Consider the following 55,640-nt stretch of genomic DNA (forward strand, 5'->3'; position numbering starts at 1 on the left):
AGACAAACTCATAAAATTTGAGATGAACTCAAGATTTGTTCATGATCGATGCTCCCTGTAGGAGCGGCTTCAGCCGCGATCACCCGCGAAGCGGGTACCAGACACCGCGTCGTCTGTATCGCGGCTAAAGCCGCTCCTACAAGAGCCTTATGAATGTCTCAAACAACACACTCCCCTGCGCAATCAGACATGCCCCGCCGGCCAACCTGCTGCACACTGCCACCCTGCCCCAACCCGGTAGCCCGCACCCCATGAGCCTGCTGAAAACGACCCTGGACGCCAACGCCTTCGCCTGCATCCTGGAATTCGTCCCCAAGCCCGGCGCCGAGCGTTTCGCCACCCTCGAAACCCTCATGGCCCGCACCCGGCTGTGCGGCTGGCCATTGACCGTGGCCATCGGCGACCGCGTCGCCAGTGCCCTGGATCTGTCGCCGCTGGACGCCTTCACCAGCCTGGCGAACCCCGTCCCCGCCCTGCTGCACTTCTCCGGCAAGGACCGCGAACGCCGCGACCTGCTCACCCAGCTGCAACGCATGGACGCCGCCGGCCTCGACCAGCTCCTGCTGCTCACCGGCGACCGCCTGCCCGGCCACATCCCGGGCGAACGCCCCGTGCGCTACCTCGAATCCGTGGCCGCCTTGCAGATCGTTCGCCAGGCCCGCCCCCACTGGCTACTGGCCGCCGCGCTCAACCCGTTCAAGTACCAAGAAGCCGAAGGCGGCGCGCAGTACTGCAAAGCGGAAAAGAAACTCGCCGCCGGCGCCGACCTGTTCATCCTGCAACTCGGTTTCGACATCGACAAACACCAGGAAGCCTTCGACTGGATGCAGCGCCAGGCCCGGCCAAAACCGCTGATGGCCTGCATCATGGCGCTCACCGAGGGCCGCGCCGGGATGCTCGACCATGTCGCCGGGGTGACCGTCACCCCCTCGATGCGCGCACTGCTGGCCGCCGAAACGGCCGTGTCCAAGGCCTACGCCAGGGAACGCGCCAACCATCGCCTGGCCTTGCAGGTGATCGGCCTGAAATTGATGGGCTATGCCGGCGTGCACCTGTCCGGCATCCATGAGGTGGCGCAGTTCGAAGCGCTGGAACAGGCCATCGACGCGCTGCAACCGCAGTTCACCTCACTGCAGGGCTGGACCCAGGCCTGGGAAGCGGCCTGGCAGGCACCTGGCCTGATGCCGGTCACCTTCCACCCACCTGGGCATGCCTGGCGCCTTGGGCAGCGACAGATCAACGCCTCAAACAAGGAAAAGGCCCGCTATCACCTGCTTTCGGCGATGCACCATCAGCTGTTCAGCCGCACCACCACCTTGAGCAAGGCCTTCGGTTGGGCCGTGACCCGGCCGCTGTGGGCCAACCCCACGGCGGCGCACTGGCTGCATCAACTGGAGCGGCGCATCAAACGCCCGATGGTGGGCTGCGATACCTGCGGCAGTTGTCGGCTGGAAGATACGCTCTACATCTGCCCCGAGACCTGCCCCAAAGGGCTGGCGAACGGCCCCTGCGGCGGCACCAGCCTGGACCGTTGCGAGTTTGGTGACCGGGAGTGCGTGCACAGTGCCAAGTATCGGCTGGCGGTGAGTGTGGGCCGGACCGATGTACTGACCGAGCGCCTGATCCCCTGTGTACAAGTGCAGCACCGGCAGCGCAGTTCGTGGCCCGTATGGTTCGACACGACGATCACCCCCGCCCCCCAGGTGAACGCCACGCCCGAACTCACCGAATAAGCCGGCACGCTAGATCTTCAGGGACAGCCACATGGCCGCTTCGAAGACACTCTTGTCAGGGTGCTTGGTGCAATAGTCCACGGTGAACGCCTTGATCTCGGGAGGCTCCGGCAGGGCCTGCAACGGTATTTTCAGGTCGAGGTTGCGCTGCATGTTGACGCCGCTCAGGAAGCCCTGGAGCCACAGGATCGTGGCCAGGCTGGTGGTCTTGTCCTGGGTCTGTGCGTTCAGGAAGCGCTCGCAAGAGATCGCGCCTGCCCCGGCGATGGCGTGTTCTTCAGCCTGAACGGCACTGCCAGCACAGACCATGGCCAGGGTGAAGCCCAGGCAGATGTTCCTTTTCATATTCGCTTCCAAAGATTCGCGCCCATGGCTTCAGTGCCTGGATGCACCGGCCATGCAGGGGCATGCGCGGGGCGCGCATCCTGCCATGCCGTAAAAATAATGTCTTATTGCCATCATGCTTGCCGAGCACTGGCCGATACAACCAGTCTCCAACTCACCAAGGATTATCCGATGCGTTACGTGCAGGGATATGCAGTGCTCTTGTTGTGCCTGATCTTCACCGGCTGCGCCAATGTCCAGCCCCCGGTGGAGCTTGACCAGCAGTTCTGGAACGAAAAAGACCAGGTGATCGGCGTGGCCATGACCCCCGTCACCCCGCCCAAGCTGATGCTGACCGGCAACCAGGGGATCCTCGACCTGGCGATCAACACCGGGGTCAACAGCAAGCTCAGCGAGCATGTGAGCACCTGGGACCTGGCCGACGTCAACACCCTGCCCGACGCCATCATCGCCAAGCTCGAAGCCAAGGGTTACAAGACCAAGCGCATCGAAGAACGCATCGACCTGAGCAAGTACAAGGAAACCAAGTTCAAGGAAGGCTACATGGAGCGTGACATCAGCGCCCTGAAGGCCACCTATGGCATCGACCGCCTGCTGCTGGTGGCCATCGACAGCACCGGCGCCACCCGCAGCTACTACAGCGTGGTGCCCACCAGCGCGCCGATCCCGCTGGTCGCCGGCCGCGGCATCCTGGTGGACGTGCAGGACAGCCGCCTGCGCTGGTTCAAACCCTTCGTGGTCACCCAGCCGGCCCAGGGCGAGTGGGACCAACCCACCTACAGCAACCTGTCCAACGCCTTCTACCAGGCGGTCGACAGCAGCCGCCAGGTAATCGTCACGCCGTTCTCGCAATGAAACGCGGGCTGCTGCTGACCCTGCTGCTGGCGGGCTGCGCCCAGCAGGCACCGCGCCCGGCCGACATCCATGACCCGACGGCGCTGCGCTACCTGAACGAGCACGGTGCTCGGTTGGAGCTGCAGGTGCCGTCGGCGGGTTGGATCGACGCCAGCCTGATGATCGACGCCCAGGCCGCCGCGAAAGCGCGCGAGACCAACCAGTCCCTGGCCCACAGCGCCACCACCGGCGGCGGCGCCATCGGCTTGCTGCTGGCCAGCGCAATCAACACCCAGGTCGGCGAAGCCGCCTTGCAGCGCGAAGCCGAACGCGATGCCAAGCAGGCGGCGCAGACCATGGCGGTGGTGCTGGCCGAGCATCCCTACAACGGCAAGCTCCAGCAGCGCTACGGCGAGGCGGCCGGCAATGCCGGGCTGCGGCCCTCCACGGGCGGAGTCAGCGCCAGCCTGCGCATTGCCCCGCAAGTGGTGGTAAGCCCCGATCGCGGCAGCTTCGTGCTGGTCAGCCAGGTGGAATTGCAGGACATCGCCGGCAGCCTGCTGTACCGCACGCGGATCGAAGTGCAGAGCCTGTCGGTGCGCCGTTGCGGCGAGCAGTGCATCGACGACGGTGGAATGGATGCACAGAAGGTCGATACGCTGCTGGGCATCTGCATCGATGAGTCGATGCGGATGCTCGCGCAAGACCTGAACCGGGACCCGTCGGCCCAGCGGGGCAAGGCAGAGACAGTGCGCTACCTGCTCGACGGGCGGCGGATGGTGGAGCGTGGGCAGTTGTTGCCGGCGTCGGGGGAATACACCCGCTACCGCAACCTGGACGGTGCGCTCAAGGCTGTGCCGGTGGTGTTGGTCAAGGCGGCGGAGTGAGGCCATTGGGCCGTGCAGTGCCTGGCCGAGTGTGGGCGACTGCCTGCCTTCGACGGCACCACGGCCAGCCGCAAACCCACTTGTTGGAATACCGCTGCACAACGCGTACAACGCATGCCAACCTGGCCACGCGCCGTTTTTGTGAAGATAAGGAAGTCCGATGAAGAAGTTGCTCGCCACTTCGATGCTGATGCTGCTGTCTGCCTGTGTCACCGTGCCTAAAGGTGACCCCATGGTGGATGCCCAGATGAAGCGCTTCGAGACCGTTCCAGGCATGACACGGGTCTACATCTATCGAAATGAAACAATGGGCGCGGGCGCGAAGTACGACGTGCTGATCGACGGACGCATGATCGGTGCGACGGCGGCCCACACCTACCTGGTGGCGGAAGTGCCGCCTGGGCCGCACTCCATTGCTTCCGACGCCGGCACCTTGAGGGTGATCAAGGTCGAGGCCGAGCCGGGCAAGAACCTGTTCATCTGGCAGGAGATGAAAATGGGCTTTGGCGCCGCCGATGCCAAGTTGCACGTGGTTCCCGAGGCGGTAGGCCGCAAAGGTGTGCTGGGGACGAAGTTGGTGGGCGGGCTGTGAGCATTTTGCGCGGCAGGAACGGCTAAGGAAGCGGTCCGGCGCGTGCGGGGATCGCCTGGCTTGCGGAGCTAAGCTGCCACATGGAGGTGGTATGCGAGCATGGGTTGACACGCCCGTCGGCAATCGCGTCGGCCCTCTTGCTCAATTGCCGGCCCTGCCTCATTGTACAGACCACTGTCATTACAAAGAGGTTGCAAGCATGGCGTCCATCAATGTGCGTATCGACGACGACCTCAAGGTGCGCGCCTACCGTGAGCTGGAAAAGCTGGGCGTAACCCCTTCCGAACTGATGCGCCAGGCACTGCAATATGTTGCTGAGCGAGGACAGTTGCCATTCAAACCCGTGTTGCTGACCGAAGAGGACGAAGCATTGCTCGCCACGGTACGCGAGCGCTTGGCCGCGCCGCAGAGGGTGAAGGTAACGCTGGATGACCTATAGCCTCGAATTCGATGCACGCGCACTCAAGGAATAGCAGAAGCTCGGCGATACCCTCCGCCAACAGCTCAAGAAGAAGCTGGCAACGGTGTTGATCAATCCGAGGGTCGAGGCGAATCGGCTGCACGGTTTCCCCGACTGCTACAAGATCAAGCTGCGTAGCAGTGGATATCGATTGGTCTATCAAGTCATCGATCATGAAGTCGTGGTGTTCGTGGTTGCCGTGGATAAACGAGAGCGGGATCAGGTTTACCGTAAGGCGGCCGAACGCCTGACCGAGTAGCTTCAGGCTGACTCAGCGACATCCAGAGGCACGAACACCTCATGCCCTCGCCATTCGCCCATCTGTCCGGAAACAACCAACAGCCGATTCCCGGTCCCTGAGGCAGCCGCGACACACCGCCCCTGCTCGTCCCAGAACGCGCTGCGCCCAGCGGCCGCCCAGCCGCCCGTGGTACCGCCATGGTTAGCCATGAACACCGCCATCCCATGCCGCTGTGCATAACCCTGCAACAACGCGCTATCAGCCGGATAACCCGTCTCCCCGATCAGCACGCCGGTCGCATACACCTGCGCGCCACGCTGCGCCGCCTGGGCGGCATGCTCGGGATGGCTGAAATCAGCACACACCGACAAGGCCACGGACAGCCCGGCGACGGATAACAACTCGCCGCCGCTCCCGGCACTGAAGAACACGTCCTCACCGGTATGCAGATGCTGCTTGGTATAGACCGCAATCGAGCCATCCGGGAGGAGGATGCAGGCCGCAATTCGAGGCTTGTCCTGACCCGGCACCTTGAGCGGCATCCCAACCACCGTGGTCATGCCCGCTGCCTGGGCGAACTGGCGCAGGGGCGCCAGCAGCGGCGTATCCAGGTTCTGCGCCAGGCCACTGGACACGGCGGGGGCGTAGCCCGTGAGGGACAGTTCGGGGAAGAGCAACAGGTCCACGCCTTGCTCATGGGCCTGGCGCATGAACGCCAGGTGCAAGGCCAGGTTGGCGGGGATATCGCCATCACGAATGGCGCATTGGGCGGCGGCGAAAACGGCTGGTGGCATGGGCGTCTCCTGACAAGGTAGGCAGACTCTGCTTGACCGTTATCCAGAAGACAACATCGCCATCAACGATACGAGGGCCATGGAGGCCTTTGCATGGGAGCGGGCTTGCCCCGCGATTGGGCCACAGGGCGCCCCAGCATCCAGCCGGACGTGAGTCCACTCTTCACATAACGTATACCCAGGCAACGCTATGATGCTCTCCTGCACGCAATGAGCCTGACAAGGCGGCCCCATCATGAATCTGAGTGTTCTCTACGCGCTGGTTGCAGCGGCGCTATTCGGCGCAAGCACACCGCTCGCCAAACTGTTGGGTGTCGATACCCCGCCCATCCTGCTGGCCGGGCTGCTCTACCTGGGCAGTGGCATCGGCCTGACCCTCGTCCGTCTGGTACGCGATCGCGGCTGGCAGCGGCCTGGGCTGCCTGCCGGAGAATGGCCCTGGTTGCTGGGTGCCATCTTCTTCGGCGGCGTGCTTGCCCCTGTGGCGCTGATGTTCGGGCTCACTCGCACAGCGGGGGCCACTGCGTCGCTGATGCTCAACCTTGAGTCGGTCCTGACGGCAGTGCTGGCATGGGTGGTGTTCAAGGAAAACGCCGACCGCTGGATCGTGATCGGCATGGTCGCCATCGTCCTGGGCGGTATCGTGCTGTCATGGCCGCAGGAGACCGCGACCGCCCATGACTGGACCGGGCCGCTGGCGGTGGCGTTCGCCTGCCTTTGCTGGGCGATCGACAACAACCTGACCCGCAAGGTCTCCGCCTCGGATGCGCTGTTCATCGCTGGCAGCAAAGGCCTGGCGGCGGGCGTGGTCAATGGCGGCCTGGCCTTGGCCATCGGCTCGCAATTGCCGGCCCTGGGCACGTTGGGGTCGATCCTGCTGGTTGGGTTTCTTGGGTATGGCGTCAGCCTGGTGCTGTTCGTCCTGGCGCTTCGCGGGTTGGGGAGCGCGCGAACCGGGGCGTACTTTTCCACGGCACCGTTCCTGGGGGCTGCGGTCGCGATCCTGATGCTGGGTGAGTCGGTGTCCGTGATGTTCCTGCTCGCTGCGGCGTTGATGGCCTTGGGTGTGTGGATTCACCTGATGGAGAATCATGTTCACGAACATCAGCATGAGGCCCTTGATCACAGCCACCGGCATACGCACGATGAGCACCATCAGCATGAGCACGACTTCGAGTGGGACGGTACCGAGCCGCACAGCCACCCGCATATGCATGCGCCGCTTCGCCATAGCCATGCGCATTTTCCGGATGTTCATCATCGGCATAGGCACTGAGCCAGTCAGGGTAAGGGGACTGGTTTTTCTCATCCGTCAGCGGTAGAGAAATTCGTCCCCTTTTTCGTTCGACGAATCGCCACCTGTTAACCATTTTTTTGACTTGTTAACTGCTCAGGTTTACAGCACAAAAAATCACTTAACACCACACATCCTCGACATGGCCAAATCACACAAGGAAACCAAGCGTTACCTTGGGTCAGTCCTTGGTATGTCCACTCAGAGCAGCTACATCCAGTAACTCCAGTTTGCGCGCCTGGTGGAACTGATAGACCGTCATGCCCAGCAGCTCCGCCGCCTTGGACTCGCCGACAATCCCCTCCCCCAGCGCGCGGTAGACCAGTTGCTGGAACAGCCGCGTGGTTTCCGGGCGGTACGCAGCCCCCGGCTCCTGCTTGCGCCAGCCCTGTTTGACGAACACCATGAACAGCCGCTCACGCACGGCGTGCGGGATGATCTCCAGGTCGCCAGCGCGATACAGGCAACCCTGCATGCTGAGGCCAAATTCCGCCTTGAGCAGATACAACTCGCGCACCTCCAGCATGTGGCGTTTCACGCCCAGATGCTGCCGCATGGCACTGGCCGGCACCAGCAATGCCGAGGCAAAACGGATACAGGCCTTTTCCTCGTCCAGCCCTTCGGCCAACCGACCGTGCATCAGCAAGTGACCAAGTTCGTGGGCCAAGGTGAAGCGTTGTCGGTCACCCGGCCAGTCCGCCGACACCACGATGACCGGCTGCCCCGCCACACTGGCTTGCAAGCCATCGAACTTCGCCTGCGCATCGACCTGGGTGATGATCACCAGAATCCCGTGCGTCTCCAGCACGTCGATCAAATCGGGAATCGGGCTCGACCCCAGGCCCCACAGCTGCCGCACCTGATCCGCCAGGTTGTCGACCGCCTGCAGCGAGTCCAACTGTGCGGGCAGCCCTGCCGGCGCGCTGAATGCCTGTACTGGATAGTTCGGCCATAGATTGATCAGTTCCTGCCAACGCTCCGCCTGATCCAGCACATCGGCCTCGATGCGCTTGAGGATCGCCTTGGGCGTGCTGCAACGCTTGCGATACTCGACACCCGCCAGCTCAACCTTGGCAGGGCGGAAAAAGTACTCGGCGCGCACCGACAGTGCCTTGCACAGACGCACGAGCACGCCGGAACTGGGCATGCTCTGGTCATGCTCATACTTCTTGATCATGTTGGCGCTCACGCCCACCTGATCACCTAGCGCCTGCATCGACAGGCCAGCAGCAGCGCGGGCACGTTTGAGCCGCTCGCCGATCATCGGCTGTCTCCCTCGGTTTACGATTCCATAAAATTCCAAAGAAATATAAACCCGATACGCTTACCCGTCGAGACATGGGCGACGACCGTCCCACCGTGTCCAGCTCGCATCGCGCAACCGGCCGCTGATTCATATGCATCACCAAAGCCTGTATAAAGCGCCAGCAACCTGCGCCCCCGACGTCTGCCAAAGGAAACCCGCCATGCTTCGGCCCTTGCTGCCAGCCCTGCTCCTGCTGCTTGCCGGCTGCGCCACCAAGCCCCCGGCCAACCCCGACAACCTCTGCGAGATCTTCCGCGAGAAGCCGAAATGGCACGAGGCGGCGTTGAAGGTGCAGGCGCGCTGGGGTGCGCCGGTGCAGGTGCCGATGGCGATGATGTACCAGGAGTCCTCGTTCAAGCACGACGCCCTGCCGCCGCGCTACTACTTCCTCGGCTTCATCCCCTGGGGCCGGGTGAGCAGCGCCTACGGCTACGCCCAGGCCAAGGACGAAACCTGGGCCGACTACAAGCGCGATGCCGGCGGCTGGGGCGCCGCCCGCGACGACTTCGCCGACGCGCTCGACTTCATGGGCTGGTACATGCAGAAGAGCCAGCAGGTGAATGGCGTGTCCAAGTGGGACGCCTATGGCCAGTACCTGAATTACCACGAAGGCTGGGGCGGCTACCGCAACCGCAGCTACGACGCCAAGCCGTGGCTGAAGAACGTGTCGCAGAAGGTTCAGGCGCGGGCTTCGGTGTTTGGGGCGCAGTACCGGAGTTGCGAGCAGGAACTGTCGCGGGGCGGGTGGTTCTGGTAGGGCCGTCTAGCGGCGCGTTGCCGGCCAGGCACGTTCTCGAAAGCCGCGACGGATCACGTGGTGCCTGATCAGGGCACGCCACACAATAGGGCCGCAAAGCGGCCCCGATGATGCGCGGCATCAGTCGCTAGAAACACCCTCTTCTTTCATCGCCTCCAGCTTGCCGAACTGCTCGCTGGCCAAGCGGCTGATGATCCGGATCGCCTGGTGAATGCCCGCCGTGTTGCGAAAGCTCAGCTGCGGGTTGTGCTCGCACTCCAGCACCTCGTCATGCTGGACCAGCGCCTCGCCGAGCAGTTCGAGGGTCCAGACGTAGCTTTGGAGGGTAGACAGGCGTTCGTGGTCAGGCATGGGACACCTCCCGATTGGCGCAGGTGGCAAGGGACTGGCTATCGATCGGGTAGAAGGTTGGGGATGGGGTAACCGCAAGGGTTGGGCGGCGGAGAGCGGATGCGAGGATCCTGCTCAGAATGCGAATAAGCATGCATGAGACTCCAAGTTTGAGATTGGAGCTACCACGATCCTTCCTACGGGATTGGGTGGCAGCTGTGCGTGGGGTAGGAATACCGGGAAACTTGGAACCCGGCCAGGCCGAAGCCTGCCCACGCACAGCCGCCATGACATCGCAGCAGACGCAAAAAAGGCGCCAGCCGTTGTGATGGGGCGCCTAGTGCGTGCGCCAAGTTTACCAGCAGGTTCCTACACCTGGCCGCAGGTTTTACTGCGACTTGGAGAATCTATCTCTACGGCGGATCGGTTCGCAACGGTTACGACTGAAGGAAACTTCCGAAAACGTCGAGAGATAGTTCTTCTAGGAGGATCGCCTCCCATAGGAAAGGCATGTCTATGCCCAAAGCCAACGGCCAAGAGCCCTATGCGTGGCTGCGCCACGCACTGGAACGCCTGCCGCAGGTGTCCTCAGTTGAGGCTTACGACGCCCTTCTGCCGTTGAACTGCGTGCCCCACGTGCATCGCTGACGCACCACCCCGACTTTTAAAAGGTGGGGTTTATGGAGCGCTTGCGATCCATCTCGATCAGGAACAACTCCTTGCGGGTTTGCTTGCGCTTACCGGCGTACTCGACGTCGGTGAAGTTCATCTGCTTCATCCGAAAACTCGGGCAACGGGGTCGGCGTATTTCACCAGATTTGGGAAGTCTTTTTCAGGATTTCCTTATGTCTAGGGAACTATGGGCGATTCATTCTAAGGTCATGATGATGAGCTGCTGGTGCTCCAGCAGTTGCCTCAAAGCCTCGCCGCTCCTGGCTGCGAAAGCTTGGGTGGAGTCGGATCTGCAGGCATACCTGAGCGCACCCAATAAACGGGAGGTGGGACAATTTCCCTATTTTTGAGTTTTCCAAGGACTTCAACTATGAAAAAACTGACAAACTTTGTATTTCCGTTAGTACTCACCTTGGGGGCAGTAGTCTCTAGTCCGGCCTCTGCTGATTGCGCACATAAACGTGCTGCCATTGAATATCAGATCCTGCAAGCGGAGAAGTACGGAAATACCCACCGCGTGGCAGGACTGGAAAGGGCACTGAGTAGAACAAACGCCTATTGTGTTGACCACAGCTATGTCAGTCAGATCACGAGCGTGGAGAAGAGAGTAGTGAAACTCGAAAGCAAACTGCACGATCAACAGGACGACGTACGAGAAGCCCAGACCAAACTGCGCGAAGCTCAAGCCACGGGCAACCCCAGAAAGATTGCCAAGGCTCGAAGGAAATTGCAGGAAAAACAGGATGACTTGAATGAAATAGCGACCGTACTGCGAGAGGCACAAGCGATTCCGGGTGATAGTTGAGGGGTTGGTATCTGAAGTCACACACTGAGTTTGTAAAACACTATCATCAGGAAGTCGTAACCGACGGGCTAGTGCACCTTAAGAACGATACATCGGAAGAAGTCAAAGGGGACAGATTTATTCTCTCGCGCTTTCACCTCTTGGCTTACCAGAGAAATAAATCCATTCCCTTTTCCTTCCATGATGCGTGGCATCATTCGCTAGAAACACCCTCTTCTTTCATCGCCTCCAGCTTGCCGAACTGCTCGCTGGCCAACCGGCTGATGATCCGGATCGCCTGATGAATGCCCGCCGTGTTGCGGAAGCTCAGCTGCGGGTTGTGCTCGCACTCCAGCACTTCGTCATGCTGGACCAGCGCCTCGCCGAGCAGTTCGAGGGTCCAGACGTAGCTTTGGAGGGTAGACAGGCGTTCGTGGTCAAGCACGGGGCACCTCCCGGTTGGCGTGGGTGGCGAGGGATTGGCTGTCAATTGGGTAGAAGGTTTGGGACGGGGTGGCCGCGGGGGTTGGGCGGCGGAGAGCGGATGCGAGGATCCTCAGGATCTTGGTGGTCATGCATGAGTTCCTTTCGTTGTGGAACTGCCACCGCTCGCGGCCAAGCAAGTTTAGGTGGCAGCAGTACGCGGGTTGGCCGACCGGGACGAAAGGGGCCCGGCACACCCGAAGGTGTCCCGCGCACCACCGCCATGACGCAACATCGCGGGCACAAAAAAGCGCCTGCGATGGAGACTGGGCGCTGTTGCGCCTTTCGATTCCGACCGGCCAAGGTCGCGTCGCCGATGCTTCGGCGACGGGGGGAATTTATTCCTTAGGGCCTGCTTATGCAAGCTTAGGATGGTTAGGAAAAGGCGATGGATGATGCGGGAAACTGCCTACAACACAAGGGCGCTTAGATTAGCCTCCTCAGCAGGCCGGTCCGGCGCAGATGAACGAGGCTTGATCAAGGTCTACGAAGAACGGTGCGGAGACAGGAATCGAATATAGCACCAGAAGGCCACGGATTATAAGGAAATGGCGATTCGAAATCACTTAACGTATCCCTAAATAGAAATCTGCCTAGGCCGCCCCGAGGAAGACTGGGATGCACTAAAAAATCCGGGGCTGAGGCCTGTTTTGGGTGCTAGGGACACTCGGTAACGGTTGTTGGCTCCAGTTGCGGACTCTCTGCCAGGCGATTGCACGACTTGCTGGCGCTCGGTCGTAGCCGTTCTTTAGTGATGGGTTGCTCTGACTCTACTTTTGATTGCGGAGTTTAAGTGGGCTCTATACCAGATCATAGGGATGGAGCTTGCCCATTACCCTGCTGACTCCAACATGCCAGCTACCTTGTTGACTTGAATAGTTTGGTGGTCTTTGTCAAATGAGTCAGGATCCATGATCCAACTATCAATTTTTTCGCAATCAAAAATTGGTCTACCCCCAAGAAATACTTGACCACTTTCTTTATTGGGCCAATAAATTGCGGTCTGCCTAGAGTTCATATGCTGCGCCACTGCAACTAGTTGCGGCGCCCCGCCAATACTATCAGCCAAGCCGGCCCCTCTAAGGCAATCCCTTAATACTTCAAATGGCTCCATGTGGAAGGCTTGCTTGAAAGTACTTTCTTTCGATACAGCTTCATGGCCATATCTTTGTTTAAGCAACTCTAAAAGTTTTTTGTAGGCTGTTCGATCCCAATCCCCGGAAAAAAGAACTTTCCCAAAATTGCCGATACCCTTGAAGCATGGACGATACAAAAATTTGTTTTCTCCCTTACTGAAGGATATTTTGTCAATATAAAACTCTTTGTGAAACCAAGAGTATCCTCCCAGCAAAAAGCCTGTATCAGGTTTTTCAAAGCCTTTCACGTAAGCACTAAATTGTGAATACATTCCATTCATTATATTTAGGATATGACTTCTTAGATGCACGTAATCTACAACACCGTCTGCTAGCGGGCGAAAAGAGCTAATTGACTCACTTATCTGATGAAGTATGGGATAGGCAAAGTATGTATCTCCAGAGAAGGCCAGAATGCTATCACCCCTAGGAAGTTGAACTATTTTCGGGCAGCAATCTAATGACCCTCCACCACTCAGCCTACTGTCAGAAGCAAAAACAAGTTCCTGAGCACCTTGTGCTGTTGTCCTTACCCACCCAACTACTAAAGTCACATTCCTTCCTTTTCTATAGACCCACTACAAATAAATTTCTTCTACGTACCACTTCCCGCCAAGGGCTTCCGAACTACCCTCCTGAGCAGCACAAAAACAATACTCCGCAGCGTAGCGTTGGCCAACACATTAGGTGTGATAGCAAATTTCTACACCAGGATGGCATGGTGCCTTTCCGATTGTACGTGAAGCGAATCGGACTGCAGTGGGGGCTCCTCAGTAAATTTGACTCAAATGACGGCTACAGCTTCATGCCTAGAACCTTGAGAATGCTGGGGCCCCTGAGGAATACCTATGACACGGGGTCGGAAACCCGCGCCGCCTTGCTAGCGGCTGGCCGGTTGACGAAGGTTGACGAAGGTTGACGAAGGTTGACGAAGGTTGACGAAGGTTGACAGTAGACGAGGTTGACGGCCGCCCGAAGACAAGGGTCAGACGCCTGGGGCATGGTTGATTGTGTTCACCACCCAGATGGGTGTGTTCACCCGATTCACCTGTTCACTAAGCTGGGCACCCTGCTGCTAAAAAAGTCCCGCGGGTTCCCAGCCCCGTATATAGCCGAATCTCTCAGGGTCCCCGGTGGCTCCCAGGATCAGGAAATGGGGCATCGCTTCAGCCGCTGAAGGCACGATCAACTAGGGGCACGGGGTCACTAGATAGCTACAAATTTAAAACGGTGTAACAGGTGTACGGGTGTAACAACAGAGCGCAACCCATTGTTTTTAAAGACTAAAACAGTGGTACACGCTCATCCACCCGCTTAGGTCTAACAGTGTAACAACAGTTCCCGTGTAACCATGGTTGGCCGCTATCGACCCTAAACCCACAAATTGTTACCTTCAGCCGCATCCCCAGATTCACAGCGCGAGCCGATTCTGTGTTGGCAGTTTATGAAGGTGAGCCACCTATGTCTGAAGATATCAAGAACACCGCGATTACCGCCGCAGGTTACATCTATCAGAACCGTCAAGGCCTCAGGGTCCTTTGCGATTGGCTTGACGCACCGGCGCGCTACACCCGTGTGAAGTTTGAGTGCGACGACGAGGCCGTCGCGCCGACGGGTCTGGATGACATCGTTGTCGAGCGTACAGATGGTCTGGTAGATCTTCAGCAGGTCAAGTTCACCCCGAACGCAAACGTGCATTTGCTTTGTTGGGATTGGATGCTCGAAAAGACCGGCAAGACTGCGCGCTCAAGGTCAATGCTGCGAAAGTGGTTCGATGCCTTCAAGGCGCTGGACCCGGTGCGTACTGGCATTCTCTCGTTGTCGACCAACCGCCGGCCTGATGCCGATATTGAAGCTTGCCTGGACGGCGGCAAAATCTCCTTTGCCAAGATCCCCGAGCCCAGGCGTTCTGAGATCATCGCTGAGCTTGGTGGCGAGCACGACTGCGAGGCGTTCTTCAGCCAATTGCACATTTTTCACAGCGACAAGGGGTTCGACACGCTGGAACAAGAAGTCGATGCACGACTTCGCAAGCACGGCACTCTTGAGGGCATTGCCACCCTCAAGAACATCGCGTTGAACTGGGCGACGCAGATGAACTCCCCGCCTCCGAACGGTTGGATCACGCTGGAGCAGGTTCGCACCATCCTGCGCTCGACACCGCCGGCCCCTTTACCTGAGGACTTCGTTGTCCCTCTGGGTTACGAGGTGCCCGATGAGACATTCCACCGGGAGTTCGTCCGTGACGCCGTCGGAGCTACCGGGTGTGCGATCGTGCTCACGGGGCCGCCAGGCCGTGGAAAGAGCACTTACCTAAGCGCGCTGTGCGACACGCTCGCCGAGCGGGACATCCCCACGGTCCGACACCACTACTTCCTCTCGACGACGGAGCGGGGGCGAGACCGGGTGAACAGTTACGTGGTCGAGCAATCTATTGAAGCCCAGATCAAACGGTTTCATCCCGATGTCCACGCCCCAGGGAGTGACCTGCGCTCGCTCCTTGAAGCGTGTGCTTCTCACTACAGCAAACTGGCCAAGCCATTCGTGCTTGTATTAGACGGCCTGGATCACGTCTGGCGCGTTAATTCTGAGGACAAGCGGCCGCTGGACGATGTGTTCTCCCAGGTGATTCCATGCCCGAAAAACATGGTGTTGCTCGTGGGTACCCAACCTGTGGACGACGCCCAGTTGCCAACGGACCTGCTTGCATTCGCGCCCAAGGCCGAGTGGCGCACGCTGCCCTCGATGTCTGAGAGCGCTGTATTGTCCTATTTGCGCAAGGCGTCTCAGGAGGGCAGGCTTACGACTGGCCTTGAGGGGGGGGATGGCGCGGAAAGACAACTGCAGGAAGCTGCAACCGCGCTTTGTACAAAGACCAATGGCCATCCTCTACACGTCATCTATGCTGCCGCGGAGCTTGAACATACCGGTCGCAACTTGACGAAATGGGATGTCGAGCAGTTGAGGGGGGATTTGAGCAAGAATGCAAAGTTCTACTACGCATCGCTTTGGGAAGGTCTTTCTCCAAGCCTCAAGGACACGCTGAGGCTCGTCTGTGCCTTCCCGTTCTTCTGGCCTAGGGCAGCATTCGGAGAGATCGCCGCGAGAGTCGGTGCGGCAGCGCCGAACGTCACGAACGTGGAGCATCTACTTCACTCTTCGGCGGCTGGCCTGAAGGTTTTCCACGAGAGTCTGGCGGTCTTCGTGCGCGCAACCGCAAGCTACGCCGAACGCATCAACGAGCTGATGCCCGCAGTCGCAAGCTGGTTGGAGAGCGCTGCCCCTACCTCACTGCGCGTTAACTGGCTCTGGACGGTCCAGGCAAGGCTGGGTAACCCCAAGAACCTCATAACAGGCCTCACCCGCGATTGGATCATGCTCCGCTTGGAGGAGGGATATCCAGAGTCGCTCTTTGACACGCTGCTGTCCGATGCTCTAGTCGCAGCGCTGGAAACCAACGAGTTTGCTGAAGCCTATAGACTGGAGCACCTCAAGGCACGGATGGTCGGTGGCAGTCAGTACCAGATACAGAACGACGACATGGCCAGGCTGATCTCATTCACATTGGTCCTTACCGCAGAGGAGGGCGTCGTGCGTGAGGCTGTGGCCTCCAGGCATGAGACGGACATCCTTCGTCTTGCCGCACTCGGGTTGGCCCTGCATGCTCGGGGCGACGAGGTTCTGGCCGAAACGTGCGGTGAAGAAGCTCTTCGTCGGTTCAGAGGCTTGAGCCGTTTTTCTAGCAGGTACTCGTCGAGCGCTGGCTCTGATGAGTTCCAGTTCCTGGTAGATGCATTTGCGCGGCTTGGGGCCATCGGCGCGACCCCGACAGCGCTGGTCCGGCTGGTTTCCGAAAACGAGCCTGTCGTTTGGCTGCCCAGAGTCCAGATGCTGGTTGATGAGGGCAATTTGGATGACTTGATGGCGGCCGTTGAGTTGCTCGCCCCAGGTAAGAGCAAGAACATGATCAGCGATGCATGCATTCGCGCTGCCGCGACCGCCGGAGTGAGCATCGCCGAGCGCGATGACTTCGGTGAGCTTGCCAGGACACCCTTAGTCGCTGCTGTAGAGGCGGCCTGCACCCAGGTGTCCAGGCCGTTGAACGAGCCTATCCCCATTGAATGGCTCAAGGGCAATTACTACGAGCGCAAGGAAGATTTGGCAACGCTCGCGCACCACTGGTTTTTCAGCGCTGTTCATCTGAGCCTGTGCATGGCAGCGGAATGTCAGACCTCGTTTGAGTTCGTGCGGGCCCCCGTCTTCGAAGAAAGGAGAAACATCACCGAATTCCTCAACGCACTCTCTATGGTCGCAGCGCAGGTTTCGCAGCATTGGTGGCGAGGAGAGTTCGTGGACTTCCATGAGCTGTTCGAGTTGCTCAAACCGGTGGAGTTCAGGAGGTTCAGGCAAAGCTATGACGAGAGCTCTGCCGCTGAGGACTTTCAAAGTGCGCTGCATCGCATTGCCTGCGACATCCATCTGGGAAGTATTTTGCTGGGCCACTTCGACGACGTGGTTTTGTCCGAAGAAACCATGGAAGCGGCCGCGCAGTGCGCTTGGTTTGACAGTGCGTCCTTCCGCACCCATTACGCGATTGGATTGCTGACGAGGATGAGCGACGATGCGGCGGGGGCCTTCGTCCAGTACCAGCGTAAACTTCTTGATGCAGAGATCCGCCGGGAAACCAGCGTGCATCTTCAGACACCACTTCAGCTCTGTGCCATTGCGCTAGCACACGGGTTGAGCAGTAGCGCTCGAGAGTTGTGCAAGCAGACGTGGGAACTTACAACCGGCTATGCGCATCGCAAGGACCCTACGCTTAACAACACGGTCGATGCTCTCGGCTATCTGGCCGATGTCGCACCAGACGACGCTCGCCGGTTGCTCAGCCTTATCGCTTCGCAGATCCACCACGTCTTAGACTACACCGACGGGAAGGGCACGAGACATGTTCTAACGGCCACCGATCGGCTTCTTGCGAAGTTAAAGCCGTCAGTTTTGGTCGTCAAGTACGGGGAGCATACGCACGTAGGCGACTGGTCGCTGGCAGAAGACAGTCTGCGTGCATATGTGGAGCAAGGTGTCAAAGAAGGTTGGCCCTTGGACGCGTTAATGCGAACCGGACTGCATTCTGAGGTTCATGACGCGCTAACGCAACTTACAAAGGAAGGCAGCTCAAGCGCTGCGGAGCGACTTCGCATCTTACAAGAGCACGTCGGTTGGGACATTGGCCTGCTGCAGCGTTCGGAGCACACCGGCAGCGATAGAGAGAGCAAGCCTTTTACCGGCGATGTCGCAAACTTTGCGCCGGAACAATTCGGTGAATTGCTCGATAGCCTATCGACCAGCTACAACGAGAAAGCGAGGCTTCTTCGTACTTGGTACCAGCATTGGGACAAGGCTGGTCAAGGAAAGCGACTGCTCGTCGCACTGGGCGACTTGCTTCTATCAGAAGAGGGGCGGCGTAAAGACGTCTTGGTGTTGTCCGACCTGGCCTTTCAGACAAGACGTAAGCTGAGTGGCGTAAAGGCGGCATGGAAGTATCTTGTCCAGGCGCACATCCATAACGGTGGCTGGATCGGGTTTACTGAGAACGTGGAGAAAACCTGCAGCAGGCTCGATTTGGTCGTCAAGCACTATCCGCAGCGCTGCGACGAGTTTGTGGCTGCGACAACCTACGGTATGTTTAGTGACCCAGAACCGCCACGTGTAGCGCCCACAGAACTAATGGTCTACTTCTATGCGCGACAAGAGCGGATCGCTGATGCTGTGAGGTTCGCCGAGACGATGGTTAACTGCGTCATTGAAGACACTCGTACCCTGCCTTTGGAGCGGCCTCGCTGGGCGGCTGAGTTGGTATCTTCTACGGAGGCGGAGGCTTGATGAACGAGCTTCGCATCCTCGTTGCTCGGCTTGGCTGGCCGTCGACGTCTACAAGGTGGTGGGCCATGCAGGAGCTGGCAGCTAGGCTGGGGGAGCCAGCCTCGAAGGCTGAGACCGAATCCATACTTCTCCAAATGCTGAGCTCACGCAAGCTTGAGGCCGAAGTGGTCGAAATCCTGTGTATCTTCTGGATGGCGTTACAAGCATACGGCTCCTCACCCACCTCCAAGCTGGCTGAGAGCATCTCAAGGTCATCCATCCTTTCAGACCTCCTACTGGAAAGCTTTGGTCTGCTGGCAGAAGGCGACGATGAAGCGCCGGAGGAGGTCCCCGAGGAGTTTGAGATACCCCAGGACTTTGACGGCGTGCAGGGCTCAGATCTGCCCCGGATCTTCAGGACTTCCATGGGAAAGCTTGAGATTCATACGAGGCTGCCGTTCGTTCGGCAGATGGCCTTTGAGTGGGCGGCGAACCGCGCCGCCTACCCAGACGCTCCGTTCCAAGGGGACCCCTGGTACTTCTTGCGGCCTATGGGCGAAGGTTTTGTTGGGCAGCTATCCTCGCGGACTGCTCTTCGCGCGATTTCCGCCTACCTTCGCACCCTGACGATCGCCGAAGATTTGTGGGGTATGCCAACGGATCTGGCAGTAGAAAGGGCCCTATTAGCTTTACCTGTTCATCCAACCTTTGCCTTGCTCAGACCTCAGCGCCCAGTTTGGTTCCCTGCAACAACCGACTTCGACGGTGATGCCGAGGCGATCGAGGCGTCCTTGCGAGTTCTGATTAGTCGCGTGGAAGAAGCGCGGCCAGGTGACGAACTGATCGCATTTAACTCACCAATCGTGATGTCGATGGAGAGGTGCGTGGAGGTTTCGGTTGTCCGATGGTCGCAAGCCCAAGGCAGTATCATCACCGAGATAGACTTGGCCGCGCATTTGGCGAGCTTCTGGTCCGACGGCCACATGCTTCGCAGTGCGGCTCCAGAGCCACTGAGCACGACGACTCTCCTAGCGCCGCTCCATCTTGACGAACTAATAGATGAGAAATGCAAGGCCTGGCCACTTGCCAAGCCGCTCGACTTTGACCGCATAGGCTATCTTCAGCACGACCTATATCCAGGGAGGCTCTTTTTGCCAACGCTGCCAGGTTCCGACCAAGTCGAGCTCACACCTTATGGCAGACAGCTGGAGGTTAAGGTGGACAAACAGGTCATTGCAGACCTCTGTTATTGGAATGCGGGATGGGGAGCTGCGCGCCCGATGCATTTCGGAGGCAACTGCGGTACCGCGCTCACTTCACGAGGCACTGGCTATCGGGATATGGTTACCTCAACGGAAGGAACGGTGCGCTCGTTCTATCTCTGGCAGGTGAGAACACTGCATAGAGACAAAACCTTTGACAGGTTTAGCCAAGTGCTGACAGCAGGCGCTATTTTCGTTTAGGGAGCCCCCCACTGTTGATAACTGCTATGGCCTATCGCAACTGGCTGATTTGGATCCGACGCATACAATCGCAAGGTATGCGTCCGGCGAACTCACCTTGCGTAAGTCATGCCGGCACCCACTGATGCGGCAGCAACTGTCCGATCTCACTGGCCCGTTGGGTCGGCAGCCGCGTCAGCACATCTTTGAGATAGGCATACGGATCATGCCCATTCATGCGCGCCGACTGGATCAAACTCATGATTGCTGCGGCCCGCTTACCGCTGCGCGGGGATCCCGCAAATAACCAGTTCGAGCGCCCGAGTGCCCATGGCCGTATCTGGTTTTCGACCTGGTTGTTGTCGATGGGCACAGCCCCATCATCCAGGTAGCGCGTCAGCGCTACCCAGCGTTTCAGGCTGTAATCGAGGGCTTTGGCCGTGGCTGATCCATTGGGCACCAGGTCTCGCTGAGCCAACATCCAGTCATGAAGTTTTTTGAGGATCGGCACCGCCAATTCTTGTCGTATTCGCCAGCGCTCTTCATCACTCATGTCCCGCGCCTGACGTTCGACCTCGTACAAGCCGCTGATCGAGTGCAGGGCCTGTTCAGCCAGCTGACTTTTGTTCGCCACGTGCAAATCAAAGAACTTGCGTCGGGCGTGGGCCATGCAGCCGATTTCAGTGATGCCTTGTTCGAAACCGGCTTTGTAGCCAGCGAAGTCGTCGCAGACCAGCTTGCCGTTCCAGTCACCCAGGAAGTTGCGCGCATGTTCGCCAGCACGGCTTGGGCTGAAGTCGTAAACCACCGCTTTGAGCCCTGAAAACGGCGTCGTGCTGTACGCCCAGACATAGGCCCGGTGGGTTTTCTTCTCGCCTGGCGCAAGCATTTGCACCGGTGTCTCATCAGCGTGGATCACGCCCTGGTTCAGCACGGCTTCACGCAGTGCATCGACCAGTGGCTGAAGCCGCACGCCGGTTTGTCCGACCCACTGCGCCAGGGTCGAGCGAGCAATTGCCAGCCCGGCGCGGCCAAAGATTTTCTCCTGCCGGTACAGCGGCAAGTGATCGGCAAACTTGGCCACCATCACGTGGGCCAACAAACCTGCGGTCGGGATACCTTTGTCGATAACCTGGGCTGGCACCGGGGCCTGGATCAGGGGTTCGCACTGGCGACAGGCCCATTTGCCCCGCACATGTTGCTCGACGGTAAACACGCCCGGCGTGTAATCCAGCTTCTCGCTGACGTCTTCGCCGATGCGTTGAAGTTGGCAACCACAGACGCACTGGGTGTTTTCGGGTTCGTGACGAATCACCGTGCGTGGAAACTGCGGCGGCAAAGGCGCACGTTTCGGGGATTGCCGTGGTTCGGCCTGTGGCGCATCTGGGAGAAGCTGGTTTAGCTCGGCCTCGATAGCTTCAAGGTCTGTGTCGAGCAGGTCATCCAGCAAGCTGCTTTGCGCCGGGCTGATTTGCTCGCTGCGCTTGGCAAACTTGTGCCGTTTGAGCAGGGCGATTTCGAACTTGAACTGTTCGATGAGGATTTCATCGTTCTGAATCTTCCTGCTCATCGCCTCGACCTGGGATTGCAATTGCAACGCCTGTGCCGCCAAGGCACGAAGCTGTTCCGGGGTCATCTGGTCGAGGTTGGGCGAGAAAGTCATGCCGCCGATTGTGCCAGAGCAGGCGCGGGGCGACGACAAGTAGACCGGCCAAATGGCCGGCGTTTACAGCATGCTAATCACACCGCCTGCACCGACGCGCTGCCACGGCAGGCCCAGCACCAACGCCTGGAGTTGTTCGCTGTCGAGTTCGACCTCGCAGCCGTGGCGAATGCCGGGCCAGTGGAACTTGCCTTGGTTCAGTCGACGCGCTGCCAGCCAGACACCGACGCCATCGTGCACCAGCACTTTCATCCGGTTAGCCCGGCGATTGGCGAACAGATAAGCGCAGTGCGGCTTCGCCGCACCGAACACCGCAATCACCCGGGCTAATGCCGTCTCGGTGCCAGCGCGCATGTCCATCGGCTCGGTGGCCAGCCAGATGGCATCGATGCGGATCATTGAGCGAAAGCCCGAATAAATTGCGCACAACCCTCGGGATCCGAGGCTGGCCATTTCACCGTGATCACTTGCCCGGCCACGGGCAACTCGATGATCACTGACGCTTCGACTGGCCGTTTAGGTGCGGCTTTTAGCGGGACGAAAGCTGGTAGTGAAGCCGCTGCGGGCTGATCTCGATAGAGCGGCAGCCATTTGCGGATGACGTTGGCATTGATGCCGTGGTTGATGGCGACACTGGACACGGTTGCGCCAGGTTGCAGGCATTCCTGAACGACCTGAGCTTTGAATGGTTTCGGATAAGAGCTTCGTTGGCGCATGGAAATCCTGGCGATAAGGGTGATCGCGTCCGCTTAAAAATACGCGGACACCATCGCCCTTAATGCTGGAGTTCGGAAGGTGAGTTCGCCGGACGCTTACGCCCAATGCAACCTCAGTTTGCAAAAACTGGCGGCCACGATGTGTAACCCACTACTCATCGCTTCGCGATTGTGGGCCTCGCTTCGCAAGGGAAATCAAGAACAAGCCTCCGCGTGATCGCGAAGAGATGGCTGCAGCCACATCGAACACAGCTACCTGGTGTTCGCCTCGAGGCCGAGCGGCTATGTGGAAATGCTCAGACGGTGTCGAACCGGGCTTTCCCGGGTAGGGAATGCTCTAAACCCGCACCAGGATTGAGTCGACATTCCAACGCTTACGAGCCCCTTCTACGTTCATCCCATCTAGTACCGCACGGCCTGCACCGTCCGCTGTAGGATAAATCTGCGCACCACTGAAACCACCTCGCCGGCAGAGGCCGAGCAGACGAGCCGACTCGAATACCGGTAGCGTCAACTTAAGCATGCAAGGCGGAACATCGGCGAAATCCTCTTCAAGCCCAGACACCTCAAATTTGCCTGAGCGATACCCGGAATGAGGATGGACAGTAAACAGCCCGCCTTGAGCCGCAAGGTGCTTACTGATCGCACCAGGTGAGCTGTGCAGCACGATTCTGTCGTGTAGCCCCAGCTGGTTGCGATTGATCGCCCAGATTGCCAATCGCTTGTTGAGCGTGGATTCCCAGCTCGCGAAATCCGCCAAGGCAGAACTTGCTGCGAAGTAAAGCGCCGCATAGGGCTTAATCGTCCAATCCAGCAGACGGGTGGGCACGCCGTGATGTTGAGCCATAGCCATAAGATCGAGCAACGCAGGATTGGGCCACAGCGATGGGTCTTTGTAGTACCGGTCTGCGGTCTGAGTGCTGAGCTCGTTTTTCCTGAACTCCTGCGAGTCATTAGGGATCGCGATCCCGATAGCATCACAGTGCTCAACGAATGCACCAAGCATTAGCAGCTCATAAAACACCATCTCTGAAGCGTCCACCATCTTGTCGTAAGACTCAATTGGTGGTTGTCCGCGTGGACGTAGAACTGAAGGCACAAGAGGCCACTGGGCATCCGCTTGACCGCGAAAAATGAACAGCTCAGGCCCATCCGTAAGCTGAGAGGTTGGGGAAACCGCGAGCCAAAGCTCTTCTGCAGTTTCAAAGTGACGCTCGATGAACGGTGGGTGCCTTCGAGCCATTGCCAGTCCTTTGTCGAGCTGAAGAAAAAGCCCCGCTGACGGAGGTCTAAGCGAGGCTTTTGCTGTCACACTGCTGTCACAGCGTTTTTTTGCCACTGACGGAAAACGCTGGAAAGCTTGATTTTACTGGTGCCGGGGATAGGAATCGAACCTACGACCTTCGCGTTACGAGTGCGCTGCTCTACCGACTGAGCTACACCGGCGTGTTGCGCAACGTACCACTGCCGTGTCGGTTACGCAAACCCCTGTTTCACCTCACTTTCATTGCACCGTGCAGCCGTTGGGCGCGAGGTCTTCCTCTACCGTGGTCACGCAGGTCCAGCCTGCCTGGGTACGCGCCAGGGTCACGGTCTTGCCCAGCACATTGGCCGGTGCGTCGGCCAGGGTGCAGGCGATGCTGGCGGTGCCGTCGGCGGCCTTGCCGCTGGCGGTGGTCGCGCAATGGGCGGTGGTGGGCTGGCCGCCGAGGCTGGCGACGTCGGGCACGTCCTTGCCTTCGTTCAGGCGGATATCCATCGGCGTTTTCAGCGCGGAGATCTCCAGCAGCGCCGCCGCGGCTTTGGCGCGGGCCTGGTGGTTGGTGTACAGGGGGATGGCGATGGTCGCCAGGATGCCAATGATCGCGACGACGATCATCAGTTCGATCAGGGTGATACCTCGTTGCCCTTTCATGAACGGTCTTCCTTCGTAATACATGGAGGCGCGGTGGGCGCTGTTTCAGCTTTGCGGGCGCCCCGCCCGGCAGGCGCGCAGTAGGCCTGAACCGACACCTTTTGTCACCCCTGCACGGCAGGGCGTCATCTTCGCTGAACTACTCTAGTGAGCGTCATGGAAACGCGCCCGGCCTCAGGCCCGGCAAGCTGTTACGGGGCTTGTCGCCGCACTGCAAAGGACCTCACATGCAACCGTCTACCCGCCTCTACGCCTGGGAGGGCATCGATGCCTCCGGCGCTCGTCAACACGGCCAGCAACCGGGGCGCAGCCCGGCATTCGTGCAGGCTTGGCTGCAACGCCAGGGCATCCGGGCCACGCGGGTGAGCTTGGCGGGTGGGTTGCGCTGGCGCTGGCCACAACGGGCGGCCAAGGCGGATGCAGCGGGGTTCAGCCGGCAGCTGGCAACGTTGCTGACGGCGGGGGTGCCGTTGTTGCAGGCGTTCGAGGTGATGGCGCGCAGCACGGTGGACAGCGGCATGGCGGCGTTGCTGGCGCGGTTGAAACAGGATGTGGCGGCGGGGTTGGGGCTGGCGGATGCGCTGCAACGCCACCCGGCGTGGTTCGATGCGCTGTACTGCAACCTGGTGCGGGTGGGCGAGCAGTCGGGCACGCTGGACCGGCAACTGGAGCAGATGGCGGGCATGCTGGAGAAGCGCCAGGCACTGCGGCAGAAGGTGCGCAAGGCGATGCTGTACCCGGCGCTGTTGCTGCTGACCGGGCTCGGGGTGGCGGCGTTGTTGCTGCTGGAGGTGGTGCCGCGCTTTCAGGGGCTGTTCGCCAGTTTCGACAAGGCGCTGCCGGCGTTCACCCAGTGGGTGATCGATTTATCCACAGGGCTGGGCAATCACGTGGGGTGGCTGGTGCTGTTGATAACCGTGTTGGGGGTTGGCGGGCGGGCGGTTTATCGGCGGCATCTGCCGGCGCGGCTGTGGATGGTGCGCTGGGGGCTGCGGGTGCCGGTGCTCGGCACCTTGCTCGGGCAGGCGGCGTTGGCGCGGTTTGCGCGCAGCCTGGCTACTTCTTATACAGCGGGTGTGGCGTTGCTGGATGCGCTGGCAACGGTGGCGCCGGTCAGTGGCAACTGCCTGCATGAGCGGGCGATCCTGGCGTTGCGCCAGGGCGTGGCCAATGGCGCGAGCCTGCAACAGGCGATGGAGGCGGACGGGCTGTTCCCGCCGCTGCTGCGCCAGCTGGTGGCGGTCGGCGAGGCCAGCGGCACCCTCGACACGATGCTGGACAAGGCCGCGCTACATTACGAAGAGCAGGTGAGCCAGGCGCTGGAGCAGTTGACCACACTGCTGGAGCCGGCCATCGTGCTGATCCTCGGGCTGCTGGTGGGGGGCCTTGTCGTGGCGATGTACTTGCCGATCTTCCAGTTGGGTAGCCTGCTCTGAACATGAATGCCTGGGCCGTAATCGTCGATCATCCCCTGTTCTTTTATGCCCTGGCCGCGGTGCTGGGGTTGCTGGTGGGCAGTTTTCTCAATGTGCTGGCGTACCGGCTGCCGGTGATGCTCGAGCGCCAGTGGCAGCGGGAGGCACAGGAGGTGCTGGGGCTGCCGCAGGCCGAGCACGAGCGCTTCGACCTGTGTTTGCCGGCCTCGCGTTGCCCTCACTGCCAGCGCCCGATCCGGGCGTGGGAGAACATTCCGGTGTTGAGTTACCTGGCCTTGCGCGGGCGTTGCTCGGGGTGCAAGGCGCGGATCAGTGCGCGTTATCCACTGGTGGAGCTGGCCACCGCCCTGCTGTCGCTGCTGGTGGCCTGGCATTTCGGGCCGGGCGTGGAAGCGCTGGCGGTGATGCTGCTGACTTGGGGCCTGATTGCGTTGAGCCTGATCGATGCCGAACACCAGTTGCTGCCGGATGTGCTGGTGCTGCCGCTGTTGTGGCTGGGATTGATCGTTAATGCCTTCGGGCTGCTGGTGCCGCTGGCCGATGCAATGTGGGGCGCGGTGGCGGGTTATCTGAGCCTGTGGTTGGTGTACTGGGTCTTCAAGCTGATCACTGGCAAGGAGGGCATCGGTTTTGGCGACTTCAAGCTGCTGGCCATGCTGGGTGCCTGGGGCGGCTGGCAGATTCTGCCGCTGACCTTGATGCTGGCCTCCCTGGTGGGGGCGCTGATCGGGCTGGCGCTGGTGCGGCTTAAACGCACGCAGATGGGCGCTGCGCTGCCTTTTGGGCCTTATCTGGCCATTGCGGGGTGGATCGCATTGCTCTGGGGTGATGAAATAGTCGCTTCTTACCTGCAACTGCTTGGAACCTGATGAGCACAGCGCCCTTCACCCCTTGGATTCTCGGCCTGACCGGCGGCATCGGCAGCGGCAAGAGCGCCGCCGCCGAGCGTTTTGTCGAGCTGGGCGTGCACCTGGTCGATGCCGACCAGGCGGCGCGCTGGGTTGTCGAGCCGGGGCGCCCTGCCCTGGCCCGTATCGTCGAGCGCTTCGGCCCCGGCGTGTTGCTGGAGGATGGCCAGCTCGACCGTGGCGCCCTGCGCCAGCAGATCTTCGCCGACCCGGCGCAGCGGCAATGGCTGGAACAGCTGCTGCACCCGCTGATCGGCCAGGAGATCTTCAGCTACCTGGCCAAGGCCGAGACGCCCTATGCGGTGTATGTCTCGCCGCTGTTGATCGAGTCGGGGCAGTTCGACAAGACCCAGCGCATCCTGGTGATCGATGCCCCTGCCGAGCTGCAGGTGCAGCGCACTTTGGCCCGTGACAACACCAGCCCGGAACAGGTGCAGGCGATTCTCAAGGCCCAGCTGGCCCGGGAAGAGCGCCTGCGCCATGCCGATGACGTGGTGGTCAACGATCGTGACCTGCAATCGCTGCACGATGAGATCGACCGCCTGCACCACTTTTACCTGACTTTGCGAGGAGGCCAGCCATGAGCCAGCCGATGACCGTTGATTGCCCCACCTGTGGGGCGCCCGTGGAATGGGGGGAGAAGAGCCCGTTCCGGCCGTTCTGCTCGGACCGCTGCAAGTTGATCGACCTGGGGGCCTGGGCGGCCGAGGAGCATAAGATCGCGGGGGCGGAAGAGTCGGAGGATGAGTTGTATTCGGGGGATCTGGAGCCGCGGCACTAAGCTGGGTTCGCTGGTAAGTCATTTGGTAGGAGCGGCTTCAGCCGCGATGCGGGCACCTCGGGGCCGGGCACCCGCTTTGCGGGTGATCGCGGCTGAAGCCGCTCCTACACAGAGGTTGTGCCTGATCAATGGGGTATGTATTCACTGCTCTTCGTCCTTCCAGGGCGCCTGCAAATAGCGGCTGCGGTTGAAGGTCTCCAGCCACTCCGGGCAAAACACCACCAACGCACTGATCACCGTGCCGTTGATGAACGCCTCGGGAAACATCATCAGCCATAGATAGCCAACGAAGTCGCTGAGCCATTCCGGCATGGCGAAACGCTCGTCCATCCATAACACCCCCAGCCCGGCCGCCAGGCACACCAGCACGGTCAGCGCGGCGGGGAAGAACCCGGAACAGAAGATATACACAAACAGGTTACGCGGCTGGGCGCGCTCGACCAGGATCGCGCACACCTCGGTGACCAACACCGGCAAGCCAACGATCAGCAGGCCGTTGACGCCGATGGCGGCGAGGTCCTGGCGGCCCAGCAGCAACAGCCCGAGCTGGGCCAGGAAGCCGCCCAGCACCGCCAGCGGCCAGTCCAGCAGCAGGGTCACGGCGGTCATGCCGATGAAGTGATACGACACCCCGGTGTCGAAATCGCGCCGCACCAGCCACAACACGAACAGGCAGAACACCGTACCGAACAGCAGGTGCTGGCGGCGGGTGTCGGTGAACAGCTCCACCCAGCGGGTGCGGCTGGCGGCCCAGATCAGCAGGGGCACGTAACCGAGCCAGCCAAGGGTGAGGCTGGTGCTGGACAAGACCTGTGCGCTGATCATTCGACGTCCTTCTAAAATGGGTGCCGACCAGCCCTATGTCCTGCAGCTAATCCTCACGCACCTGACCAAAAAGGTTTCCCAAGCTACGCTCAGATCAAAGGGAAGCCGTATGACTGTAAATCCTTGGAGCCCTACTCTAGCGGTAAAGTGTGCTGACTATCAAAGAGTGGGGTTAAGCATCTACTTTTCATTGGGACAAGAGTGATGGTGGATCTGCCCCTCATACTAAAGGATGTACTGGAAAGCTCTACGGTGCTTACGGGCTGGGCGGTTGCTATCGGCGGAGGGACTGTCGCCATAATTATCGGAACTTCACATAATCGACCCGAAAACCTGCACTTAAGGCTAATATATCTTCTGTTTTTACCCGGATGGACTTCAATAGCCCACTCTATTTATTTAGGAAATCAATTAGTCGGTAGTTACCTCGCCTCTCGATTCACGCCAAACGCGGTTCTGGCCATCGCTGACAACATCAATAACCTTTACGCATCCCAGCGTCTCTCCCTACTGATAGCACTAGCGTTCTTTGGTACATGGCTTACCTGCTATACGCTAGCCTGGATCTTCACGAAACAATTAAAGGAACCTGACTAAGATGAACGCATTCTGGTGGATACTACCAGCACTCAGTGCATTCAACATGCCTGTCAACGCCAGCGAATGCACGTGCATGTCATACCCTTTCGACCCGAACCCTCCTTGCTTTAAGTTCTGCGTGAACGAATCTATTGAAAGCGACGGGAAAAATCTTAGCAAAATTAAAAACCTACCTGATTCAGTCCGAGCAAATCTGGAAATCCTTGTTGAGCGCAAAAAAAACAACCAACTCTCTGACTACAACAACATACAGAGTACAGAAGCTCTTAAAAAGGCAGCCTCTAGTCCCACTGGAAGTAAATATGAGACTTTCAAACGCCCAGGGGATGCTCGCCTTGAAAAGTTCAAAGATGATGGTCTCATAGGCCCTTCGAAAGGTAGTGGCCTCGGTGCGCCAAGTGGATCTAGCGGCCTCTCCGCTCCCGCACACTGAACAACTGTAACCCTTTGTTCGCTGGAGAGCGCTAAGCTTGTCCCCATGGATGACTCAGACTACCTGCGCCTGCTTACCATCCAGGCCGAACAAGCCAATGCGTTCCTGTCCAATGCCCGCAAATGGGAACGCGAGCGTTGGGTCTGCCAGCGTCTGCTGCAAGGGCTGAACATTGCCTACCGCAGCGAGGACTTCACCCCGGCCGGGCAAGAGCCGCCAGATGTGCTGTTCCGCGACGCGGCGTTCGAGGTGTTCTTCGTGCTAGACGAGGGCCGCCGCCTCAACGACGAGTGGCGCGAGGAGCTGCAACGGCGGCGCAGCGCGTTTTCCCTGGCTCAGCTGGTGCGCCGCGAGCAGCGGCCCCGCAGGATCAGCGCCCAGGAACTGCTGGCGCGCCTGGCGCCCACGCTGCGCAAGAAATCGCACAACTACCGTGAACGCGGGCTGGACTTGGGCGAGCTGGACATCATCGCCTTCGCCAGCCTCAAACGCGAGGTGCTGGACCTCAACAGCCATTTCCCGCCGCCCACCGAGTACCTGCGCCAGGGCTGGCGGTCGCTGTCGCTGGTGGGGCCGACCTTCGCCCGGGTGCTGTTCGCCCACCCGGACGCGCCGGATTTTTTGCGCGGCAACCTGGGGCGCAGCATCGTCTTCGACGTTGGGATCAGTCTTTGATCCAGTGCCGGGTGTGTTTGCGATCACGTACACTCGGCGCCAGGGATAGAAAGCATTATCATTCGACCCATGCGTTTGCGTGGGCGCTGTAGCGTTTACGCATCCACCAACGTCTATCTGACGAGGCCCACCATGACCAGCCGCCTGAATCCTGAAGATCAGCGTCGCGTCGATGAGTACTTGAGTGCCCCCCAGCATCGTGTCGAGCGCAGGCCTTTCCGGCCGTTGTTGCTGCTGTTGCTGGTGGTGGCCGTGACCATCGGTCTGGGCCTGTTGAGCCGCCTGCTGAGTGGACTGGTGCTATGAGCTGCCTTGCGCTCGCCCTCCCCTCGTGCCGGACGCGGCCGGGCCTTGTGCCCACGAATTCCGTAAAACTTGTGAGATATCCCCATGACTCATCGCATCGTGATTGTCGGCGGCGGCGCCGGCGGCCTGGAACTGGCGACCCGCCTGGGTAAAACCCTGGGCAAGCGCAAACAGGCCGAGATCACCCTGGTTGATGCCAACCTGACGCACATCTGGAAGCCACTGCTGCACGAAGTGGCGGCCGGCTCGCTGAACTCCTCGGAAGACGAACTGAACTACGTGGCCCAGGCCAAGTGGAACCACTTCAACTTCCAGATGGGGCGCATGAGCGGCCTGGACCGCGAGAGCAAACTGATCCAGCTGGCCGCGACCCTCGACGACGAGGGCCGCGAGCTGCTGCCTGCGCGCACCCTCGGCTACGACAGCTTGGTGATCGCCGTGGGCAGCAACACCAACGACTTCGGCACCCTGGGCGCGGCGCAGCACTGCCTGTTCCTCGACAGCCGCAAGCAGGCCGAGCGCTTCCACCAGCAGTTGCTCAACCACTACCTGCGCGCCCACGCGGGCGACGTGGCCAGCGAGAAGATCAGCGTGGCCATCGTCGGTGCCGGTGCCACTGGCGTGGAGCTGGCGGCCGAGCTGCACAACGCCGCCCACGAGCTGGCGGCCTATGGCCTGGACAAGATCCAGCCGAAAGATATGCACATCACCCTCATCGAGGCCGGCCCACGGGTGCTGCCAGCGCTGCCCGAGCGCATCAGCGTGCCGGTGCACAAGACCCTGGAAAAACTCGGCGTGACGGTGATGACCAATGCCGCGGTCAGCGAAGTGACCGAGGATGGCCTGAAGACAGCGGCCGGCGAAGTGATCCAGGCCAGCCTGAAGGTGTGGGCGGCGGGCATTCGCGCGCCGGGCTTCCTCAAGGACATCGACGGTTTGGAGACCAACCGCATCAACCAGCTGGTGGTGCGTCCAACCCTGCAGACCACCCGCGACGACAATATCTTCGCCTTCGGCGATTGCGCCGCCTGCCCGCAGCCGGGCAGCGACCGCAACGTGCCGCCACGGGCCCAGGCCGCGCACCAGCAGGCTTCGCTGCTGGCCAAGAGCCTGAAGGCGCGCCTGGAGAACAAGCCATTGCCAACCTACGCGTACAAGGACTACGGCTCGCTGGTGTCGCTGTCGCGCTTCTCGGCGGTGGGCAACTTGATGGGTAACCTGATGGGCAGCGTGAAGCTGGAGGGTTGGTTGGCGCGGATGTTCTATGTGTCGCTGTACCGGATGCACCAGATGGCGCTGTACGGGACCTTCCGTACCTTGATGCTGATGCTGGGCAGCAAGATTGGCCGGGGCACCGAGCCGCGCCTGAAGCTGCACTGAGGCTTCTAGCCCTTGAGGCTGCTCTGTACGAGCGGCTTCAGCCGCGATGCAGGCACTGCGGTGCCTGGCCCCCGCCATGCGGGTGATCGCGGCTGAAGCCGCACCTACAGAGATCGAGCCGAATCAACGCGGCCGCTACTGTTTACTTGACCACGCGATACGTGCTCTGCACGAACCCACTTTCGTAGCTGGTCGTCCTCATGTGCTGCAACAGCACATCCTTCGCCAACCCGCCAAACAACGGTATCCCCTGCCCCAGCAGCACGGGAATGTGGGTGATGGTCAGTTCATCCACCAACCCTTCGCGTAAGAACCCCTGGATCAGCTTGCCGCCATCCAGGTACAGGCTCTTCGCGCCCGTGGCCCGCAAATGCTCGAGCAAGGCCGGGATCGGCCCAGGGTGCAGCTCGACCCGCTCGGGCGAATGTTGAGGCAACGCGGGTAGTGTGCTGCTGACCACCACGACGCGCACATCTGGATAAGGCCATTGGCCGAAGGTCATGACCTTGTCGAACGTCCCCCGCCCCATCACCAACGTATCGACCCCCGCCATGAACCCGGCATAGCCATGGTCATCGCTGGACTGGGTGGCGCCCATCAGCCAATCGAGGCCGCCATCTTCACGGGCGATGTAGCCATCCAGGCTGGTGGCGATGAACACACGGGCTTTGAGGGACATGAAACGGCGCTCCTGCGAGTGAAGCCCGAATGCTAGCAAGAAAACCACGGCGCCCGCGCGACATGCACAGTCTTCCATTTCCTGCGCGCCGACAAACGGACATCCCTCCGCCTGCCTTCGGCGCGGCGAGCTTCAGGGCTTCCCAGCGCCGCCTCGATACGTCAGGCTCACCGGGCGCGCAACAGGACGCGGTATCTCAAGGAAGTGCTTCATGCAGATCAATCAAGGGCAACGCCTGCCATTGTCCAACCTCATCCAGGGCCAAGCCCTGTCGTTCTCCCTCAGTATCGCCTCGCCACACACGGTGGACTGTGCCTGCTTCGGCCTCGATGCCCAGGGCAAACTATCGGACGATCGCTACATGGTGTTCTTCAATCAGCCGGCCAGCCCCTGCGCCAGCGTGCGCCAGGTCACACCCGGGGAGTTTTCCCTCAACCTCGCCGGCTTGCCTGCCACCATTGATCGCCTGGTGTTCACTGCCACCATCGACGGCCATGGTGCCATGCGTGACCTGCGTTCCAGTGCCTTCACGGTCAAGGATGCTGACGGCCGCACCGTGGCCACCTGCTCGTTCTCGGGTACGACGTTTTCTGGCGAGAAGGCCGTCATGCTGGCCGATATCTATCGAAAAGATGGCCAGTGGCGCCTGATGTCGAACCTGCAGGGTTTCAACGAGGGCCTGGCGGCGCTGGTCCGGCATTTCGGTGCTGAAGTCGCCGACGAGCCGGCTCCGGCGCCGATTCAGGTGACGACCCTGTCGCTGGAGAAGAAAGTGGCGGCCAGTGCCCCGCACCTGGTCAGCCTGGCGAAGAAAGCCCAGGTCAGCCTGGAAAAGGCCAGGCTGGACAAAGTGCAGGCACGGGTCGCGCTGATTCTCGATGCATCGGGCTCGATGAACGGCCAGTACTCCCGAGGCCGTGTGCAGGAGGTGGTCAACCGCCTGCTGCCACTGGCCGTGCACTTCGACGACGACGGCGCCATCGACTGCTGGGCCTTTGCCGCCAAGCCACAGAAACTGTCCAGCATCACGCTCGCCAACCACACAGCGTTCATCGACACCGACCATGACGGCTGGCGCGACTGGGACGTCGGCCGCCGTATCAACGACGAGCCCAGGGTGATGGAGCAGGTTATCGAACACTATCTCGCCTCGGGCGACCGTTCCCCGGTGTTCGTGCTGTTCATTTCCGATGGCGGTGTCTCGGAGAACCGCAAGATCTCTCGGTTGATGACCGAGGCGGCGAAGCTGCCGCTGTACTGGCAGTTCGTGGGCCTCGGTGGCAGGGGCTACGGCATTCTTGAAAAGCTCGATGACATGCCGGGGCGGATCGTCGACAACTGTGGGTTCTTCGCCCTGGACGACTTGCATCAGATCAGCGAGGAGCAACTCTACGACCAGTTGATGGCTGAGTTCCCCGCCTGGCTGAAGGACGCCGCGGCCAAAGGTATCGTCGCCTGAACCCTGCTTGTCAGCCGGCGTTCTGGCTCGGCGCGGGCTGCTCGGCGAAGGTCGAGCCGGTCCAGCGGTACTTCACCTCGGTCTCCAGGCTTGGGCAGCAGCGTGGGTCATCATCGGCATGGGACAGTACTTTCACGGTGATCGTCTCGGGGCCGGCGCGCTGCAGTTGCGTGGCGCCACCGACGACCAAGGTCTGCTGCAACTGCCAGCCATCGCTGCCGTGATAGTAGGCGGCCAGCGCCTGGTAGGCGCTGTTGCCGCCGCCCTGCCCTTCAATGGTGTAGAGCACGACTGCGTCCTCCACGCCATCGCCGTTGAGGTCGAGCTGGACCTGCTGGCGAGCTTCCGGGTATTCGCTGCCACCGTCGCTCGCGGTTTCCTGCGCGATCAACGCCTGCATGGCTGCGTCGAGAGTGACGAATGCGCGATTGCCGGCAACGGCAGGCGTGTTTACCGGTTCGGCAGCCACCACGGGGGAGGCTGCGGGTTCAGGTGCAACCGGGGTCGAGGCCTGACTCTGCGCCTCGCCGTACTTGGCGGCAGCGGCCTTGTCCGGTTGCAGGCCAGCGGCCTTGACCTTGGCGATGTAGATACGCTCGACCTGGGCCTTGATCTCTTGCAGGTCGCTCGGGGCGAACTCGATGACACCTTTGCCATCGAACGGCTGGGCATCTCCGAGCACCCAACGCGAAAAGATGCCCGGGCGTTTCTTCTCCAGGACCTCGATCACCTCGTCCTTGACCTCTTCTTCGGCCTCCTGGTAAAGCGCCCAGCCTTTGTCGCCAAACATGGCGATCAGCCCTTCCTTGTCTTTCGGCCCGGCGAGCGGCACGGCCTCCAGTACCTGGATGTTGTAGTCGATCGTCTTGCTCACGCAGCTGTTGGTGAAGTTGCCGAAACACTCCTCACGCAGGGCCTGCCTGGCCATGGAGAGCTTGTAGTCGGTCATGGCATCGCAGCCGGCCAGCGCCAGCACCCCGCCCAACGCCAAACCCCATCTGATGCTATTGCTGATCATGTCCTTCGTTTCCTGTTGATAGCTTATCGATCCGGCCCGTGGCTGAACCCTTTCCCTGACTGTCGATGCAAAAAAGCCCCGGCCAGGCCGGGGCTTTCCTTTACCCGAAGGTCAATCAGCCAATGTTCACACCATGGGCTTCGGCCAGCGGCTTGAGGCCACCAGCAAAGCCTTGGCCAATGGCCTTGAACTTGAACTCGTCGTTGTGGCGATACAGCTCACCGAAGATCATCGCGGTTTCGGTGGAGGCATCTTCAGACAGGTCATAACGGGCAATTTCCTTGCCGTCAGCCTTGTTCAGCACGCGGATGTAGGCGTTCGATACCTGGCCGAACGACTGCTTGCGGCCTTCGGCATCGTGAATGGTCACGGCGAACACCAACTTCTTCACCTCGGCTGCCAGGCCATTGAGCTTGACGAACACCTGCTCGTCATCGCCTTCGCCTTGGCCCGAGCGGTTGTCGCCCAGGTGCTCGATGGAGCCATCGGCGGACTTCTTGTTGTTGTAGAAGATGAAGCCGGCGTCGCTCAGCACCTTGCCGCTCTCACCGGTGACGAACACAGAGGCGTCGAGGTCGAACTCGGTGCCATCGGTAACGCGTGGGTCCCAGCCCAGGCCGACGATGACTTCGCTCAGGCCTGGAGCTTCTTTGGACAGGGAGACGTTACCGCCTTTGGACAGACTTACAGCCATGGTGTGATTTCCTTGCTGGATAGGGATGGGCGATCAGAAGTTCATGCCGTAGCCATTGGCCAGGGCACGCAGGCCGCCGGCATAGCCTTGGCCAACAGCGCGGAACTTCCACTCGCCGTTGTTGCGATAGAGTTCGGCGAAGATCATCGCGGTCTCGATCGAGGCGTCCTCGGCCAGGTCATAACGTACGATCTCGACACCGGTCACTTCATTGACGATGCGGATGAACGAGTTGCCGACCTGGCCGAAGTTCTGGCGGCGCGCCTCAGCGTCGTGGATGGTCACGGTGAAGGCGATCTTGTCGATATCCGCAGGCACGCGGCTGAGGTCGACCTTGACCACTTCGTCGTCACCGTCGCCGGCACCGGTACGGTTGTCGCCGGTGTGCTCGACCGAGCCATCCTGGCTGCGCAGCTGGTTGTAGAAGATGAAGTCGGCTTCGCTGCGGACCTTGCCGGTGCCGTTCAGCAGGAAGGCGCTGGCGTCCAGGTCGAACTCGGTACCATCAGTGGCGCGTGGGTCCCAGCCCAGGCCGACCAGGATCTTGGTCAGGCTAGGGTCGGTTTTCGACAGGGACAGGTTGCCGCCCTTTTGAAGAGTCAGTGCCATGAGAACAACTCCTTGTGATTGCTACTGAGTTAAGGGTTTGCGGCCGGTGTTTCTTCCTTTTCCGGGAAGAGCACACTGGCCAGGATGCCGATGGCAAGTACCGCCAACACGATGATCAGGCTGGTGTTCGGGTCGATGCTGATACCGTGGTGGAAGAGGTGGTCGGTGGCATTGAGGCCAAGCTTGGCGGCAATGAAGAACAGCAGCACGATGACTGCCTTCTCGAGATGCACCAGGTAGCGCTTGAGGGCCTCGAGCACGAAGTACAGGGTACGCAGGCCCAGAATCGCGAAGAGCATCGCCGAGTACACGATCAGCGGCTCACGGCTTACCGCGATGACCGCCGGGACCGAGTCGAAGGCGAACAGCACATCGGACACCTCGACCACCACCAGGCAGAGGAACAACGGCGTGGCAAACAGGCCGCCCTTGGCTGCGAGGCTCATGCCCTGGTTCTCCGGCTTGCGCACTTCAGCTTCGAGCTTCTTGCGGCTGACGAAGAAGTTGTGGCCATACAGCTTGGGCCAGACCGGGAACAGCTTCTTGGCGAAGCGATAGGCGATGTGCTGGGAATAGTCTTCCTCTTCTTCATCGTCACCGCCGCTTCTGAGCATCATCACCGCCGTCCAGGCCACGATCAGGGCAAAGACGATTTCGACCCACGGGCCGAACGCCAACAGGCCGGTGCCGATGGCCACGAACACGCCACGGAACACGATGGCACCGATGATGCCCCAGTAGAGAATGCGGTGGCGCAGACCATCCGGCACCTTGAACCAGGCGAAAATCGCCATGAACACGAACAGGTTGTCGACCGACAGGACTTTCTCCAGGGCATAGCCGGTGACGAACAGGCTGGCCACCTGCGGCCCGTGCTGGACGTAAAGGAACGCGGCAAACGCCAGGGAAATCGCTACCCAGAAGAGCGACCAGATCGACGCCCCGGCAAGGGTGATGGGCTTGTCATCGCGGTGGGTGACCATGTCCAGCAGCAGCGCGCCAAGCGCGATGCCAACGAATACCGCCATGGTCAGCGGTGGGAAGCCAATTGTCGTTTCCAAAGTGGAAGTCCTTAAAGTTCGAAATCAGCTGGATTGAGGCCCAGCTCCAGGCAAATCAGGCGCCCGATCGCCTTTTCCTTGTCATCAAAATCGCCATCGGAGGCCCCGACGGCGCAAACCACACGGACCAGCAGGCGCGCTTCCCCGTCCTTGCCCTTGACCTTGCTGATGGTTTTCAAGGCTTCGGCCTGCCCTATCTGGAAGTCGAATTCGAACTTCGCGCAGGCGTCGCTGAACACCTTGATCACATCGGCCAGGTTGAACACCTTCAACTCTGCAGAGTTGTTGATGAAGCCGGTCATCTTCATCTTTTCTTCGGACTTGATCTCGCCGTCAGCCGCCGACATCAGCGCGCAACCGTTGGCGATCGCCTCCATGAAAGCTCGGTTCTTGTACTTGGCGACTTCCGTCGTCAACGTTTCCCGGGCTTTGGTCGCATTGGTTTTCAGCCATTCGAGCATGCTGTTTCCCTCGTTGCGGGCGCTGTGGCCCGCCTTGATCGGATGGTTACTTGGAGCCGGCTTTCCAATTCATGCCCCAGCCGTAGGCTCGGTCCATATCCTGATGGCCCGGGTGGAAATCGACACGGCGCGAAACCTTCACGGCACCGTTGACGTTTTCCAGCAGGGCGATCGCGCACATGCCGTGGCGGCCCCCCTCCTCGTTCATACGGACTTCGATCTCGGGCTGGCCTGGCACGAAAATGGTCACCACGCCGTCGGTAGCCCGCCAGTTGGGAGCACCGTCGTAGATGAACGCGAAGATCAGGATGCGTTTGACCTCGCCCCAGAACTGGCCGTTGATGTGCAGCCATTCACCGCCCGCCACCGCGCCGGTGCGGTCGTCCCCCATCAGCTGGATGTAAGGCTCTTCGCGCAGGTCGCCAAAGCGCCTGCCGAGTGCCTGGATCGCGCCTTTGTAACCGTCCTGCATTTCAAACAGGCAACCCAGGTCCAGGTCGATCGCATTGCGTTTGCCCAGCAGGCCACCGAGCAGGCCGCCACTACCCTGGCCTTGGTTCCAGTTCAGGTTGACCTTGATCTCGCCAAACCCGGCAGCGGTTTTTTCCAGGCTGATGCTCGAACGGGTCTTGTCGAGGGTGACCTTGCTCAGGCTGACCGAAGGCTTGGGCGCGGGCGGCGGCGCAACGACCGGGGCAGGAGCCGGAGTCGGGCTGGGGGCGGCAATTTCGACCCCGAAGTGCCGGGCCAGCGGCTCCAGGCCACCGGCAAAGCCCTGCCCCACACAACGGAACTTCCAGGCGCCCTGACGCAGATAGAACTCGCCCAGGATCAGTGCCGTTTCGCTCATGCCGCGGGTTGGAATCTGGGCTTCGATACCGCCGGAGACGGACAATGCGAGGGTGCTGACCCGGTCGAACGCCGCCTTGTTCTCATAGATGGTCGCGGTGAGCGCGACCTTTTCCACGGCAGGGTCGACCCGCCCCAGGTCGAGCGTGAACTCGACCCGGCCACTGGCGGACGAGACCAGTTGAACAGCGCCACCGAGGATGCTGGTCTGCCCGTAGAAACACATGTCGCCATCGCCACGCACCTTGCCGGATGGCGTGAGCGCGAACGCCGAAACATCGATATCCGCGCCAGCGATCGGCGAATAGCTGATATCGACACGTAACTGGCCGGTGGCTACCGGCGCATTTCCGCCCGGGGCCAAGGTCGTCATGAGCGCACCGCGTCAATGGCCAGGTTTACCAGATCCTCGGCAGTGCGGCCGTTGGTGGAACGACCGATCGCCTTGAACTCCCAGCCATTGCCGCCGCGGCTCAGGCTCGCCATCACCACGCCGGTGTGACTGCCTTTTTCTGCCAGGTTGAAACGCGCCAGTTCGCGCTTGCCCGATTCGTTGACAATCCGGCAATAGGCATTCTCGACCTGGTCGAAGGTTTGCCCTCGGAAACTGTTGACGGTGAAGACCAGGTGTTTCACATCGGCTGGCAGGCGCTGCAGGTCGACGTAGATGGTTTCGTCATCGCCGTCACCTTCGCCGGTGAGGTTGTCGCCGGAGTGCTTGATCGAGCCATCCCGCGAAGCCAGCTGGCGGAACCAGACCACGTCGACAGGCTGGAAATCGCCATCGAGCACGATGCACGAAGCATCGAGGTCGATCGAGTCATTGCTGCCACCGGACAACAGCTTGCTGAAGAAGCCGCCAGTCGCTTTCACCGGGTCCCAACCCAGGCCCAGGCTGACGGAGGTCAGGCCAGTTCCTGCGGTCTTTTCCAGCGAGATGCTCTGATTCTTGCTCAGGGTGAGTGCCATGATTACGCTCCTTGTTGATCTTCAGTGTTCAAACGGGAGTCCGCGGTCCTTACCGGTCCCTGGCTCCCTGCCGTGTTAAAGCGCGGGCGAGTACGCCGCCACGCCGGATGAAAATGTCGCCAGTGCGGGTCTTGCGCGGCGGCGAGCAGCTCGTGATCGCCCCGGGTGTCCCCCCAGGCACGCAAGCGATACTCGGTGAGCGGGCCATACTCGGCGGTCAGGCGCAGCACCTTGTTCTCGCACCGGCAATTGTTGCCGTGGATGCGCCCGGTCAGCCTGCCCTCTACCACTTCCAGCTCAGTGCCGATCAACCGGATCCCCAGCCGCTCGGCGAATGGTTGCAGCACCAATGCCGGCGACGCCGAGCACAGCGTCACCTGAGCGCCAGATGCAAGTTCGGCGGCCACCGCGTGAAGGCCGCTGGGGCGCATCAGCCGGGGCCAGGCGCGCTGACAGAACAGTTCGGCCTTGTGCGTCACCCACTGGGCCTGCACGCCGGTCAGGAAGGTACGGATCAACTGCGCCTTGAGGTCGTCACGGCTCATGCCGCGTGCCACATACCTGAGACTGGGCAGCGCCATCCTGAGCAGGCGTCGCGAGAACTCGCGCTTGCCGAAGGCGAATTGCAGGAACGGCACGAAGCTGTCGTGACGGGTCAGCGTCCCATCGAAGTCGAAGACCGACAGCACCTTTGCCTCTTTCGGGCCTGCTTCAAGCACACTCAGGCTCATCAATGGGCCTCCGCCAGGCGCATGGCGGTCTCATGCACGTGGGGTTCAGCAGGCTTGACACCGTGCCAGCGCGCACGCTCGAGAATGTTCTGCGCCCATTTGAAATGGGTCGCCGGCTCGCACATCGCGTCGTTGTGCCTGAAAACCGCCGGCGCGACATCGTTGACGATCAACCGGGCGCAATTCAGGTCCTCCAGGCTGACCCGCAGAGTGTCCTGGATCAGGCTGATCTGATTGGGGTGAATGGCGGTCTTGCCCACCAGGCCATGGGCGATGTCCAGTTCGAGCTCTTCCTGTAGAAGGTGCGGTGAAGCCAGTTGCTCGAACACCGGCGCGGTGAGCGCGAAGCCCTGGGCCCCCATGACACCGGCCAACATGGGAATGACATAGCTCATGGGAGTAGCGTACAGCGTGGTTGCCGGATTGCGGCGCAAACCTAGGCAGCCCATGAGGTCGTTGCCACCGATTCGCAAGGCGATGATGCGTTGATCCAGGCTGGCCTTGAGTGCCAGGCCCAGTTCGGTCATGGCTCCAGGATTGTAGACGTCGGCGGTTTCCAGGGTCGGCATGAGCAGCAGCTCTGGGTTGCTGACCGCCTGCTCCCAGGTAGGGAGGCTTTGCATGGTCAGCTTCGGCACCACGAACCCATCGATATGCTTCATCAGCGGCCAGTCGTTGAGAACCGCCGCCATCTGGGCGTCACGAGGCCGCACGAACAACAATGGCCCGCCTTCGCCACGCCCGCCCCGAACATCGATCTCCAGCAGCAAGGTACGCAGATTCGCCAGCGCACTGTCCACGTCGATCTGTGCCACGGCGTCTTCGAGGCAAACCACAAACGAGCGCAGCTCGGGGAACCGAATACCGAACACCACCTCGAGAATATCGGAGCGCGTGGCGGGCATGTACAACGTGGCGCCCAGCGCAAACGGCGAAATCGCTTTCATCGGTTGACGCTCCGAATGATGGTGACCGCACGGTAAGGGCCGAGTTGCTCACCGCACGCCTCGACAGTGACCCCTGCACGCTCTGTAAGGTGCAGCAGCAACTGCACGTCGCTGTCATTACGGTCGCGTACCAGAACATGGTCGGGGACGCGGCGCAGGACAGCGCGCGTTGCTTCTGCAATACCCGGTTTTACCCGGTTCAGGTTACCGATCTGAAAACGCGCCGCGAGATCACGCACCACCGTGCTCGCTTGCGCCTGCAAACGCTGGCGCGCGTCAAACGACCAAGGGGCGACCGGTGCCACCTCGCTTAAGCCGCCGCGTTCGCATTCAATCTGCTCGATGAAGCTGCGTGTGACGTCATGCACGGCAAGGTGGTCGTAGACCACGCAACCATGCAGGCCACCATCGGCGGGCCAGATCGAGCGTGATACCAGGCCAGAGACCGTGGCCCCCAGAATGCCGGAGGGGATGATCCAGTCCTCCGCCGAGGCGGCCATCCAGGCCTGGCCGCAAGGGTCGGCCAGGACAACCAGGCGAGGTTCGCCCTGGAACCGGGCATCGGTGGCCAAGGTGCGGCGAAGCTCGCCGGCGATCGCCCCTTTGCCGGTCCAGCCATCGACGAAGACAATGTTCTGCGCGCCGTGGCGCTGGATGATCATCTCCAATGCCACATGATCGATGCCGCGATCACGGACGATACTGACGCCGTAGTGATGAGTTTCACGCCCCAACCCGACCAGTGCGCGGCGCAGGAGGACCCCCAAGGGCAAGCCGGCACGCACGAACGAAACCAGCGCGATATCAGGGCCGGTGCATGCGACATCCAGTGCCTTCGCCAGCGATTGCACCTCCGCCGCCATGCGCCGGCCATTTTGCGCCAGGGCCTTGGCATAAAGCCCCATGTGGACCTCACCTGGGGCATGCTCTCGGCTGATCATTTCGGAGTAATGCTTCTGATTGGATTGAATCAGCCGCTCCTTCTCCGCCACGTCGGTCTCCCGGATCTGCATCGGGCGAAGCAGAAAATGCACATCCGCAGGCGCATAGCTGCCGCTGCCGACGGTGTCCAGCATGGCCAGCGCATCAGTCATGGAGCAACCCCTCGACCGCATTGGCCAACTGGCTGCGGGCCGGTGTGGCCCACAGATGGCAGAGGTTCATAAAGCCCAGGTCGGTAATGCTGTCACCGAACCCCAGCACCGGGCGCTCGCCGTGCCGGGCGCGATCACGGCGCAGCCATTCCTCGACCGCCAGGCGCTTGCTCAGGCCTTGCGGCAGGAACGCCAGATTGTTGCCATTAGCGTGTACGTGCATGCCTTCCAACAGCCCGCGTCGGCGAACTTCAGCCAGGACCGTGACCAGCACCGTGTCATCGACACCGTTATGCTTGGTCACCACGTAATGGCGCAGGTCGTTCTCCTCCACCACCCAGCCCCGCAGGGAGAAACCAAGCGCCTCACCGATCCGCAGGGTGGTCTCGCTCAGTAGGTTCAGGCGCTCCTGGAATGGGGCCAGTGCGTCGACCATGACTTCATGCCAGTCGCTGTCCAACTGCCCTTGGCCACCCAGCAAGGTACCGCCGTGAGAGCAGATCGCCCCAAGGCTGAACGGCAGGCGCACCCGGCCATAGGCCTCAACGCTGCGCGCGGTTACCGGTACGACATCGGCTGAACTGAGCAGCCAGTCGACGAACGCCTGCTGTACAGGGTTCATGTAGCCATTGGGCTGACCGTTCACATCCAATGTCGCCACCGCCCTGGGAATGCCTTCGGGCATCTTGCGGGCGGTCTGGAACAGGGTGTCGTCGAGATCGACGAATACCAGTGGGCGCTTAGTGCTCATCGACGATGACCTCCGCGCCCAGTGCCTCGATCAGTTGCGCGCAGACCGCCGGAGCCGGCGTTTCCGAGCAGACGAGCACCCGGTCGAACTGACCGGGGCGCACGTTGTAGAGGAAGTTGGGGATCCCCAGGCCGTAGTTGTCCGAGAACGACAAGGCGTGGCCAATGGCATGGCCGAGGGCGATCGGCGATCGGCTGGTCGAGCTGAAATGCACATCCGCGCCCACACGCTCCAGGCGCTCGGCCAGAAGAAACGGCCGCCAGACGAACTCGCTGGTGCCGATCACGATGACTTTCTCGCCAGGACGAACCTGCAGCCCGGGAGCCAGGGTATCCTCGACGTGGCGAACCCCAAGCCGCCCCCAGTCGCCTTTGGGCGACAGCGGCCACGCGCCGATGGAAACGGCGGCGACATCCGGCATATCCGGCAGCGGGGCTGTCGGGTCTTCGTGGAACGCGTAGCTGCCCTCGAGCAGCGAGACCGAACGGGCCCGGCTGCCGATTGCCCGGCCGACCGCTCCGGCCGACCAGTCGGTCAGCACGCAGGTGACCACGCGCTCCAGCTGTTGCAGACCGGCGTCCAGCAATGCCTGGTAGAGATTGATGAACGTCTTGCCGGTCGAAGCTTCGTCGTCCACCAGGATCAACGAACGTGCCTGCAGCATCAGCTGGCGGGTCTCGGGGTCAGTCGGCAAATGAATCAGGTGTGCGCTGGCGTGACTGTGCTCCTCCTCGAACTTTGCGAACAGTTCGGTACCGAGGGGATGACGCGTACTGGTGATATAGATGCAGTCGCTGCGTTTGGCACTGTAGGCCCGATGCACACCGGCGCCCAGACCGACAGCGGTTTCAGCCATGCCGATAACCAGCACCGGGCCAGGCAGATCATCGGGAATCTCTGCTGCCAGACTGTCGAAGCTGGCTGCCATCACGGCGGGACGCACCGGTATATGACGCCCCAGGACCTTGGAAACGAACAGGAATGCCCGTTTGGGGTTGCGGCGCTCGGCGAAGCCGAACAGCTCGGCCGCAGGCAGGACGGTGTCCTCGATCTTGACCTCAAGCACACCGCGCTTGAGTTGTACGCACAGGGAGGTGGGTACTACGTTGCTTTCCATCAATGGCTTCCTAGTCCGATGCCGAGCCGAGGCCCCGCACCTAATCCTGATGTTTCTATTTAATGGGGTGCTATGGGTTGCGCGCCTCGATCTTCCACAACGACTGCTGGCCCTCCCTGGCCAGCTGTGCGGTTGTGTAGGACTGCCCTGTCGGGTTGCGGGCAACCGTGATGCCACAGGCATCGAGAAATGCCAGGGCCAGCCCGGCCTTGACGGCAAAATTCATGTTCTGTGCATCAGGGACGGTGGAGGTCACCATCCCCACCACCGTGCCGGAACTGTCGAACAGCGGGCTGCCGCTCGAGCCCGGCTGGATCGGGGCGGTGAACTGCAGAAGGCTGGCATCGTTATGCAGCCCGAACAGTGCCGAAACACCACCTTGGGTCACATGCATGCCACCACCGGCAAACCCCGCCATGGGGAAACCGAGCGTGACCACGGTTTCACCCAGATCGCAGCCTTGCCCGTCACGGAAACTCACCGGTTTGAACGGCGGCGCGCCTTGGATGCGCAACAGCGCCAGGTCATTGCGCGAGTCGACGACCACAGGGTCGGCCTTGTGACGGCCTTCAAAGGAGGCGATGTGGATTTCCTGCATGCCCTCTATGACATGGGCGCAGGTAAGGATGTGCGTGCCGGTCACGGCGAAACCCGTGCCGGTGGCACTGCTGCAAGCGCGATTAGAGCCGCCGTTACCGGGGCCTCGGAGGGGGTGGCTATCGTCGATGGACAGCCCGATCCTGCGGCCTAGGGCCGAGAGTCCATAGGCGGAACCTTCGGCCAGCGCGCGGAATTTCCACTGCTGATTGCGACAGTAGAATTCGCCGATGATAAGCGCTGACTCACCGTGATCGGCAAGCTCTGGTGTGAATTCGATCTGGTTGTCGACCTGAAGCCGAAGTGATCTCAGCTCACTGACCGGCCCGGCCGCAGAGAAGGTATAGACCACCAGCAGCACGCGGTCGGCACCTGCCGGCAGTTTGCCAAGGTCAAGCTTGCAGCCAATCCGTTCCTGGGTGCCGCTCCACTCCATCCACGGCTGGTCGACCTGGAAAAGGGCGGCATCACCCTTGGGCAGGCGCTTGTCATCCACGGGCAGCAACGCGCACGCCGCATACTCGCCAAACGCCGTGGTGTTGCCACATTCCAGTGACCAGGAGCACTGAACGGCCCCCAATGTAGTGTTCGCGCCAGGCGCCAGCACCATCATCCCTGCTTCGCTCCTTGAATCTCTATCCATGCCACTGAGGCAAAATTGTAACAACTTGGCCGGCGTTTTAATATCAGCTTGCCATATCCACCGCAATCGTCACCGGTTTTACCCTGACATTCGGTCGCCATTCACTCACTGGCTCTGCCAAACCCAAACGCCGGGTAGCGAAAATACCTGGCAGGTTGACGCCCGCCAGGCGGGTGTAACCGATCCCCCCCGAGTAACGCGGATTGATCTCGAGCAAATGGGGAATGCCACGGGCATCATCCCGGGTCTGGACATTGATCAGCCCATCGCAGCGGAAATGCCGAGCCGCTTGCAACGCAAGCTCGACTGCGGCGCCATCACGCTCGAAGCACTGATAAAGGCCCTGTTTGCGGCGGCCGACATAAGCCACGGGGCGCCCGGACTCGCACACCATGTCGATGGAACACTCACTGCCCGGCATATAGGGCATCACCAGCATCGGCGGCCGCTCGGCACCTGTTCGGTAGGCGCGCAGGTAGGTCTGGAAGTCCACTTCACGGGCATCTGGATTGGCAAAACAACGGAACGGATCAGCGCCTTCCCTGAAGCGCCAGAACCCTTGCCCATAAATACCCACGGCAGGCTTCACACAGACCTCGCCACTGGCACGTAAGCGTTCATAGGCCTCGCTCAGCGCCTCACCATCCAGCACGGTGACAGCCGGAACGCAGGCCAGCCCAGCACGCTCGGCTTCGGCGGTGAATCGGCTTTTGTCATCGACCAGGTCAAAGGTTTGCAGCGACAGGCCGCCAGTGACCAGATCCAGGCCCCGGGCCTCGAATCGTTGTCGCTGGGCTTCGAAGACACGGCCTTCGCGGCCGGCAACGACAACCTTGATGCCCTGACTGACCGCTGTCTCGATTATCCAGTCGAGCCGCGCTCCGGCATCCGCGGGCTCCATGAGGCTGACATCCGCACCGCCGGTGACTTCTGGCCGGCTCTGCCTGTGGGAGGCAAAGACCCGCACCTCGGATGCAAGCGCTTGCTTTGCCCCAGCGACTACATCACGTTGACTCGACTGCCCTTCCAGAAACCAGATCACCCATTCATCCCTAAACTCAGTTGACGAGCTCCAGCAACGACTGGGTTGCGGAGGTCCATTCCATGCAAAGACTAAACGCGGCGAGATGGTCGCCCCCAGCTTTTCCACCACCATTCCGGGGAAAGGCCGGCGCATGATAGCCGCCCTTCGAAGTCGGAGAGGTTACCAAGCCAATTCAGCGTGTTTCAAAAAGACAATTACCAGTGGTTCGACGCGTGCACGCAGCAGGTCTAGCGCAACGCCCGCGGGTCACTCGGCCCCGTTAAAACCTAATGGCAACTTTTCAACCGACAAAAGAAAAAGGGCATCTCATTCGAGATGCCCTTTTTACATGGTGGGTCGTGTAGGATTCGAACCTACGACCAATTGGTTAAAAGCCAACTGCTCTACCAACTGAGCTAACGACCCGGAAAATGGTCGGGGTGAGGGGATTCGAACTCCTGACATCCTGCTCCCAAAGCAGGCGCGCTACCGGACTGCGCTACACCCCGAGATTGGCTCCGCGACCTGGACTCGAACCAGGGACCCAATGATTAACAGTCATTTGCTCTACCGACTGAGCTATCGCGGAACTGAACTTCGGTACAACTCCGAAGGCTGTGTTAGCTTCGAACTCTTTAGCTGCTTCGCTTTCGCGTTGTCGCTGCTGAGGCCGGCTATTCTACATTCTTCGTTTTGCTTGTCAACCACTTTTTTTCATTCAACTTACTGATTTGTAAGTTGTTTTGCGATCTCCGATGTTGCTGGTGATTCGCTCAGTGCCTGACAGCGGGGCGAATATTAGGGGCACTCTGAGTTTTGTGCAAGCTTTTTTTCAAAATTTTCAGCAAGTTATCTAACACCTTGAGTAAACGGGGCATTCTTCGCCGGCAAAGCTGGCTCCTACAGGGGTTATCGCCTGCTGTCGGAGGCCTGCCGCACATGAAAAAGCCCCGCTTGCGCGGGGCTCTTCGTGATGGCGGTGATCAGGCAAAGACGATCTCGTCGCCCTCCACCTTCGCGGTGATCGCCGCCCCCGGCAGGAACTCGCCCCCGAGGATCAACTGCGCCAGCGGGTTCTCGATCCAGCGCTGGATAGCACGCTTGAGCGGCCGCGCGCCATACACCGGGTCGTAACCCACGGCGATCAGCTTGTCCAACGCCTCCGGGCTCAGGCTCAGCGACAGCTCGCGCTCGGCCAGGCGGCCACGCAGGCGGCCGAGCTGGATCTCGGTGATGCCGGCGATCTGTTCGCGTCCCAGTGGCTCGAACACCACCACCTCGTCGATCCGGTTGATGAACTCCGGACGGAAGTGCGAACCCACCGCATCCATCACCGCCGCGCGCTGCGCCTCGCGATCACCGACCAGCTCCTGGATCTGCGCCGAGCCAAGGTTGGAGGTCATCACGATCACCGTGTTGCGGAAGTCCACGGTACGGCCGTGGCTGTCGGTCAGGCGACCGTCTTCCAGCACCTGCAGCAGCACGTTGAACACATCCGGGTGGGCCTTTTCCACCTCATCGAGCAGCACCACCGAATACGGCTTGCGGCGCACGGCCTCGGTCAGGTAACCGCCCTCTTCATAACCCACGTAGCCTGGCGGGGCGCCGATCAGGCGAGCCACGGAGTGCTTCTCCATGAACTCGGACATGTCGATGCGCACCATGGCCTCTTCGGTGTCGAACAGGAACTCGGCCAGCGCCTTGCACAGTTCGGTCTTGCCCACACCAGTGGGCCCGAGGAACAGGAACGAGCCGCTGGGACGGTTCGGGTCGGACAACCCCGCACGGGAACGGCGCACGGCATTGGCCACGGCGGTCACCGCCTCGTCCTGGCCAATCACCCGCTCATGCAGCAGCGCCTCCATCTTCAGCAGCTTCTCGCGCTCGCCTTCGAGCATCTTGGCTACCGGGATGCCGGTCCACTTGGAGACCACTTCGGCGATCTCTTCCTCGGTCACCTTGTTGCGCAGCAACTGGTTTTCGGTCTTGCCGTGCTGGTCGACCATCTGCAGGCTGCGCTCCAGGTCCGGGATCACCCCGTACTGCAGCTCGGCCATGCGGCTGAGGTCGCCCTTGCGACGGGCGGCTTCCAGCTCCTGGCGGGCCTGCTCGATCTTCTGCTGGATCTGCGCCGAGCCCTGCACCTCGGCTTTTTCCGAGGCCCAGATCTCTTCGAGGTCGGCGTACTCGCGTTCCAGGCGATCGATTTCCTCGGTCAGCTTCTCCAGACGCTTCTTCGCCGCTTCGTCCTCTTCTTTCTTCAGCGCCTGGGATTCCACCTTCAGTTGGATCAGGCGACGGTCGAGGCGGTCGAGCACTTCGGGCTTGGAGTCGATCTCCATGCGGATGCGGCTGGCGGCTTCGTCGATCAGGTCGATGGCCTTGTCCGGCAGCTGGCGGTCGGTGATGTAACGGTGGCTGAGCTTGGCTGCGGCAATGATCGCACCGTCGGTGATGGCCACCTTGTGGTGTACTTCATAGCGCTCTTTCAGGCCACGCAGGATGGCGATGGTGTCTTCCTCGCTTGGCTCTTCGACCAGCACCTTCTGGAAGCGGCGCTCGAGGGCGGCGTCCTTCTCGATGAACTGGCGGTACTCGTTGAGCGTGGTGGCGCCGACGCAGTGCAGCTCGCCACGGGCCAGGGCCGGCTTGAGCATGTTGCCGGCGTCCATGGCACCTTCGCCCTTGCCGGCGCCGACCATGGTGTGCAGTTCGTCGATGAACAGGATGATCTGGCCTTCCTGCTTGCTCAGTTCGTTGAGCAGCGCCTTTAGGCGCTCTTCGAACTCGCCGCGGTACTTGGCGCCAGCGATCAGCGCGCCCATGTCCAGGGCCAGCAGGCGCTTGCCTTTGAGACCATCCGGCACTTCGCCGTTGATGATGCGCTGGGCCAGGCCTTCGGCGATGGCGGTCTTGCCCACGCCGGGCTCGCCGATCAGCACCGGGTTGTTCTTGGTACGGCGTTGCAGCACCTGGATGGTGCGGCGGATCTCGTCGTCACGGCCGATCACCGGATCCAGCTTGCCCTCTTCGGCGCGCTTGGTGAGGTCGACGGTGTACTTGTCCAGGGCCTGGCGCGACTCTTCGGCGTTGGCGTCGTTCACCGCCGCGCCGCCGCGCAGGTTGTTGATGGCGTTCTCCAGGGCCTTCTTGCTCACGCCCTGGCCAAGCAGCAGCTTGCCGACCTTGCTGTTCTCGTCCATGGCGGCGAGCAGCACCAGCTCGCTGGAGATGAACTGGTCGCCCTTCTGCTGGGCCAGGCGGTCGGCCTGGTTGAGCAGGCGTGCCAGGTCCTGGGACATGTTCACATCGCCAGTGGGGTTCTGGATTTTCGGCAGTTGGTCGAGCTCCTTGGTCAACGCCTTGCGCAGGCTGTTGATGTCGAAGCCGACCTGCATCAGCAGCGGCTTGATGGAGCCGCCCTGCTGGTCGATCAGCGCCTGCAGCAGGTGCAGGGGCTCGATGGCCGGGTGGTCCATGCCCACGGCCAGGGATTGGGAATCGGATAATGCCAGTTGCAGCTTGCTGGTCAGTCGGTCTATTCGCATGGGGGATACCTTCCTTTTAAAGGGCAGGCGGAGCGATGGACAGCACCTTTAATGATGAACCTGCCTGAGATGACCAATAGATAAGGCTGATTCTGGAAGATTCAAGCGTAGCGGGATTGACAAAGGTCAGGCGGTTGGTGATCGCCTGTCAGGCCCCTTTCGCCGGCAAGCCGGCTCCTACGGGGTTAGTGCGCGCAGGCTTGCCGGCGAACCCAGGCTCAGCGTGGCTGCAACCAGACCAGCGAAGCGAAACGCCCACCTTGCGGGGTGCGGCGATACGAGAAGAAGCGCGGGTCGCTGACGGTGCAGAACCCACCGCCATAAACAGCGGTGACGCCCCGCGCCGCCAGGCGAATCCGCGCCAGCATGTAGATGTCGGCCATCAGCTTGCCTGGGCGCTCGCCCGCCACGAAGGCATCGGCCGCTTCAGGGTGCACGGCCGTGAAAGCGTCGCGCACCTCCAAACCAACTTCGAACGCTTGTGGCCCGATCGCCGGCCCCAACCACACCAGCATGTCTTCAGGCGGCAGTGCCAAGCGATCCAGCGTGGCCTCCAGCACACCGCCCGCCAAACCGCGCCAGCCGGCATGGGCGGCGGCCACGCGGGTGCCGGCGCGGTCGCAGAACAACACTGGCAGGCAATCGGCGGTCATCACGGTGCAGGCGACGCTGGGCTGGTCGGTCCAGCTGGCGTCGGCCTCGGCGACCACGGCGGGGTCGGCATCCGCCACCACCAGGCCGTGCACCTGCTTGAGCCAGGCGGGCTGGATTGTGAACTCATCACTGAGGCGGCGACGGTTCTCGGCGACCGCCAGCGGGTCATCGCCCACATGGTCGCCAAGATTGAAGGAGGCGTAGGGCGGCTGGCTGACGCCGCCCTCGCGGGTGGTGACGCAGGCGCGAACCGAGGCCGGGGCCGGCCAGTCGGGGAAGATCAGCGACTGCGTCAGGCCACTCATCCGATAAAGCTCTCGCGGTCGTCATTGAGCAGCGACAGCAGCCAGAGGAAATCGTCCGGCAGCGGCGAGGCCCATTCCATGCGTTCGCCGGTGGTCGGGTGGTCCAATGCCAGGAAGCGCGCATGCAGCGCTTGGCGCGGGAAGTTCTTCACCGCCTCGACCATGGCCACGCTGGCGGCCGGTGGAATGCGGAAGCGCACGCCATACGTCTGGTCGCCGACCAGCGGATAACCGACATGCGCCATGTGCACGCGGATCTGGTGGGTGCGGCCGGTTTCCAGCTTGACCCGCACATGGGTGTGCGACCGGAAACGCTTGAGCACGCGGTAGTGGCTGACGGCCGGCTTGCCGCCGTCAGTGACCGCCATGCGCTGGCGCTCGCCACCATGGCGGCCGATCGGGGCGTCGATCTTGCCACCGGCGATCACCACGCCCACCACGATGCATTCATAGATACGGCTGACCGAACGCTTCTGCAGCTGGTCGACCAGGTTCGTTTGCGCCTGCAGGGTCTTGGCCACCACCATCAGGCCGGTGGTGTCCTTGTCCAGACGGTGCACGATACCGGCACGCGGCACGTTGACGATGTCCGGTACATGGTGCAGCAGGGCATTGAGCAGGGTGCCGTCGGGGTGACCGGCCGCCGGGTGGACCACCAGCCCGGCGGGCTTGTTGATCACCAGGATCTGGTCGTCCTCGTAGACGATGTCCAGCTCGATGTCCTGAGCCACCCATTCGCCCTGGGCTTCCTGCTCGGCCTCGAGGGCCAGGATGGAGCCACTGTGGACGGTGTCGCGCGGCCGCAGCACCGCGCCATCGACGGTCAGGCGGCCATCTTTGATCCACGAGGACAGGCGCGAGCGCGAGTACTCGGAGAACAATTGGGCGGCGACCTGGTCGAGGCGTTGGCCGCCCAGTTCGGACGGGACCTCTGCGCTAAGTTGAATGATCTCGGACATGCTCGAATCGACGGGCGTTCAGCCTTTGGTTTCGGCTGCGCGCTTGTGGTTAAATACGGCTTCTTTTGCCCCGGGGTTTGGCCGGGGGCGCTCATCATAACAGGACGGCACCGCCCAAGACAGCGGCCGTCAAAGGGACGCAAGCCGCCATGCAAGTGAAACACCTGCTGCTGATCGCCATCCTCGGGCTCACCGCTGCCTGTTCCTCGAACAAGGAAGTCATTGACGAGAACCTCAGCGAGGCCGAGCTGTACCAGCAGGCGCAGGCCGACCTGGACAACTCCAGCTACACCAGCGCCGTGAACAAGCTCAAGGCCCTGGAGTCGCGCTACCCGTTCGGCCGTTACGCCGACCAGGCCCAGCTCGAGCTGATCTACGCCAACTACAAGAATTCCGAGCCCGAGGCCGCCAAGTCCGCCGCCGAGCGCTTCATCCGCCTGCACCCGCAGCACCCGAACGTCGACTACGCCTACTATCTCAAAGGCCTGACCTCGTTCGACCAGGACCGCGGCCTGCTGGCGCGCTTCCTGCCGCTGGACATGACCAAGCGCGACCCGGGCGCGGCCCGCGACTCGTACAACGAGTTCGCCCAGCTCACCAGCCGCTTCCCCAACAGCCGTTACTCGCCGGACGCCAAGCAGCGCATGATCTACCTGCGCAACCTGCTGGCCTCCTACGAAATCCACGTGGCCAACTACTACCTCAGCCGTGAGGCTTATGTAGCCGCCGCCAACCGTGGCCGCTACGTGGTCGAGAACTTCCAGGAAACCCCGTCGGTGGGCGACGGCCTGGCGGTGATGGTCGAGTCGTACCAGCACATGCACCTGGACGAGCTGGCCGCCACCAGCCTCGAGACCCTCAAGCTCAACTACCCGGACCACCCGAGCCTGGTCGATGGCCAGTTCGTCGTCAAACAGGACGAGAACGGCAACCGCTCCTGGCTGTCGAAAGCCACTCTAGGCCTGATCGATACCAAGACCCCGCTGCCGCCGGGCGAGACCCGCGCCAACCAGGATGTGGTCAAGCAGTTCCAGGACGCCCGCTCCGAGATGCCGGAAGAGCTGCTGCCCAAAGACGAAAACGGCGACCCGATCCTGCCGGCAGGTCCGAAGGAAGCTGAGCAGGACCGTTCGTGGTTCAGCTACATGACCTTCGGTCTGTTCGACTGATCACCAGCGCAAAAAAGAAAGGGAGGCCTGAGGCCTCCCTTTTTTATTGCCCGCATCCTAGACTGTCGGCTTCTTTTCTCGACAAGCTGGACACCATGGTTCGCCTACTTTTCTGGATCGCCCTGATCGCCGCCGCGTTCTGGCTGTGGCGCAAGTTCAAGACCAGCCAGCAGTCCCCCGCCGAACCACGGCTGGAGGACCCACTGAAGATGGTGCGTTGCGCCCACTGCGGCGTGCACCTGCCCAATGACCGGGCGTTGCAGCAGGGCAAGGAATGGTATTGCAGCCAGCAGCATTTGCAGCAAGGGCCGGGCCAGCAACGCTGACCCCATGAAACCCGCCCAGGCCCTGTAGAAGCGGGTTTACCCGCGATCACCAGCAAAGCTGGCGCCAGGTACCGCGGTGCCTGCTTCGCGGCTGAAGCCGCTCCTGCAGAGCGCGCGCAGTATCGTCCGAAGGCCTCAGCCCAGACGACCTTCAGGCGCATAAGGCGCAGGGTCGATGATCGGCTCACGCCCCAGCAACAGGTCGCTGAACAGCTGGCACGACGCCGGCGCCAGCACCAGGCCATTGCGGTAATGGCCGCAGTTCAGCCACAGGCCTTCCTGCCCCGGCACAGCGCCGATGTACGGGATACCTTCAGGCGATCCCGGACGCAGACCGGCCCAATGCCCCACCACCTCGGCATCCGCCAACGCAGGCAACAGCTCGATGGCCGACGCCTTGAGGCTCTCCAGTGCATCTTCGGTTGGGGTCTTGTCATAACCGGCGTGTTCCAGGGTGCTGCCCACCAGGATATGCCCATCACGGCGCGGGATGGCGTAGCGCCCCTTGGCCAGGACCATGCTGGGGAGGAAGTCCTCGGCGCACTTGAACAGGATCATCTGGCCCTTCACCGGCTCCACCGGCAGTTCCAGCCCCAGCGTTTTCAGCAGATCGCCGCTCCAGGCACCCGCACTGAGCACCACCTCATCGGCGGCCAGCACGCCATCACCGGTCCGTACGCCCGTGACACGCCCGCCATTCTGCTCGAAACCGGTGACCTGGCAGTGCTCGCGCAGGGTGACGTTGGGTAGCGCCTGCAACGCGGCCTTGAGCGACTTGACCAGGCGCGGGTTACGCACATTGGCCACTCCGGCCATGTAGATCGCGTGCTGGTAGCCCGCCCCGAGCACCGGTACCGCATCGTAGGCCGCCGAAATATCCACCGCGCTCAGCGGGCGCTGCTCCCGCGCGGCCCAGGCCAGCGCCTCGGCCTCATCGTCCAGGTCCAGCCAGTAGAGCCCGGTGGTGTGTACTTCGGGGTCGACCCCGGTGCTGGCGAACAGGCACTCGCCCAGCTGTGGATAAAAGTCCTGCGACCAATGCGCAAGCGCGGTCACCGCCGGGCTGTAGCGCCACGGATAAAGGGGCGAGACAATGCCACCACCCGCCCACGAAGATTCCCGGCCCACCTCACCCTGGTCACACACCACCACCCGGTCGACCTCAGCCGCCAGGTTGAACGCCGTCAGCAGGCCGATGACACCCCCGCCGACAATCACTACTTGCTTGCTCATCGTTCGATCCAACACCTGAAGTAAATCCACGGTGCACGGGCACCTTCTGATCTTCAGCTTCCCCAGCAGGCCACGGTGTCTTCACCACCGCCTGGATTGCCGCGCATGCCCGTATGCTCGAGCTGGAAATCGCCACAGCGATCGTGTGCCATAAGCGAATCCGGCAGGCGAATTGCTAGCAACGTGAACGTCTCGCTGTCGCGCCGGGCCTGCAGGCGGTAATAGCGATTGCCGGCTGGCAGTGGCGTGGTCAACTGCTCGTTGTCCACGTACTCACCGACGCGCGCACGGTGCTGCTCCAGACGCAAGGCAACATCCTGCAGCAGGCCGGCCACCTCAATGCGCGCGGCGCGCCGAAGCTGGTCGCTGTAACTGGGGTAGGCAATGGCTGCCAGCATGCCGGTCAGCGCCACGACAATCAATAACTCGATCAGACCAAGGCCACGCTGCATCTCAATGCTCCGCGAGGCGTTGGCGCCAGCTGACCCGTCCCGAGAGCAGCCGGCCGTCCACGGCATATACAGCCTCGAGGAATTGCCGGCCCCGTGATTGTCGGCTGAAGGCCGTTACCCGGAACAGGGTGACCCCCTCCGCCTGGGGCCTCCCGGCTGCGCGCGTACTCTCCCCCAGCGCCTGCAGCAGCACGAACCCGCTCGCTGTAGGCAACCAAGGCAGGCCAGGCTCGCCCTCGGGCAAATCCGGTGGCAGACAGGCCTGGCATAAGGCCGGTGGTACATCGAGCAGCAACCAGCTCCCTTCGACCAGGCTCGCTTCTGCCTGCTCGAAGGCCCGCGCCGCGCTCCGCTGTTCGCCCGCCAGGCGCTGCTGCAATAGCGCCTCCTGCAACGCCATGGCACTGAGCAGGCCAAGCAACAGGCTCAGGGTCAGCGCCGTCAACAGGACCACGCCTCGCTGCCCGCTCATGCGCCGCCCCACGGATTGCGCACGGCCACACTCATTTCATGGCGCTGTTCCAGCCCGTACCGCCTATCGTGCAGGATCAGCCGGATATCCACACGCAGCCCCTCCCCGGTTTCGACTTCACTCACCTCAAACGCCCGCACGTTGTCGATCAGGCTGACATGCTGGGCGTTGGTGGTGAACATGAGGCTGCCATTTCGCAGGCGATAACCTATTCGACGGACGGGTATCG

55 protein-coding genes, 4 tRNA genes and 2 pseudogenes (1 of these 61 cut by a window edge) are annotated in these 55,640 nt (G+C 61.2%); 23 read left to right on the forward strand and 38 right to left on the reverse strand.

All coding sequences use genetic code 11. The features are described from left to right. Positions 1-251 precede the first annotated feature (251 nt). A complete protein-coding gene (locus IM733_RS15235) occupies positions 252-1,733 on the forward strand; it encodes a methylenetetrahydrofolate reductase C-terminal domain-containing protein (RefSeq protein ID WP_248917433.1) in 1,482 nt (493 codons plus the stop codon). Positions 1,734-1,742: 9 nt separating this feature from the next. On the opposite strand, the gene IM733_RS15240 is transcribed toward IM733_RS15235, so the two are convergent. Next, a complete protein-coding gene (locus IM733_RS15240; protein WP_248917434.1) occupies positions 1,743-2,078 on the reverse strand; it encodes an HdeA/HdeB family chaperone in 336 nt (111 codons plus the stop codon). 171 nt (positions 2,079-2,249) lie between these two features. Between IM733_RS15240 and IM733_RS15245 the strand changes: the two genes are divergently transcribed. The 5 genes and pseudogenes from IM733_RS15245 (at position 2,250) to IM733_RS15265 (ending at position 5,110) form a co-directional block, all read left to right on the forward strand. Beyond that, the gene (locus tag IM733_RS15245; protein ID WP_248917435.1) at positions 2,250-2,933 is read left to right on the forward strand and encodes a hypothetical protein; all 684 of its coding nucleotides are present in this window, start codon (positions 2,250-2,252) and stop codon (positions 2,931-2,933) included. Further along, the gene (locus IM733_RS15250; protein WP_248917436.1) at positions 2,930-3,799 is read left to right on the forward strand and encodes a hypothetical protein; all 870 of its coding nucleotides are present in this window, start codon (positions 2,930-2,932) and stop codon (positions 3,797-3,799) included. Before IM733_RS15245 ends, IM733_RS15250 begins: the two co-directional genes overlap by 4 nt. A 160-nt stretch (positions 3,800-3,959) precedes the next feature. Further along, positions 3,960-4,391 (forward strand): DUF2846 domain-containing protein, encoded by a 432-nt coding sequence (locus IM733_RS15255; protein WP_248917437.1) that lies wholly within the window; start codon positions 3,960-3,962, stop codon positions 4,389-4,391. Positions 4,392-4,590: 199 nt separating this feature from the next. Continuing rightward, positions 4,591-4,830, forward strand: coding sequence for a type II toxin-antitoxin system RelB/DinJ family antitoxin (locus IM733_RS15260; RefSeq protein ID WP_011535684.1), 240 nt, complete (start codon positions 4,591-4,593; stop codon positions 4,828-4,830). After that, positions 4,820-5,110, forward strand: a pseudogene (locus tag IM733_RS15265) (type II toxin-antitoxin system RelE family toxin). Before IM733_RS15260 ends, IM733_RS15265 begins: the two are co-directional and overlap by 11 nt. A gap of 2 nt (positions 5,111-5,112) precedes the next feature. Here IM733_RS15265 and IM733_RS15270 read toward each other — a convergent pair. Continuing rightward, a complete protein-coding gene (locus IM733_RS15270) occupies positions 5,113-5,886 on the reverse strand; it encodes a carbon-nitrogen hydrolase family protein (protein ID WP_248917438.1) in 774 nt (257 codons plus the stop codon). Between the two features lie 235 nt (positions 5,887-6,121). On the opposite strand from IM733_RS15270, the gene IM733_RS15275 reads away from it, so the two are divergent. Beyond that, complete coding sequence (locus tag IM733_RS15275) at positions 6,122-7,162, forward strand: DMT family transporter (RefSeq protein WP_248917439.1); 1,041 nt, start codon at positions 6,122-6,124, stop codon at positions 7,160-7,162. A 199-nt stretch (positions 7,163-7,361) separates the two neighbouring features. On the opposite strand, the gene IM733_RS15280 is transcribed toward IM733_RS15275, so the two are convergent. Then, a complete protein-coding gene (locus tag IM733_RS15280; RefSeq protein WP_248917440.1) occupies positions 7,362-8,444 on the reverse strand; it encodes a helix-turn-helix domain-containing protein in 1,083 nt (360 codons plus the stop codon). A 202-nt stretch (positions 8,445-8,646) separates the two neighbouring features. Here IM733_RS15280 and IM733_RS15285 point away from each other — a divergent pair, with 202 nt between their 5' ends. Next, on the forward strand, positions 8,647-9,243 hold the full coding sequence (locus IM733_RS15285; protein ID WP_283107476.1) for a hypothetical protein: 597 nt from the start codon (positions 8,647-8,649) through the stop codon (positions 9,241-9,243). A gap of 120 nt (positions 9,244-9,363) precedes the next feature. Here the strand turns inward: IM733_RS15285 and IM733_RS15290 are convergent, their stop codons facing one another. Continuing rightward, entirely contained in the window at positions 9,364-9,594 is a 231-nt protein-coding gene (locus IM733_RS15290; RefSeq protein WP_248917441.1) for a hypothetical protein, read from the reverse strand. 501 nt (positions 9,595-10,095) lie between these two features. Between IM733_RS15290 and IM733_RS15295 the strand changes: the two are divergent. Both IM733_RS15295 and IM733_RS15300 read left to right on the forward strand, forming a co-directional pair. Then, positions 10,096-10,221: pseudogene (locus IM733_RS15295) on the forward strand (transposase domain-containing protein); the annotation flags it as partial. A gap of 394 nt (positions 10,222-10,615) precedes the next feature. Then, positions 10,616-11,050 (forward strand): DUF1090 domain-containing protein, encoded by a 435-nt coding sequence (locus IM733_RS15300; RefSeq protein WP_248917442.1) that lies wholly within the window; start codon positions 10,616-10,618, stop codon positions 11,048-11,050. Between the two features lie 193 nt (positions 11,051-11,243). On the opposite strand, the gene IM733_RS15305 is transcribed toward IM733_RS15300, so the two are convergent. Both IM733_RS15305 and IM733_RS15310 read right to left on the reverse strand, forming a co-directional pair. Next, positions 11,244-11,474 (reverse strand): hypothetical protein, encoded by a 231-nt coding sequence (locus tag IM733_RS15305; RefSeq protein ID WP_248917443.1) that lies wholly within the window; start codon positions 11,472-11,474, stop codon positions 11,244-11,246. A gap of 870 nt (positions 11,475-12,344) precedes the next feature. Continuing rightward, a complete protein-coding gene (locus tag IM733_RS15310) occupies positions 12,345-13,202 on the reverse strand; it encodes a hypothetical protein (RefSeq protein WP_248917444.1) in 858 nt (285 codons plus the stop codon). A gap of 907 nt (positions 13,203-14,109) precedes the next feature. On the opposite strand from IM733_RS15310, the gene IM733_RS15315 reads away from it, so the two are divergent. After that, positions 14,110-18,531 (forward strand): NACHT domain-containing protein, encoded by a 4,422-nt coding sequence (locus IM733_RS15315; protein WP_248917445.1) that lies wholly within the window; start codon positions 14,110-14,112, stop codon positions 18,529-18,531. Continuing rightward, entirely contained in the window at positions 18,531-19,973 is a 1,443-nt protein-coding gene (locus IM733_RS15320; protein WP_248917446.1) for a multidrug DMT transporter permease, read from the forward strand. The genes IM733_RS15315 and IM733_RS15320 overlap by 1 nt, the downstream gene beginning before the upstream one ends. A 106-nt stretch (positions 19,974-20,079) precedes the next feature. Here IM733_RS15320 and tnpC read toward each other — a convergent pair whose 3' ends face one another. From tnpC to IM733_RS15350, 6 genes are all read right to left on the reverse strand, one after another. Next, on the reverse strand, positions 20,080-21,615 hold the full coding sequence (gene tnpC, locus IM733_RS15325; RefSeq protein ID WP_248917447.1) for an IS66 family transposase: 1,536 nt from the start codon (positions 21,613-21,615) through the stop codon (positions 20,080-20,082). Positions 21,616-21,678: 63 nt separating this feature from the next. Beyond that, positions 21,679-22,014, reverse strand: a complete 336-nt coding sequence (gene tnpB, locus IM733_RS15330; protein WP_004575513.1) for an IS66 family insertion sequence element accessory protein TnpB — start codon at positions 22,012-22,014, stop codon at positions 21,679-21,681. Then, positions 22,011-22,331 (reverse strand): IS66-like element accessory protein TnpA, encoded by a 321-nt coding sequence (tnpA, locus tag IM733_RS15335; RefSeq protein WP_010954361.1) that lies wholly within the window; start codon positions 22,329-22,331, stop codon positions 22,011-22,013. Before tnpA ends, tnpB begins: the two co-directional genes overlap by 4 nt. A 337-nt stretch (positions 22,332-22,668) precedes the next feature. After that, the gene (locus IM733_RS15340) at positions 22,669-23,574 is read right to left on the reverse strand and encodes an FRG domain-containing protein (RefSeq protein WP_248917448.1); all 906 of its coding nucleotides are present in this window, start codon (positions 23,572-23,574) and stop codon (positions 22,669-22,671) included. A 127-nt stretch (positions 23,575-23,701) separates the two neighbouring features. Next, positions 23,702-23,777, reverse strand: a tRNA-Thr gene (locus IM733_RS15345). Between the two features lie 58 nt (positions 23,778-23,835). Beyond that, positions 23,836-24,246 (reverse strand): pilin, encoded by a 411-nt coding sequence (locus IM733_RS15350; RefSeq protein WP_248917449.1) that lies wholly within the window; start codon positions 24,244-24,246, stop codon positions 23,836-23,838. A 227-nt stretch (positions 24,247-24,473) separates the two neighbouring features. On the opposite strand from IM733_RS15350, the gene IM733_RS15355 reads away from it, so the two are divergent. The 4 genes from IM733_RS15355 to yacG are packed head-to-tail and all read left to right on the forward strand — an operon-like array spanning position 24,474 to position 27,371. Further along, positions 24,474-25,682: a type II secretion system F family protein gene (locus IM733_RS15355; RefSeq protein WP_248917450.1), complete on the forward strand. Its 1,209-nt coding sequence runs from the start codon at positions 24,474-24,476 to the stop codon at positions 25,680-25,682. A 2-nt stretch (positions 25,683-25,684) separates the two neighbouring features. Further along, on the forward strand, positions 25,685-26,551 hold the full coding sequence (locus tag IM733_RS15360) for a prepilin peptidase (RefSeq protein ID WP_248917451.1): 867 nt from the start codon (positions 25,685-25,687) through the stop codon (positions 26,549-26,551). Further along, complete coding sequence (gene coaE / locus IM733_RS15365) at positions 26,551-27,174, forward strand: dephospho-CoA kinase (protein ID WP_248917452.1); 624 nt, start codon at positions 26,551-26,553, stop codon at positions 27,172-27,174. The genes IM733_RS15360 and coaE overlap by 1 nt, the downstream gene beginning before the upstream one ends. After that, the gene (gene yacG / locus IM733_RS15370; protein WP_011535705.1) at positions 27,171-27,371 is read left to right on the forward strand and encodes a DNA gyrase inhibitor YacG; all 201 of its coding nucleotides are present in this window, start codon (positions 27,171-27,173) and stop codon (positions 27,369-27,371) included. The genes coaE and yacG overlap by 4 nt, the downstream gene beginning before the upstream one ends. Positions 27,372-27,512: 141 nt before the next feature. Here the strand turns inward: yacG and IM733_RS15375 are convergent, their stop codons facing one another. After that, positions 27,513-28,196: an energy-coupling factor ABC transporter permease gene (locus IM733_RS15375; RefSeq protein WP_248917453.1), complete on the reverse strand. Its 684-nt coding sequence runs from the start codon at positions 28,194-28,196 to the stop codon at positions 27,513-27,515. A 598-nt stretch (positions 28,197-28,794) separates the two neighbouring features. Between IM733_RS15375 and IM733_RS15380 the strand changes: the two genes are divergently transcribed. From IM733_RS15380 to IM733_RS15395, 4 genes are all read left to right on the forward strand, one after another. Further along, entirely contained in the window at positions 28,795-29,229 is a 435-nt protein-coding gene (locus IM733_RS15380) for a hypothetical protein (protein WP_248917454.1), read from the forward strand. Between the two features lie 45 nt (positions 29,230-29,274). Next, a complete protein-coding gene (locus IM733_RS15385) occupies positions 29,275-29,904 on the forward strand; it encodes a DUF1780 domain-containing protein (RefSeq protein WP_248917455.1) in 630 nt (209 codons plus the stop codon). 132 nt (positions 29,905-30,036) lie between these two features. Then, a complete protein-coding gene (locus tag IM733_RS15390; protein WP_110991747.1) occupies positions 30,037-30,210 on the forward strand; it encodes a DUF3094 family protein in 174 nt (57 codons plus the stop codon). Between the two features lie 84 nt (positions 30,211-30,294). Beyond that, positions 30,295-31,590, forward strand: coding sequence for an NAD(P)/FAD-dependent oxidoreductase (locus IM733_RS15395; protein WP_248917456.1), 1,296 nt, complete (start codon positions 30,295-30,297; stop codon positions 31,588-31,590). Between the two features lie 142 nt (positions 31,591-31,732). On the opposite strand, the gene IM733_RS15400 is transcribed toward IM733_RS15395, so the two are convergent. Next, the gene (locus IM733_RS15400) at positions 31,733-32,269 is read right to left on the reverse strand and encodes a dihydrofolate reductase family protein (protein ID WP_248917457.1); all 537 of its coding nucleotides are present in this window, start codon (positions 32,267-32,269) and stop codon (positions 31,733-31,735) included. A gap of 211 nt (positions 32,270-32,480) precedes the next feature. Between IM733_RS15400 and IM733_RS15405 the strand changes: the two genes are divergently transcribed. Beyond that, a complete protein-coding gene (locus IM733_RS15405; RefSeq protein WP_248917458.1) occupies positions 32,481-33,728 on the forward strand; it encodes a VWA domain-containing protein in 1,248 nt (415 codons plus the stop codon). Between the two features lie 10 nt (positions 33,729-33,738). On the opposite strand, the gene IM733_RS15410 is transcribed toward IM733_RS15405, so the two are convergent. The 20 genes from IM733_RS15410 to rluD form a co-directional block, all read right to left on the reverse strand. Continuing rightward, positions 33,739-34,746 (reverse strand): LppP/LprE family lipoprotein, encoded by a 1,008-nt coding sequence (locus IM733_RS15410; protein ID WP_248917459.1) that lies wholly within the window; start codon positions 34,744-34,746, stop codon positions 33,739-33,741. A gap of 115 nt (positions 34,747-34,861) precedes the next feature. Beyond that, positions 34,862-35,440 carry a TerD family protein gene (locus IM733_RS15415; RefSeq protein ID WP_248917460.1) on the reverse strand — a complete coding sequence of 193 codons (579 nt, stop codon included), beginning with the start codon at positions 35,438-35,440 and terminating at the stop codon, positions 34,862-34,864. Between the two features lie 33 nt (positions 35,441-35,473). Further along, entirely contained in the window at positions 35,474-36,049 is a 576-nt protein-coding gene (locus IM733_RS15420; RefSeq protein ID WP_248917461.1) for a TerD family protein, read from the reverse strand. Positions 36,050-36,078: 29 nt separating this feature from the next. Beyond that, on the reverse strand, positions 36,079-37,110 hold the full coding sequence (locus IM733_RS15425) for a TerC/Alx family metal homeostasis membrane protein (protein ID WP_432760372.1): 1,032 nt from the start codon (positions 37,108-37,110) through the stop codon (positions 36,079-36,081). Between the two features lie 11 nt (positions 37,111-37,121). After that, positions 37,122-37,571 carry a tellurite resistance TerB family protein gene (locus IM733_RS15430; protein WP_248917462.1) on the reverse strand — a complete coding sequence of 150 codons (450 nt, stop codon included), beginning with the start codon at positions 37,569-37,571 and terminating at the stop codon, positions 37,122-37,124. A gap of 46 nt (positions 37,572-37,617) precedes the next feature. Continuing rightward, positions 37,618-38,793, reverse strand: coding sequence for a TerD family protein (locus IM733_RS15435; protein WP_248917463.1), 1,176 nt, complete (start codon positions 38,791-38,793; stop codon positions 37,618-37,620). Further along, positions 38,790-39,389 carry a TerD family protein gene (locus tag IM733_RS15440; protein WP_248917464.1) on the reverse strand — a complete coding sequence of 200 codons (600 nt, stop codon included), beginning with the start codon at positions 39,387-39,389 and terminating at the stop codon, positions 38,790-38,792. The genes IM733_RS15435 and IM733_RS15440 overlap by 4 nt, the downstream gene beginning before the upstream one ends. Before the next feature lie 2 nt (positions 39,390-39,391). After that, the gene (locus IM733_RS15445; protein ID WP_248917465.1) at positions 39,392-40,120 is read right to left on the reverse strand and encodes an HAD family hydrolase; all 729 of its coding nucleotides are present in this window, start codon (positions 40,118-40,120) and stop codon (positions 39,392-39,394) included. After that, positions 40,120-41,067, reverse strand: coding sequence for an HpcH/HpaI aldolase/citrate lyase family protein (locus IM733_RS15450; RefSeq protein ID WP_248917466.1), 948 nt, complete (start codon positions 41,065-41,067; stop codon positions 40,120-40,122). Before IM733_RS15450 ends, IM733_RS15445 begins: the two co-directional genes overlap by 1 nt. Beyond that, complete coding sequence (locus IM733_RS15455) at positions 41,064-42,161, reverse strand: cysteine protease StiP family protein (protein ID WP_248917467.1); 1,098 nt, start codon at positions 42,159-42,161, stop codon at positions 41,064-41,066. Before IM733_RS15455 ends, IM733_RS15450 begins: the two co-directional genes overlap by 4 nt. Then, complete coding sequence (locus tag IM733_RS15460) at positions 42,154-42,912, reverse strand: trehalose phosphatase (protein WP_248917468.1); 759 nt, start codon at positions 42,910-42,912, stop codon at positions 42,154-42,156. Before IM733_RS15460 ends, IM733_RS15455 begins: the two co-directional genes overlap by 8 nt. Next, positions 42,902-44,029: a phosphoribosyltransferase domain-containing protein gene (locus IM733_RS15465; RefSeq protein WP_248917469.1), complete on the reverse strand. Its 1,128-nt coding sequence runs from the start codon at positions 44,027-44,029 to the stop codon at positions 42,902-42,904. Before IM733_RS15465 ends, IM733_RS15460 begins: the two co-directional genes overlap by 11 nt. A gap of 70 nt (positions 44,030-44,099) precedes the next feature. After that, positions 44,100-45,239 (reverse strand): trypsin-like peptidase domain-containing protein, encoded by a 1,140-nt coding sequence (locus IM733_RS15470; protein WP_248917470.1) that lies wholly within the window; start codon positions 45,237-45,239, stop codon positions 44,100-44,102. Between the two features lie 73 nt (positions 45,240-45,312). Beyond that, entirely contained in the window at positions 45,313-46,311 is a 999-nt protein-coding gene (locus IM733_RS15475; RefSeq protein ID WP_248921184.1) for an ATP-grasp domain-containing protein, read from the reverse strand. Between the two features lie 332 nt (positions 46,312-46,643). Then, positions 46,644-46,719: transfer RNA gene (locus IM733_RS15480), tRNA-Lys, on the reverse strand. A gap of 6 nt (positions 46,720-46,725) precedes the next feature. Then, a tRNA-Pro gene (locus IM733_RS15485) sits at positions 46,726-46,802 on the reverse strand. A gap of 4 nt (positions 46,803-46,806) precedes the next feature. Next, positions 46,807-46,882 (reverse strand) — tRNA-Asn (locus IM733_RS15490). A 394-nt stretch (positions 46,883-47,276) separates the two neighbouring features. Then, the gene (gene clpB, locus IM733_RS15495; RefSeq protein ID WP_248917471.1) at positions 47,277-49,841 is read right to left on the reverse strand and encodes an ATP-dependent chaperone ClpB; all 2,565 of its coding nucleotides are present in this window, start codon (positions 49,839-49,841) and stop codon (positions 47,277-47,279) included. 218 nt (positions 49,842-50,059) lie between these two features. Next, positions 50,060-50,800: a peptidoglycan editing factor PgeF gene (gene pgeF / locus IM733_RS15500; RefSeq protein WP_248917472.1), complete on the reverse strand. Its 741-nt coding sequence runs from the start codon at positions 50,798-50,800 to the stop codon at positions 50,060-50,062. Continuing rightward, entirely contained in the window at positions 50,797-51,759 is a 963-nt protein-coding gene (gene rluD / locus IM733_RS15505; protein WP_240064590.1) for a 23S rRNA pseudouridine(1911/1915/1917) synthase RluD, read from the reverse strand. The genes pgeF and rluD overlap by 4 nt, the downstream gene beginning before the upstream one ends. 149 nt (positions 51,760-51,908) lie before the next feature. Here rluD and IM733_RS15510 point away from each other — a divergent pair, with 149 nt between their 5' ends. Continuing rightward, on the forward strand, positions 51,909-52,928 hold the full coding sequence (locus IM733_RS15510) for an outer membrane protein assembly factor BamD (RefSeq protein WP_011535715.1): 1,020 nt from the start codon (positions 51,909-51,911) through the stop codon (positions 52,926-52,928). Positions 52,929-53,023: 95 nt separating this feature from the next. Beyond that, positions 53,024-53,254 carry a PP0621 family protein gene (locus tag IM733_RS15515; RefSeq protein ID WP_240064592.1) on the forward strand — a complete coding sequence of 77 codons (231 nt, stop codon included), beginning with the start codon at positions 53,024-53,026 and terminating at the stop codon, positions 53,252-53,254. A gap of 135 nt (positions 53,255-53,389) precedes the next feature. Here the strand turns inward: IM733_RS15515 and thiO are convergent, their stop codons facing one another. The 4 genes in view from thiO to IM733_RS15535 are tightly spaced (at most 53 nt apart) and all read right to left on the reverse strand, a layout consistent with a single transcriptional unit that may run on beyond the window. After that, complete coding sequence (thiO, locus tag IM733_RS15520; protein ID WP_248917473.1) at positions 53,390-54,487, reverse strand: glycine oxidase ThiO; 1,098 nt, start codon at positions 54,485-54,487, stop codon at positions 53,390-53,392. 53 nt (positions 54,488-54,540) lie between these two features. Continuing rightward, positions 54,541-54,939 carry a type IV pilin protein gene (locus tag IM733_RS15525; RefSeq protein ID WP_248917474.1) on the reverse strand — a complete coding sequence of 133 codons (399 nt, stop codon included), beginning with the start codon at positions 54,937-54,939 and terminating at the stop codon, positions 54,541-54,543. Between the two features lies 1 nt (position 54,940). Further along, positions 54,941-55,411: a hypothetical protein gene (locus IM733_RS15530; RefSeq protein ID WP_248917475.1), complete on the reverse strand. Its 471-nt coding sequence runs from the start codon at positions 55,409-55,411 to the stop codon at positions 54,941-54,943. Beyond that, positions 55,408-55,640, reverse strand: partial view of a PilW family protein gene (locus IM733_RS15535; protein ID WP_248917476.1) — the 3' end only. It continues 415 nt past the right edge of the window; the window shows 233 of its 648 coding nt (coding positions 416-648); the start codon falls outside the window, past its right edge; its stop codon occupies positions 55,408-55,410. Before IM733_RS15535 ends, IM733_RS15530 begins: the two co-directional genes overlap by 4 nt.

Origin of the sequence: Pseudomonas entomophila, from assembly GCF_023277925.1 — a bacterium.
GTDB classification, from domain to species: Bacteria; Pseudomonadota; Gammaproteobacteria; order Pseudomonadales; family Pseudomonadaceae; genus Aquipseudomonas; species Aquipseudomonas entomophila_D.

Excerpts from the sequence above, each read along its gene's own strand:
- IM733_RS15235 (WP_248917433.1), top strand. The coding sequence starts at position 252 with ATGAGCCTGCTGAAAACGACCCTGGACGCCAACGCCTTCGCCTGCATC.
- IM733_RS15240 (WP_248917434.1), bottom strand. The coding sequence starts at position 2,078 with ATGAAAAGGAACATCTGCCTGGGCTTCACCCTGGCCATGGTCTGTGCT.
- IM733_RS15245 (WP_248917435.1), top strand. The coding sequence starts at position 2,250 with ATGCGTTACGTGCAGGGATATGCAGTGCTCTTGTTGTGCCTGATCTTC.
- IM733_RS15250 (WP_248917436.1), top strand. The coding sequence starts at position 2,930 with ATGAAACGCGGGCTGCTGCTGACCCTGCTGCTGGCGGGCTGCGCCCAG.
- IM733_RS15255 (WP_248917437.1), top strand. The coding sequence starts at position 3,960 with ATGAAGAAGTTGCTCGCCACTTCGATGCTGATGCTGCTGTCTGCCTGT.
- IM733_RS15260 (WP_011535684.1), top strand. The coding sequence starts at position 4,591 with ATGGCGTCCATCAATGTGCGTATCGACGACGACCTCAAGGTGCGCGCC.
- IM733_RS15270 (WP_248917438.1), bottom strand. The coding sequence starts at position 5,886 with ATGCCACCAGCCGTTTTCGCCGCCGCCCAATGCGCCATTCGTGATGGC.
- IM733_RS15275 (WP_248917439.1), top strand. The coding sequence starts at position 6,122 with ATGAATCTGAGTGTTCTCTACGCGCTGGTTGCAGCGGCGCTATTCGGC.
- IM733_RS15280 (WP_248917440.1), bottom strand. The coding sequence starts at position 8,444 with ATGATCGGCGAGCGGCTCAAACGTGCCCGCGCTGCTGCTGGCCTGTCG.
- IM733_RS15285 (WP_283107476.1), top strand. The coding sequence starts at position 8,647 with ATGCTTCGGCCCTTGCTGCCAGCCCTGCTCCTGCTGCTTGCCGGCTGC.
- IM733_RS15290 (WP_248917441.1), bottom strand. The coding sequence starts at position 9,594 with ATGCCTGACCACGAACGCCTGTCTACCCTCCAAAGCTACGTCTGGACC.
- IM733_RS15300 (WP_248917442.1), top strand. The coding sequence starts at position 10,616 with ATGAAAAAACTGACAAACTTTGTATTTCCGTTAGTACTCACCTTGGGG.
- IM733_RS15315 (WP_248917445.1), top strand. The coding sequence starts at position 14,110 with ATGTCTGAAGATATCAAGAACACCGCGATTACCGCCGCAGGTTACATC.
- IM733_RS15320 (WP_248917446.1), top strand. The coding sequence starts at position 18,531 with ATGAACGAGCTTCGCATCCTCGTTGCTCGGCTTGGCTGGCCGTCGACG.
- tnpC (WP_248917447.1), bottom strand. The coding sequence starts at position 21,615 with ATGACTTTCTCGCCCAACCTCGACCAGATGACCCCGGAACAGCTTCGT.
- tnpB (WP_004575513.1), bottom strand. The coding sequence starts at position 22,014 with ATGATCCGCATCGATGCCATCTGGCTGGCCACCGAGCCGATGGACATG.
- tnpA (WP_010954361.1), bottom strand. The coding sequence starts at position 22,331 with ATGCGCCAACGAAGCTCTTATCCGAAACCATTCAAAGCTCAGGTCGTT.
- IM733_RS15340 (WP_248917448.1), bottom strand. The coding sequence starts at position 23,574 with ATGGCTCGAAGGCACCCACCGTTCATCGAGCGTCACTTTGAAACTGCA.
- IM733_RS15350 (WP_248917449.1), bottom strand. The coding sequence starts at position 24,246 with ATGAAAGGGCAACGAGGTATCACCCTGATCGAACTGATGATCGTCGTC.
- IM733_RS15355 (WP_248917450.1), top strand. The coding sequence starts at position 24,474 with ATGCAACCGTCTACCCGCCTCTACGCCTGGGAGGGCATCGATGCCTCC.
- IM733_RS15360 (WP_248917451.1), top strand. The coding sequence starts at position 25,685 with ATGAATGCCTGGGCCGTAATCGTCGATCATCCCCTGTTCTTTTATGCC.
- coaE (WP_248917452.1), top strand. The coding sequence starts at position 26,551 with ATGAGCACAGCGCCCTTCACCCCTTGGATTCTCGGCCTGACCGGCGGC.
- yacG (WP_011535705.1), top strand. The coding sequence starts at position 27,171 with ATGAGCCAGCCGATGACCGTTGATTGCCCCACCTGTGGGGCGCCCGTG.
- IM733_RS15375 (WP_248917453.1), bottom strand. The coding sequence starts at position 28,196 with ATGATCAGCGCACAGGTCTTGTCCAGCACCAGCCTCACCCTTGGCTGG.
- IM733_RS15380 (WP_248917454.1), top strand. The coding sequence starts at position 28,795 with ATGAACGCATTCTGGTGGATACTACCAGCACTCAGTGCATTCAACATG.
- IM733_RS15385 (WP_248917455.1), top strand. The coding sequence starts at position 29,275 with ATGGATGACTCAGACTACCTGCGCCTGCTTACCATCCAGGCCGAACAA.
- IM733_RS15390 (WP_110991747.1), top strand. The coding sequence starts at position 30,037 with ATGACCAGCCGCCTGAATCCTGAAGATCAGCGTCGCGTCGATGAGTAC.
- IM733_RS15395 (WP_248917456.1), top strand. The coding sequence starts at position 30,295 with ATGACTCATCGCATCGTGATTGTCGGCGGCGGCGCCGGCGGCCTGGAA.
- IM733_RS15400 (WP_248917457.1), bottom strand. The coding sequence starts at position 32,269 with ATGTCCCTCAAAGCCCGTGTGTTCATCGCCACCAGCCTGGATGGCTAC.
- IM733_RS15405 (WP_248917458.1), top strand. The coding sequence starts at position 32,481 with ATGCAGATCAATCAAGGGCAACGCCTGCCATTGTCCAACCTCATCCAG.
- IM733_RS15410 (WP_248917459.1), bottom strand. The coding sequence starts at position 34,746 with ATGATCAGCAATAGCATCAGATGGGGTTTGGCGTTGGGCGGGGTGCTG.
- IM733_RS15415 (WP_248917460.1), bottom strand. The coding sequence starts at position 35,440 with ATGGCTGTAAGTCTGTCCAAAGGCGGTAACGTCTCCCTGTCCAAAGAA.
- IM733_RS15420 (WP_248917461.1), bottom strand. The coding sequence starts at position 36,049 with ATGGCACTGACTCTTCAAAAGGGCGGCAACCTGTCCCTGTCGAAAACC.
- IM733_RS15430 (WP_248917462.1), bottom strand. The coding sequence starts at position 37,571 with ATGCTCGAATGGCTGAAAACCAATGCGACCAAAGCCCGGGAAACGTTG.
- IM733_RS15435 (WP_248917463.1), bottom strand. The coding sequence starts at position 38,793 with ATGACGACCTTGGCCCCGGGCGGAAATGCGCCGGTAGCCACCGGCCAG.
- IM733_RS15440 (WP_248917464.1), bottom strand. The coding sequence starts at position 39,389 with ATGGCACTCACCCTGAGCAAGAATCAGAGCATCTCGCTGGAAAAGACC.
- IM733_RS15445 (WP_248917465.1), bottom strand. The coding sequence starts at position 40,120 with ATGAGCCTGAGTGTGCTTGAAGCAGGCCCGAAAGAGGCAAAGGTGCTG.
- IM733_RS15450 (WP_248917466.1), bottom strand. The coding sequence starts at position 41,067 with ATGAAAGCGATTTCGCCGTTTGCGCTGGGCGCCACGTTGTACATGCCC.
- IM733_RS15455 (WP_248917467.1), bottom strand. The coding sequence starts at position 42,161 with ATGACTGATGCGCTGGCCATGCTGGACACCGTCGGCAGCGGCAGCTAT.
- IM733_RS15460 (WP_248917468.1), bottom strand. The coding sequence starts at position 42,912 with ATGAGCACTAAGCGCCCACTGGTATTCGTCGATCTCGACGACACCCTG.
- IM733_RS15465 (WP_248917469.1), bottom strand. The coding sequence starts at position 44,029 with ATGGAAAGCAACGTAGTACCCACCTCCCTGTGCGTACAACTCAAGCGC.
- IM733_RS15470 (WP_248917470.1), bottom strand. The coding sequence starts at position 45,239 with ATGATGGTGCTGGCGCCTGGCGCGAACACTACATTGGGGGCCGTTCAG.
- clpB (WP_248917471.1), bottom strand. The coding sequence starts at position 49,841 with ATGCGAATAGACCGACTGACCAGCAAGCTGCAACTGGCATTATCCGAT.
- pgeF (WP_248917472.1), bottom strand. The coding sequence starts at position 50,800 with ATGAGTGGCCTGACGCAGTCGCTGATCTTCCCCGACTGGCCGGCCCCG.
- rluD (WP_240064590.1), bottom strand. The coding sequence starts at position 51,759 with ATGTCCGAGATCATTCAACTTAGCGCAGAGGTCCCGTCCGAACTGGGC.
- IM733_RS15510 (WP_011535715.1), top strand. The coding sequence starts at position 51,909 with ATGCAAGTGAAACACCTGCTGCTGATCGCCATCCTCGGGCTCACCGCT.
- IM733_RS15515 (WP_240064592.1), top strand. The coding sequence starts at position 53,024 with ATGGTTCGCCTACTTTTCTGGATCGCCCTGATCGCCGCCGCGTTCTGG.
- thiO (WP_248917473.1), bottom strand. The coding sequence starts at position 54,487 with ATGAGCAAGCAAGTAGTGATTGTCGGCGGGGGTGTCATCGGCCTGCTG.
- IM733_RS15525 (WP_248917474.1), bottom strand. The coding sequence starts at position 54,939 with ATGCAGCGTGGCCTTGGTCTGATCGAGTTATTGATTGTCGTGGCGCTG.
- IM733_RS15530 (WP_248917475.1), bottom strand. The coding sequence starts at position 55,411 with ATGAGCGGGCAGCGAGGCGTGGTCCTGTTGACGGCGCTGACCCTGAGC.